The organism is Bradyrhizobium neotropicale (genome assembly GCF_001641695.1).
GTDB classification, from domain to species: domain Bacteria; phylum Pseudomonadota; class Alphaproteobacteria; order Rhizobiales; family Xanthobacteraceae; genus Bradyrhizobium; species Bradyrhizobium neotropicale.
The window spans coordinates 42216-98589 of the sequence record NZ_LSEF01000100.1 but is presented as its reverse complement, the minus strand read 5'-3'; the positions used below and the strand labels follow the sequence as shown (position 1 = coordinate 98589).

Here is a 56374-nt window from a genome sequence, read left to right as displayed (position 1 = left end):
GTGCAACTTGGCCTTCCAGGCGCGGAAGTCCGGTTGCTCCTGCAGCTTGCGTGTGGCGCGGAGCTGGTCGAGCACGCTGGAATCGTCGGGATTGGAATCGAGGAACGTGCGGTCGAGGTCCCACAGCCGCCGATAGGAATCGTTGTAGAAGGCGAGCCGCCGCTGGCCATCGAACACCGCAACCCCTGAGGAGAGCTGATCGAGCGTGCGGCGATGCGCTTCCGCCATCCGGACCAGCGCCGAGCTCAGCGCATCCGCTTCGCTGGCATCGATCGCCACGCCGACACTGCCGCCGCCGACCTTGACGGCGCGCACGTCATAGATGCGGCGCTCGCCGCCGATCACGATCGGCAGCCGCGAGGTGAAGTTGGCGGCGTCCTTCAGGCCGCGCTCCATCGCGGTGCGGTCGGCGCTGTCGAGCAGTTCGAGCTTGCGCTGCTGGGCGTCGGTGATGCCTGTCGCCTCGGTCGCGCGCACATAGGCCGGATTGGCATAGGCCAGCGCGCCGTTCTCGGCCTTGGCCCAGATCGGCCACGGGGCTGCGGCGGCAAAGCCGCGCAGCATCTCGGTCTCGTCGAGCAGCGCCTTGTGGCGCAGGCTGGTCTCGGCCAGTTCGCGACGCAGGCCCGAGAGTTCGCGAATCCTGACAATGGCCTGGCCGCCGATGGCGCGGCCGATGGCCTCCAGCGTGTGGCCGGTGGCGGTGGTCAGCGTGAGCTGGAACCCGTCGCCATGGTCGCGCAGTGCGTCGACCGCATGGTCCATCCTCAGCGCCGGTTCCGGCGGAAGCCATGTTCCGAAAGCGAGCACGCGCTGTGGTGAGGAGTCGCGCGGCAGCACCATGGAGATGTCGCCGGAGATCTGCGCGCGGTTGTCGCCGGCCGGCCAGGAGATCAGGATCTGCGGTTCGGCGAACAGCAACGCACCGAAGCGGTCGGCCTGGAGCTGCAGTTCCCCGATCCGCGCGCGCAGCCGCGCCTCGCTCTTCGCCGTGCGCACGCGCGTGCGCATCAAGAGGATCGCCGCCATGACCGAGAAGCCGAGCAGCGCCAGCGCGGTGGTCAGCACCGCGATTTCCTGCCGGTTGAAGTCCAGCAATGTGGAGAGGGTGTCGACGAGGTCGGCGGCCTGAGCCGGCGCAGCCGGCAGCAACGCCGCCAGCGCACTTCCCATCAGGCCGTTGCGCGCCAGCGATGTGCACGACAGCAGCGTCCGACGCATCGACACGATCACGCCTGACATAATTGCCCCAAGACCGCACGAATTTACGCGCGACGACTTTCCCCCGCCGCACGCGAATCAAACGACAATATCCCCATCGTGACTCGACCGGTAAGAGTCCAGATCGTGAACGTAAAGGCGGCCCCACAAAAATGCCGGCCGGCTTGTTCCAGCCCAGGTAAGTCTGGGGCGTTAGCTTGTTGTGCGGATTGCTTGCCACGATGAAGGCGCTCTCCCTCTCCCGCAAGCGGGAGAGGTAAGGGAACTAGCGGCCGGTCGAGCCGAAGCCGCCGGCGCCGCGATCCGTGGACGACAGCGTGGCCACGGGAACCAGCGCGGCCTGCACCACGGGCGCGATCACCATCTGCGCGATACGCTCGCCGCGCTTGATCACGAAGGGCGCTTCGCCATGGTTGATCAGGATCACCTTGATCTCGCCGCGATAGTCCGCGTCGATGGTTCCCGGCGAGTTCAGCACGGTGACGCCATGCTTGGCGGCGAGTCCGGAGCGCGGCCGTACCTGGGCCTCGTATCCTGCGGGCAGTGCAATCGCGAGACCCGTCGGCACCAGCGTATGCTTGCCGGGCGCGAGCGTCAGAGGCTGAGCTTCCGGAACCGCGGCCATCAGATCGAGGCCGGCGGCTTCAGTGGTCTGATAGGCGGGCAGCGGCAGGCCGTCGGCATGGCCCAAGTGTTGGAGTTCGACGGTGACCTTCGTGCTCAAGATGCTGGCTCCAGGGATTTGTCGGCCACGCTTTTTACGACATGCGCGATCAGTTCGGTGGCGACCTGTTCCTTGGTCATCACTGGCCAGGAATCAACTGCGATCTCGCCGTCGTTCTCTCCGTTCTTGCGGCTGATGAGATGGACGGTGTTGCGATCGCCGCCCATCACGCCGGTTGCCGGCGAGACGTCGTTGGCGACGATCCAGTCGCAGCCCTTGCGGGCAAGCTTGGACTTGGCGTTGTCGATGAGATGCTCGGTCTCGGCGGCGAAGCCGATCACCAGCGGCGGGCGCTTGTCCGTCAGCTTCGAGATCGTGGCGAGGATGTCGGGATTCTCGACGAGCTGCAGCGGCGGCATGCCGGCGGACGTCTTCTTCAGCTTCTGCTCGCCTTCGTTTGCGACGCGCCAGTCGGCGACCGCGGCGGCGAAGATCGCGATGTCGACGGGAAGCGAGGACTGGACGTGCTCCAGCATCTGCCGCGCTGATTCGACATGCTTGACGGTGACGCCGTCGGGATCGTCGAGATCGACCGGGCCGCTCACGAGGATCACTTCGGCGCCGGCGGCCTGCGCTGCCACGGCAATGGCAAAGCCCTGCTTGCCGGAGGAGCGGTTGGCAATGTAGCGGACCGGATCGATCGGCTCGTGCGTCGGGCCTGCGGTGATCAGCACGCGCTTGCCGGCAAGCGGGCGCGGCACCGGGGGGCGCAGCAGGCGCTCGGCGGCCGCCGCGATCTCGACCGCCTCCGACATCCGGCCGACGCCGGCTTCGCCGGCTTCCGCCATCTCGCCGGCATTGGGGCCGATCAGCGCCACGCCGTCGCGCTGGAGCTGCGCGACGTTGCGCCGCGTCGAGGCGTTGTTCCACATCAGCGGATTCATCGCCGGCGCGAGCAGGATCTTGCGGTTGGTGGCGAGCAGGATGGCGCTGGCAAGATCGTCGGCATGGCCGTGAGCCATCTTGGCCATCAGGTCGGCGGTTGCCGGCGCCACCACGATCAGATCGCAGTCGCGCGCCAGGCGGATATGGCCGGCATCGAATTCGCTCTGGGGGTCGAACAGGTCGGTGTAGACGCGCTCATGCGAGAGCGCGCTCACCGCCAGTGGCGTGACGAATTGCTGCGCCGCCTTGGTCAGCACGCAGCGGACCTCGATGCGGCGCTCCTTGAGCCGGCGGATCAGGTCGAGGGATTTGTAGGCCGCGATCCCGCCGCCGATGATCAGGGTAACGCTGGCCTCGGGGAGGGCGCCGGTGCGTTGGGATGCGGAGGCGGGAGCGACATCGGGCGGTGCCGCCAACGGCGTCAGTGGCTCCTCGCGGCCCTCGATCAGCTCGCGCAGGATGACCCGGACCTCTTCCTCGACCGATCGGCGGTTCTTGGCCGAGCGCAGGCGCAGATAGGTTTTGACGTTCTCGTCGAGCTTGCGGATGGTCAGGCTTGCCATGACGCCCTCCAGCACCGGAATGATAGCGATGCTATCATCCGCGTGATTGCAGTGCAATCACAGATTCCGGACGGCGATCAGGATGCCGATGAAGGTCGCGGCGATGATCCAGAGCGCCACGGTGCGCCAGCGGTTCTTGCGGCCCTCGCTGCGGCCCATTGCCGCGATGCTCTCCGGCGACAGCCGAAGGCCCTCCCGCGTCATGGTCTCGAGCTGCTCCAGCACCTTGACCGAGCGTGCCGCGATGTCGGGCAGGTTCATCAGCACGCGGGCGATGTCGCCGGTCCCCGCCAGCGCGCCCTGCACCCGGCCGAGCGGGCCGAGATTGCGCTCGATCCATTCGCGCACCACGGGGTCGGCGATCTTCCAGATGTCGAGCTTGGGATCGAAGTTACGCGCCACGCCCTCGACCACGACCATGGTCTTCTGCAGCAGGATCAGCTCGGGGCGCGTCGTCATGTCGAACAGGCCGGTGACCTCGAGCAGCAGCGTGAGCAGCCGCGCCATCGAGATTTCCTCGGCCGTGCGGTTGTGGATCGGCTCGCCGATGGCGCGGATCGCCTGCGCGAAATTCTCCACCGAGTGATGCGCGGGCACATAGCCCGCCTCGAAATGCACCTCCGCCACGCGGCGATAGTCGCGGGTGATGAAACCGAGCAGGATCTCGGCGAGGAAACGCCGCTCCTTCATCCCCAACCGGCCCATGATGCCGAAATCGACCGCGACGAGGCGTCCCGTATCGTCCAGGAACAAATTGCCCGGATGCATGTCGGCATGGAAGAAGCCGTCGCGCAGCGCGTGCCGCAAGAAGCTCTGGATGACCTTGCGGCCAAGATCGGGCAGGTCGACCTGCGCCTCCCGCAAGCGGACGTGATCGTTCAGCGCGATGCCGTCGATCCACTCCATTGTCAGTACGTTGTGCGTGGTGCGGTCCCAATCGACGGTCGGTACGCGGAAGTCGGGATCGTCCTGTGTGTTCTCCGCCATCTCGGACAGCGCGGCCGCTTCCAGCCGCAGATCCATCTCCATCGCGACCGAGCGCGACATGGTATTGATGACCTCGACGAGGCGCAGGCGCCGCGCCTCGGCCGAGTAGGTCTCGGCCTTGTGCGCGACGAAGAAGAAATCGGAGAGGTCGCGGCGGAAGCGCGAGGCCACGTTCGGCCGCAGCACCTTGATTGCGACCGGCTTGCGGATGCCGTCGCGCAGCACCTCACCGCGGTGCACCTGCGCGATCGAGGCGGCCGCGACCGGGGGGCCGAAGCTCACGAACACGTCCTTGAGCGGACGCTCCAGCGACGTTGAGATCGCGGTTTCAGCTTCTTCCTGCGGAAACGGCGGCAGGCGGTCCTGCAGGCTTTCGAGGTCGCGCGCCATGATGACGCCGACGACATCGGGGCGCGTTGCCAGGAATTGCCCGAGCTTGAGATAGGCCGGGCCCATCCGGGTCAGCGCGCGCGACAGTCGCGGTCCGTGCTTGGGGCCACGGCGCTCGACGATCCGCGCAAGCTTCAGCGCAAGCTGGCCGGGCGGCGGCACCAGGCTGGGGTCGACGGAGCCGAACACGCCCTCGCGCGCGAACACGAATGCAGCGCGCATCAGGCGCGCAATGTGGGGAATCGCAGAGATCACAAACGCCAGCCCGAATGCAGTGCGACGATGCCGCCGGACAGCGTCTGCCAGCTGACGCGGGCGAAGCCGGCATCGCGGATCATGTCGGCGAAGACGTTGGGCTTCGGAAACTTGCGGATCGATTCGACGAGATATTGATAGGACTCGGCGTCGCCCGTCACCATCCGTCCGAGCGGCGGAATGACCTTGAACGAGAACAGGTCATAGATGCGGTCGAGCCCGGGCATCTCGACGGTCGAGAATTCCAGGCACAGGAAGCGGCTGCCGGGCCTCAGCACGCGATAGGCCTCGCGCAGCGCGAGATCGATCCGCGGCACGTTGCGAATGCCGAACGCGATCGTATATGCATCAAAACTGCGATCGCCAAAGGCCAGCGCTTCGGCATTGCCTTCGACGAAGTCGACCTGGGTCTCCAGGTGCCGCTTGGCGGCGCGCTCACGCCCTACTGCCAGCATGTCAGCGTTGATGTCACACACGGTGGCGTGGAAGCCGGGCCCGGCCGCCTTGGCGGCGCGGAAGGAAATGTCGCCGGTGCCGCCGGCGACGTCGAGCAGCGCGAACGGCCGGTCGCTCCTGGGCGGATCGAGCGTGTTGATCATGATGTCTTTCCAGACCCGGTGCAGGCCGCCCGACATCAGGTCGTTCATCAGGTCGTAACGCGAGGCGACGCTGTGAAACACATCGTTCACCAGCGTCTGCTTGTCCCCCAAGGGGACGTCCCTGAAGCCAAAATGCGTGGTATCGCCCGGCCGATCCATTACTCTACTCCGCGAGGCGGACCATAGCGCGGCCGCCGCAATGGCGCTATCACACTGCCCTCATAAGGTGAATGCCTGACCATGCCTGAATTGCCCGAAGTCGAGACCGTCCGCCGCGGCCTCCAGCCCGTCATGGAGGGCGCCAAAATCATCAAGGCCGAGGCCCGCCGGGCCGACTTGCGTTTCCCCTTTCAGCCGGACTTCGTGGCTCGGCTCCGGGGCCAGGTCGTCACGGGGCTCGGCCGCCGCGCAAAATATCTCATGGCCGATCTCGCCTCCGGCGACGTGCTCTTGATGCATCTGGGCATGTCGGGCTCATTTCGTGTCATCAAGCCGGACAACGACGTGCAGCCTGGCGAGTTTCACTATCCACGCGGCAAGGACTCGACGCACGACCACGTGCTGTTTCGGATGTCCTCGGGCGCCGACATCGTGTTCAACGATCCGCGCCGCTTCGGTTACATGAAAGTGATTGCGCGCAACGCGCTCGACGAGGAGCCGCTGCTGCGCGGACTCGGCCCCGAGCCGCTCGGCAATGAATTCGACGCGGCGATGCTGGCAAGGTCCTGCGCCGGCAAGACCACCAGCCTGAAGGCCGCGCTGCTCGACCAGCGTGTGGTGGCGGGGCTTGGCAACATCTATGTGTGCGAGGCGCTGCATCGCTCGCATCTGTCGCCGCGGCGGATCGCGGCCACGCTCGCGACCAAGAGGGGCGAGCCGACCGATCACGCCAAGCGGCTGGTGGGTGCGATCCACACCGTGCTGAATGACGCGATCAAGGCCGGCGGCTCGTCGCTGCGCGACCATCGCCAGACCTCGGGCGAGCTCGGCTATTTCCAGCACTCGTTCAAGGTCTACGACCGCGAAGGCGAGACCTGCAAGACGCCGGGCTGCGGCGGCACCGTGAAACGCTTCACCCAGAACGGCCGGTCGACCTTCTGGTGCCCGAAATGTCAGAAATGAGGATCAAGCTCTCGGCCGAGAGGCCGTGAGTCTCCGCGAGGGCGACGAGCCCACCACGCGCGTCATTGCGAGCGCAGCGAAGCAATCCAGAATCTTTCCGCGGCGATAGTCTGGATTGCTTCGCTGCGCTCGCAACAATGACGGGATGGATGGAGCCTCCGAGAAACGAAGCGAAGCAATCCGGCAGGGCTGGTGGCCGGATTGCTCCTTTGCTTGGGCTCGTCGACCGGATGGGGAAGAGCGCGCTTGGCGCCTGAAGCGGTCGCTCCGCTCAGGACGCCAGTGTGGTCTCGTCAGACGCACGCTCGGCGGCGACGTGCAAGATTCCGTCCGCTGCCGAGATGACCTGATCGATGAGAAGATTGGTCGTGGCCGAGAGGTCGAGCCGCGTCGCGATCCAGCGCCAGAGGCCGCGGATCTCCTCGGCTGACTTGCCGCTCGGCGCGAATTCGCTGACGGCAAGGCCGGCGGCGAGCGAATCCTGGTGGTCGTTGCGCATCACGATCAGCGGGCGCGCGAGCACCTCAGTGAGATCGAGCGCCGCCTCCTCGGCAAGCGCGTCGGCCGCATTGTCGATGCGCTGGCCTCGGATCGGCGTCTGGTTCAGCACGAAGCCGTAGGGCCGTTTCCAGGCGCGCGCGACGCTCAGCGTCGAGAGGGTCGCCTCAATGTCGGCGACGCTCGGGCGCGCCGGGATCAGGCAGAGATCTGAATGGCGGATCGCGGCGGTGGTTGCGGCGCTGAGGCCCGCCGCGGTGTCGACGATCGCAAGCTGGAGGCCGCTCTCGGCCAGCATCTTCAGACGCGGCTCGATATTGGCGGCGTGATAGATCGGCTCGACGACAGGGTCCTTATCGCTGCGGCGGCGCTGCCAGCTGGACAGGGTGCCCTGCGGGTCGGTCTCGATCAGGCGGACGGTGAAGCCGGCCTGCCTGGCTGCCAGCGCGAGGCCGATGGCAAGGGTGCTCTTGCCGCTGCCACCCTTTTGGGTGGCCAGTACGATCGTATGCATGGAAGATGAATCCTTTGGAGTGCTGGGTCTTGGGAAACGCCACGCGAACGTGCATCGCTTCTCGATGCTGAGCTCTTCTTGCTCAGGACCTGCCCGGTCCGATCCAAAGGGGATCGCGGATGTCCGAATCAACGGTAAGGATGATGGCAGAACAGGGAATGCCAGCTAATCCGTACCAATACTGGACCCGTAGTTGCGCGTATGATGTCGTCGCCGTCGCGAACAAGAGGGACGAGCAGCATGAGCAGGAATTGGCGGGACCTGACGGCAACCACCTTTGAATGCCAGAAAATGCCGGCGCTTTCGAGCCGCGGCATGGTTGTCAGCAACCATCCGCTGGCCTCCAGCGCCGGCGCCGAGATGCTCGCCGCCGGCGGCAACGCCGTCGACGCCGCGATCGCAACGCTGTTCACGCTGACCGTGGTCGAGCCGATGATGGTCGGGATCATCGGCGGCGGCATGGCCCATATTCGCCTGGCTGACGGCAGCCATCGCTTCATCGACGGCCAGAGCACGGTTCCCTCGGCGGTGCGGGAGGACACGTACACGTCCAAGCCGGGATCGGCGCATGATGTGTTCGATACCGTCGGCAACGAAAATCTCAACGGCCCGAAGGCGGTTGCGGTGCCGGGCTCGCTGAAGGCCTGGTGCGAGACGTTGCGCCGGTTCGGCACCATGTCGCTCGCCGATGTCATGCAGCCCGCGATCAAGCACGCCGCGCGCGGCTATGCGGCGACCCCGTACCTGCACGAATGCATCAGCGAGAGCGCCGCCGAGATGCGCAAGGACGAGCCGATCGCGGCGATCTACCTGCCGAACGGTGAGCCGCTGAAGGTCGGCGAGCGCGTGGTGCAGGCCGAATATGCCGAGACGCTGCGCACCATCGCCGACCAAGGCGAGAAAGCGCTCTACGAGGGGCCGCTCGGCGAGATCCTCGTCGATTACATGGAGAAGACCGGCGGTTTCATCCGCCGCACCGATCTCACAGGCTACAAGACCGTCGAGCGGCAGCCGATCCGCGCCGACTATCGCGGCTGGACCATTTTGGGTCCGCCGCCGCCGGCGGCCTCCGGCGTGCATATCGCTGAGATGCTGAACATCCTGGAAGGCTACGATATCGCAAGCCTCGGCTTCGGGACGCCCGAGACCATTCATTACCTCGCCGAAGTCCTGAAGATCGCCTTCGCCGATCGCGCGGCGGCCAGCGGCGACCCTGACTATGTCGGCGTGCCCGTTGAGCGGCTGACGTCGAAGGCCTATGCCGAAGAGCGCCGCCGCGCCATCGATCCGGGGCGGGCGCAGGCCTGGGGCGCCGGCGTGTCGCAGCTCGAGGGCGCACACACCACGCATATGACGGCAGCGGACTCCTTCGGCAACGTGGTCGCGACCACCCAGACCATCAACAATCTCTTCGGCGCCAAGATACTGATCCCGGGGCTGGGCGCCATCGCCAACAATTACATGAACCTGTTCGATCCGCGTCCCGGCCACGCGCTGTCGCTGGCGCCCGGCAAGCGGGTCACCACCTCGATGTCGCCGATGATGGCGCTGAATGGCGGCAAGCTCCGCTATGCGCTCGGCCTGCCCGGCGGCAAGCGCATCTTCCCGAGCGCAATGCAGGCGCTGGTCAATCTGATCGACCACGGCATGAGCTTGCAGGAGGCGGTCGAAGCGCCGCGGGTCTGGACCGAGGGCAATGCGCTCGAGGTCGAGCAGGCCGTGCCGGAGCGCGTGCGTACCAAGCTCGCGAGCATGGGCCACAAGATCGACGCCGTCGCAACGGTGGCCGGCGGCATGAACGGCATCGCCTTCGAGGATGACGGCACCATGACCGGCGCCGCATGCTGGCGCGCCGACGGCACGCCGGTCGGCATTTCGGGCGGCCTCGCGCGCGGTGGTGTCAGGTTCAGGTTGGACTGATCACGACTTCCGCACGCAGATCACGCGCACGACGGCGGCTTTCGCATCCGTCGATGTGCCATTCGCTGGAACGCCGTTCGCCTTCAGGAAATCGCGCACCGTCGCCGCGGAGACCATCACCGCCTGTGACGCCGGCAACGACGTCGCAGGTCCCGCGACCATCGCCGGCTTCAACAAGGCGACGCCGGCGAACTTGCCCTCGCCGTCGATGGCCGGACCGCCGGAGAACCCGACGGCGGGCGGTGGCGACAGCGCGGAATCGCTGCTCGTGACCGGCGCCAGCGCGGCCTTGAGACTCGAGACGCCGGCGGCACCACCCTGGTTCTGCGGATCCGCGATGCCGATCAATTCGACACTGGTCTTCGCCGCGCCGCTTGCGAGGCTGAGAGGCTTCAGGTCGCGCGCGCCGTAGATGTGCAGCAGCGCGAGATCGTGCTCCTCGTCCTCGGCGAGACGGTCGGCATTGCCGTGGCCGCCGATCGTAATCGCGAGGCAGCTATCGGTGACCAGACGATCGGTGACGATCGCGCCATCATCGCTGACGACGATGCCGGTGCCGTATTCGACGGTCTTGCGCGGCGGCGGTCCAGCCATCTGACCGGACGGAAACGCGTTGAACGCGCTCGACATCGCGATCACGACCGGCTCGACGGTGTTTTCCATGGCCTGGTCGTAGAGGATCGTCATGATGCGGACCTCATCGCCCTTGAGTGTGCCGCGCACGTAAAATTTCTTCAGCCCCTGAAGTCCGGAGAGAACGATGAAGTCGGGCTTCACCACGGTGTAATCGACCTTGCGCCCGGCCGGCTCCTTCTTCTCCATCTCGGCGAGCTTTGCGGTGGTCGGGCTCGCTTCCTTGCGGCGGCTGAGCAGCACCTGCACCGTGCCGGTCGGCGAGGTCCATTTCGAGCCGTTGGCATCGGTCACCTGCTGCGGCACCAGCTTGCCGGGAATGCCGAGCCGCGCACCGCTGGTCGGCTCCATCACGATCTTCCAGCCGACGCTCTCCTGCTTGCGGCGTGCGGTCTCCGCGAGCGCAGCGCGCTCCTGCGGATTGAGCACGCCGGATGGCTTGCCGCCCTTGGCCTTCTGGTACTCCTTGATCGCATTGACCATGCGCTCGCTGACGTCGCCGGTGATGGCGCCGTTATACTCGCCGACCCAGGCGAGGTCGGACTGAAGCGACAGCCGTTCCGCTGGCCCCATGGCGTCCGCCGTCTCGGACGGCGTCTGCAATGCGGGTGGGCGGATCGGCACGGTCTGGACCGTCTTCGGCTTGGTGCCGGGGACCTGCGGCGTCGTCATCTGGGCGTTCGCACCTGCGGCAGCCGCGAACATCAGTGTTGCCGCAAGCATCGATCTCATGACAAATCCAGCCAGCCCATTGAACGTGCTGCCATTGAAGCACATCTCGTTGGTCGCGAACAATCTTTGTGTGGTTCAGGAGTAGAGAAGGTGCTGAGCCCGGACGAACTCGAACGCTATGCCCGCCATATCGTGCTGCGCGATGTCGGCGGACCGGGCCAAGCTGCGCTGAAGCGCGCGTCGGTGCTGGTGATCGGCGCCGGCGGGCTTGGCGCGCCGGCCCTGATGTATCTTGCCGCCGCCGGCGTCGGCACGCTCGGCGTGGTCGACGACGACGTGGTGTCGCTGTCCAATCTGCAGCGCCAGGTCATCCATACGACGCCCGATATCGGCCGCCACAAGGTCGAAAGCGCCGCCGAGCGCATTTCGGCGCTCAATCCGCATGTGCGCTTCGTCGGCCATGCGACTTGGCTTAACGCCGACAACGCGCTCAGCCTGATCGGCGACTATGACCTCGTGCTTGACGGCTCCGACAATTTCTCGACCCGCTATCTGGCCTCGGACGCCTGCTTCTTCGCGCAGAAGCCGTTGATCACCGCGGCGCTCGGCACGTTCGACGGCTCGCTGACCACAATTCGAGCGCATGAGAAGAACGAGCAGGGCGAATTCAATCCGACCTATCGCTGCCTGTTTCCGGAGGCGCCGCCGCCCGGTACGGTGCCGGCCTGCGCCGAGGCCGGTGTGATGGGCGCGCTTGCCGGCGTGCTGGGCTCGATGATGGCGCTGGAGGCCATCCGCGAGATCGTCGGCTTCGGCGACGGCCTGGTCGGCCGCCTCCTGATGATCGATGCGCGCGCGATGCGGTTCGAGACGCTGCGCTATTCGCGCGATCCGGCCAATCCGCTCAATGGCGATGGGCCGGTCATGAGCGACCTGAGCGCCCATCGCACTTGATTGCCGCGGTTACGTTGTGGCGGGCTTCTCGCTGTCCAGATGCGCCATCTGCTCGGCCGCGTAGCGCGTGCCTGATGCAACATCAGGCGGGAAGGCTTTTGCCAACGCCGCAAGATGCGCTGGAGTCAATCTCATCTTAGTCGCTCCGAGCGCTTCGGTGAGACGGTTGCGGGTGCGGGCGCCGACCAGCGGCACGATCTCCTGGCCGCGCTCTTGGCCCTGCGCCGCCACCCAGGCGATCGCAACCTGTGCCGGCGTTGCACCGACATCCGTCGCGATCGTACGCAGGGAGTCCACCAGCGCGAGATTGGCGTCGAGATTCGCGCCCTGGAAGCGCGGCGTCATCAGCCGGTAATCCTTGCCGACCTTGCCGCTGTCCTTCGTCCAATGGCCGCTGATCAGGCCGCGCGACAGCACGCCATAGGCGGTGATGCCGATGCCGAGCTCGCGGCAGGTCTTCAGAATATCGCGCTCGATGCCGCGCGCTACAAGCGAATATTCGATCTGGAGATCGACGATCGGATGCACGGCATGCGCGCGGCGGATCGTGTCGGAGCCGACCTCGGACAGGCCGATATGCCTGACGTAGCCGGTCTTCACCATCTCGGCGATGCCGCCGATCGTCTCCTCGATGGGAACGTTGGGATCAAGACGCGCGGGGCGATAGATGTCGATGTAGTCGGTGCCGAGCCGCTGCAGCGAATAGGCGAGGAAGTTCCTGATCGCGGCCGGGCGGCAATCCATTCCGGCGAATTCGCCGGCGGGGCCGCGCAGCGCGCCGAACTTGACGCTGATCTGCAGCCGGTCACGCGAGCGATCCTTCAGCGCCTCGCGGACCAGCATTTCGTTGTGGCCCATGGCGTAGAAGTCGCCGGTGTCGAGCAGCGTGATCCCGGCATCGAGCGCTGCGTGGATCGTGGCGATGCCCTCGCCGCGATCGGCCGGCCCATAGACCTCCGACATGCCCATGCAGCCGAGACCGATCGCAGAGACGATGGGGCCGGTTGAACCGAGTTTGCGCTGTTCCATGATGGCTCTCCTCGAAAGGCGGCAGGCTGATTGCGCCGCCTGACGGGCCAGATATGCGCCGCGTCGATTGTTCCGATAAGCTGGACAATCCTGAATGGCTTGTTCATCATATCGAACAATGGCTGAAGCCGATCTGCGCGATCTCGATGCCTTCGTGGCGGTCGCCCGCACCCGCAATTTCCGGCGCGCGGCGCGGGAAATTCGCGTGTCAGCGTCGAGCCTCAGCCAGCGGCTACGGGACCTGGAGGAGCGCCTCGGCGTCCGCCTGATGAACCGCACCACAAGGAGCGTCGCGCTGACCGAGGCGGGTGAACTCCTGCTGTCGCGTGTCGGTCCGGCGCTGCGCGATGTCGGCAATGCCCTCGATCAGGTCCGCGGCTTGCGCGAGGTGGCGTCGGGTCGCCTGCGCATCAACGCGCCGCCACCGGCGGTCGACCTCGTGCTGGCGCCGATGGTTGGGCCATTCCTGGAGGCGCATCCGCAGGTCGATCTCGACATCGTCTCCGAAAGCGGTTTTGTCGATATCGTCAGCGCCGGCTTCGATGCCGGCGTGCGTTATGGCGAGCATCTCGCGCAGGACATGGTTGCGATTCCACTCAGCGGCCCGCAGAGCTACGTCGTCGTCGCTTCGCCTGCTTATCTCGCGCGCCGCGGCCGGCCCAGGCATCCGAAGGATCTCCTCGAGCATGATTGCATCCGCGCGCGCTACAGCAGCGGCGTCATGCATGATTGGGAGTTCGAGAAGCGCGGCCAGATCATGAAGGTCGATCCGCCGGCAAAGCTGATCTCGACCAACATGAATCTTGCGATGCGCGCTGCGCTCGACGGCGCTGGGATCTGGGCAACCCTCGATGGCTATGTCGGTGAAGCCCTGAAGTCCGGTGCGCTGATCAGTTTGCTGGAGGACTGGTGCGAGCCGTTCCCTGGCCCGTTCCTGTACTATCCGAGCCGGCGTCAGGTGCCGCCGGCGCTGCGCGCTTTCATCGATTTCGTCGCAGACTGGCGCAAGCGCGAGACGCGGAACAAATAGATTTCAGAGCATGCTCGGCAGCACGCGATCCGGCGGCTTGTGCGCGTCGAGGAAGGTGCGGATGTTGATGATCACCTTCTCGCCCATCTCGACGCGGCCTTCGATCGTGGCCGAGCCCATATGCGGCAACAACGTCACCTTGCCGGCCTTGGCGAGTCGCACCAGCTTCGGATTGACCGCGGGCTCGTGCTCGTAGACGTCGAGGCCGGCGCCGCCGATCTCGCCGGCTTCGATCAGCTTGATCAGCGTGTCCTCGTCCGTCACCTCGCCGCGCGCGGTGTTGACGATGTAGGCGTCTTTCCGGATCAGCTTCAGCCGCCGCGCCGAGAGCAGATGATACGTCGCCGGCGTGTGCGGGCAGTTCACCGAGATGATGTCCATTCGCGCCAGCATCTGGTCGAGGCTTTCCCAATAGGTCGCACCTAGCTCTTCGGCGATCTTCGGGGCAACGGGCCGGCGGTTGTGATAGTGGATCTGCAAGCCGAAGGCGCGGGCACGGCGCGCCACGGCCTGGCCGATGCGGCCCATGCCGACGATGCCTAGACGTTTTCCTCCGATGCGGTGTCCGAGCATCCAGGTCGGCGACCAGCCCGCCCAGGGTTTGCCTTCCGTCAGAATCGAGGCGCCTTCGATCAGCCGGCGCGGCACCGCCAGGATCAGCGCCATGGTCATGTCGGCGGTGTCCTCGGTCAGAACTTTTGGCGTGTTAGTGACGGTGATGCCGCGCGCATGCGCGGCCTCGACGTCGATATTGTCGACGCCGTTGCCGAAATTGGCGATCAGGCGCAGCTTGCAATCGGGCTGATTGACGACATCGGCGGTGATCTGATCGGTGACCGTCGGGACCAGCACGTCGGCCGTGCGCGCCGCTTCCGCGATCTGCTCCGGCGACATCGGCGTGTCGTCCAGATTGATCCGCGCATCGAACAGCTCGCGCATCCGCGTCTCGATCGAGTCCGGCAGCTTGCGGGTGACGACGACGAGGGGCTTTTTCTTCACCGACATGTCCTGCTCTCATGAGACATTGCGGCCCGCCTCCATCATGAAAGGCTGGCCGTTCAGGCCTCATTAACCCGGTTGTTCGACACTGCCCTTGCCGCGTCGTCCCCGGCGTTTCCTTCAAGCTCTCCCGACATTTCCGGCCGGAAAATCGGGACAAACTGGTTATTCAAGTGCCCGTCCTCTCTAGCAGAAGGCCGGGCCAAGACAAGAACCACGGGTCTCGCTTGCGGATCCGGCTTCGGGAACACCCGCGTGGGGCGGGAGAGAGGGCGTACGGCAGAGTTTTGGACTTTGGGGTGAGGGCTCGGCTCGGCGGGGTCTTCAACAGGAGACGGGTTGATGGCGTTGGGGCGTTTTTGTTCGGTGTTGGCGCTCGTTTGCACCTGGTTGAGCGCCTCGGTCAGCCCCGGGCATTCGGCGAAGGACAATACCGTCCAGACCGCCAGCGGCCTGCCGGTGCCCCGCTATGTCAGCCTCAAATCGGATCACGTGAACGTCCGTGCCGGCCCGACCAAGGACAATGACGTCGCCTGGGTCTACACCCGCGCAGGCCTGCCGGTCGAAATCACCGCCGAATTCGAGAATTGGCGCCGGGTGCGCGATTCCGAAGGCGCCGAAGGCTGGGTCTATCACTCGCTGCTGTCGGGCCGCCGCACTGCGGTCGTCACCATGAAGCATAAGGACGACCTCGCGCCGATCTACGACCGGGCCGATGCCGACAGCGCGGTTGCAGCAAAGCTCCAGGTCGGCGTCGTCGCGCAGGTGAAGAAGTGCACCGCAAACTGGTGTCACATCATCGGCAATGGCTTTGACGGCTGGATTCAGCAGGAACGCCTCTGGGGCGTCTATTCCGACGAGCAAGTGAACTGACGCGCACCGCCCCGGAAATGACGGCGCAAAACGAAAATGGCCGGGACAAGCCCGGCCATGACGGTCTCAGATCGATTTCAGAGAAATCTCAGCGCTTCTTGCGCAGGCGCACGACCATGTCGATGCGCGAGATCTCGTAGCCCTCGGGCACCTCCGGCATCTTGGACAGCGCCAGATGCGGGTCCTCGATGTCGACCAGCTCATGGCTGTTCTCGAGGTAATAATGGTGGTGCGTCGTCACGTTGGTGTCGAAATAGGTCTTGGTGCCGTCGACGCTGACTTGGCGGAGCAGGCCGGCATCGGTGAGCTGATTCAGTGTGTTGTAGACGGTTGCGAGCGACACCGGGACCTTGGCCAGGGTCGCTTCCTCGTAGAGCATTTCAGCCGTCAGGTGGCGCGCACCCTTGCCGAACAGCAGCCAGCCGAGCGCCATCCGCTGGCGGGTCGGGCGCAGGCCGGCAGCCTGGAGCATTTCGTTGACGTCGTGCCACGGGCAGCCGGTCAGGGCCGGCTGGCGTCCGGCCGGGAGCGCCGCGGAATGGGCGTCGTCGTCGTGATGGGGCGCGTTATTCTCGCTCATTTCCAATTTCGGGCACGCGTGGACACTTATCTGCCTGCAATATATGGACGGATAGATGCAGATGCAAGTTTCTCGCAACTAGAGTGGTTCTAATCAAGCGGGGAACCGGGCGAGCATCCCGTCATTTTACCTTCATGAGAGCGCTTGGCTACCCGAAAAGGCCTGTGTTAGAGAGCGCGCGGTTCCGCTTAACCGGTTTTGGTGCAGCCAGGGCATTGAGGCCCGGCCTGCAGTCCATTCGGGCTCTTGGTGTTCGCGCCAGACGAACGGCTATGGGCGTTGCTTTCCGAGCAAGACGGGGCCCATTTTCGCCAAAAAACGCCGCTCAATCGGCATTTTGAACAGAGGCTTCCGCATGCTGAACAGGCGCAACGGTTACGAATATGAGGATTTGCTGGCATGTGCCCGCGGCGAGATGTTCGGCCCGGGCAATGCCCAGCTGCCACTGCCTCCGATGCTGATGTTCGACCGCATCACGGAAATCAGCGACACCGGCGGCGAATTCGGCAAGGGGCTGGTGCGCGCCGAGCTCGACGTGAAGCCTGATCTCTGGTTTTTCGGCTGCCACTTCAAGAATGACCCGGTCATGCCGGGTTGCCTCGGGCTGGACGCACTGTGGCAGATGGTCGGATTCTATCTAGGCTGGGTCGGCGGCGAAGGCCGCGGCCGGGCGCTGGGCCTGAGCGAGCTGAAGTTCGGCGGCCAGGTGCTGCCCGAGGCGCGCAAGGTTGTGTACAACGTCGACATCAAGCGCGTGATGCGGTCAAAGCTGGTGCTGGGTATCGCCGACGGGTGGCTTTCGGTTGATGACCAGATTATCTATCGCGCCAAGGATCTGAAGGTCGGCCTGTTCAAGCAAGGCACGACGCTGGGCTAAGGCATATCACGAAGAAGACAACGATTTAGGCGAGGCTGTCATGAGGCGGGTTGTGGTCACCGGGATGGGCATCGTCTCGTCCATCGGAAACAACACCCAGGAAGTGCTTGCGAGCCTTCACGAGGCGAAGTCGGGCATCTCGCGGGCTGAGAAGTATGCCGAACTCGGCTTCCGTTCGCAGGTGCAGGGTGCGCCGACGATTGATCCTGCGACGGTCGTCGACCGCCGTGCGATGCGCTTCCTCGGCCAGGGTGCCGCGTGGAATCACATCGCGATGGAACAGGCGATCCAAGATTCCGGACTTGGGCCTGACGAAGTCTCCAACATCCGCACCGGCATCATCATGGGTTCCGGCGGTCCGTCTGCCCGCACGATCGTCGAATCCGCTGACATCACCCGCACCAAGGGACCGAAGCGCGTCGGGCCCTTTGCAGTGCCGAAGGCGATGTCGTCGACGGCCTCTGCGACACTCGCGACCTGGTTCAAGATCAAGGGCGTGAACTATTCGATCTCTTCGGCCTGCGCGACCTCGAACCACTGCGTCGGCAATGCCTATGAGACGATCCAGATCGGCAAGCAGGACGTGATCTTCGCCGGCGGCTGCGAGGAACTCGACTGGTCGCTCTCGGTGCTGTTCGACGCCATGGGCGCGATGTCGTCCAAGTACAACGACACGCCCGCCACCGCCTCACGCCCCTACGACCTCAACCGCGACGGCTTCGTCATCGCCGGCGGCGCCGGCGTGCTGGTGCTGGAAGAGCTCGAGCACGCCAAGGCGCGCGGCGCGCGCATTTACGGCGAGATCGTCGGCTATGGCGCGACGTCCGACGGCTATGACATGGTCGCGCCCTCCGGCGAAGGCGCCGAGCGCTGCATGCGCATGGCGATGTCGACGGTGAAGACCAAGGTCGACTACATCAATCCGCACGCCACGTCGACGCCGGCCGGCGATCCGCCGGAGATCGAGGCGCTGCGAAGGGTGTTCGGAAGTGGCGAGAAGTGCCCGCCGATCTCGGCGACCAAGGCGCTGACCGGCCATTCGCTGGGTGCGACCGGCGTGCAGGAGGCGATCTATTCGCTGCTGATGATGAACAACGGCTTCATCTGCGAGAGCGCGCACATCCAGGAGCTCGATCCGGTGTTCGCCGACATGCCGATCGTGCGCAAGCGCATCGACAACGCCAAGATCGGCACCGTGCTGTCGAACTCCTTCGGCTTCGGCGGCACCAATGCCACGCTGGTGTTCAGCCGGCTGGATGTGTGATCTCGGATTTTGTCATGCCCCGCGAAGGCGGGGCATCCAGTCCGCCGCGGCCTCTCGATCAAGCACGACCGTCTCTGGGATACTGGATCGCCCGCCTGCGCGGGCGATGACCTCCGAATAGTGGGAGCCATGATGCAGGAATTGATGAAGGGCAAGCGCGGTCTGATCATGGGCATTGCCAATGATCATTCGATCGCCTGGGGCATGGCAAGGACGCTGCATGCCCATGGCGCCGAGCTTGCCTTCACCTTCCAGGGCGAGGCCCTCGGCAAGCGCGTCAAGCCGCTGGCGGAATCGCTTGGCGTTGATCTGGTCCTGCCCTGTGACGTCGAGGACATCGCCAGCGTCGATGCGACGTTCGATGCGCTGCGCGCGAAATGGGGCCGGCTCGATTTCGTGATCCACGCGATCGGTTTCGCCGACAAGAACGAGCTGAAGGGCCGCTACGCCGACACCAGCCGCGAGAATTTTTCGCGCACCATGGTGATCTCCTGCTTCTCGTTCACGGAAGTGGCCAAGCGTGCCGCCGAACTGATGACGGAGGGCGGCAGCATGATCACGCTGACCTTCGGCGCCTCGGAGCGCGCGATGCCGAATTACAACGTGATGGGCGTGGCCAAGGCGGCGCTGGAAGCCTCCGTGCGCTATCTCGCCGCCGATTTCGGACCGCGCGGCATCCGCGTCAACGCGATCTCCGCCGGCCCCATCCGCACGCTCGCCGGCTCCGGCATCGGCGAGGCGCGCGCGATGTTTGCGTTCATGCAAAAGCATTCGCCGCTTCGCCGCGGCGTCACGCTCGACGAGCTCGGCGGCTCGGCGCTCTATCTCTTGTCGGACCTCTCCGGCGGCGTGACCGGCGAGATCCACTACGTCGATTCCGGCTACAACATCGTCCTGATGCCGAAGCCGGAGGATCTCAAGGCCTCGGAATAGGCACCTTCCGTTGTAGGGAGGGCAAAGCGAAGCGTGCCCATCACTTGTAGCGCGATCGCGGGGGCATGGTGGGCACGGCGCGAGCGCCTTTGCCCACCCTACAAACCTTGGTTCGCAGGTCACCCCGCCGCGATCTTTTCCGCGCGCTGGAACGCCGGTCGCGCCATGCAGCGCGCGATGTAGGCGTCGAAGGCCGGGCGCGACGGCACCATCTTGAACAGGCGTACGGCGAAGTTCAGGCCCGAGCCGATCGTGATGTCGGCGGCGGAAAAATCCTCGCCGAGAATCCACGGCCCCTTTTCGAGCGCGGCTTCCAGCACGTCGAAGACCTGCGTCGCGCTGCCCCAGGCGGCGGTCGAGGTCGGCACCTCGATCTTGGTGAAGATCTGGATGATGGCCGGCTCGATGCAGCTTGGCGAGAAGAACAGCCATTGCAGATATCGCGCGCGGCGCGGATCAGTCACGGGTGGGGCCAGCTTCGTCTGGGGATAGCGGTCGGCAATGTAGGCGCAGATCGCGGCAGCTTCGCCGAGCGCGGCATCGCCGTCGGCGAGCGCTGGGACCTTTCCCATCGGATTGACCTTGAGGAAATCCGGCGCCTTCTGCGCTCCGGTCGTGATGTCGGTCAGCACGCGCTCATAGAGCAGGCCGCTTTCTTCCATCAGCCAGATCGCGGAGAAGGAGCGGGAGCGAGGCGACCAATAGAGCTTGATCATGAAGCGTTTCCTTTGTTCTTCCACCGATAATACTTCATCATGAAGCCGTTCGACGGCTCGATCTCTTCCTTCTCGAACACAAAGCCCTCGCGCTCGTACCAGCGCCAGGCTTTTTCGTTCTCGCGCACGCAGCGCAGATACATTTCATCCGGCATTTGCGTGCGCGTGAAGGCGAGCAACTTGCGGCCGAGCGATTGACCCTGATAGGCGGGCGCAACGAAAAGCATGTCGAGATATTGCTTTGGCACGTGCAGCGCCAGCATCGCGGCGATCGTGCCGCCATCATCGGCGACAAACAGGCTCCAGCCGTTCTCGATCTCGCGCCGGACACGCGCGCGCAAATTCGCGAGCAGGAAGGCGCTGGCCTCTGCGAGTCCCGTCGAGACCCAGCTCTCCATCCAGACGCGTCCGACCTCGTCATATTCATCCGCGCGCGCGGGACGGATGATCGGATCCAGCATCGTCTGCTCTCCGCTTTCGATCATGCCCGATGCGGGCGCAGCATCGGACCTTACACGCACGATTCCGGCGGTTGGGGCAAAATTCCCGCGAGCGGAAGCCGCTCAGGCCCGCGCACTGTGCGGGGTTTGCCGCGCGCGTGTCTTGCCGGCCGACAGGCAGACCACCTCGGATATTTGCAGCAATTGGCGCGCCAGCGGGCTGGTCTTGCGCCAGACCATGCCGATGGTGCGCGACGGTTGCGGGTCACGGAACGGTGCGACCGAGACGGAGGCCGATCGGGTCTCCACCGGCACGGCCATCTCCGGAATCAAGGTGACGCCGATGCCGGCGCTCACCATCTGGACCAGCGTCGACAGCGAATTCGCATCCAGCATTTCCCGCGGCGGTGCCGATTGCATGTTGCAGAACGACAGTGCCTGATCGCGGAAGCAATGTCCCTCCTCGAGCAGCAACAGCCGCATCTCCCGCATCATCTCCCGCGACGGGACCGGTGTTCCCTCGTCCGCGCCCGGCCGGACCAGCAGGAATTTCTCCTCGAACAGAGCAACTTCGGTCAGTGACGGTTCGGACACCGGCAGCGCGACGATGGCGGTGTCGAGCCGGCCTTCCACCAGCTCCTGGATCAGCCGCGGCGTCATGGTCTCGCGCACGCGGATGTCGAGTTCGGGATGCATGCGCGTGAGATTCTTGGTGATCTTGGGCAGGAGGTAGGGCGCAATCGTCGGAATCATGCCGATGCGCAGGCGGCCCGCGAAACGGTCCTGCGATGCCCGCGCGAAGTCGCCGAGCTCATCGACCGAGCGCAAAATGTCGCGGACGCGCTGCGCGAGCTCTTCGCCAAACCGGGTCAGCGCAACCTGGCGGGCGCTGCGCTCGAGCAGCAGGCCGCCGAGGGCCTCCTCGAGTTCCTTGATCTGCATCGACAAAGCGGGCTGCGAGATGGAACAGGCCTCTGCCGCACGCCCGAAATGGCCGTGACGCGCCAGCGCGTCGAAATACCGGAGCTGGCGCAGCGTCACGTTTATCATCAGGAAATCCTATCGCAGCGATCATTAAAGTCAACTTTACCTGATAGGAGGCGCAGCTTAGAGTGCTTCTACCTGGTAAAGGGCGAAGTCTGACCGCCACCAGAGGAGGTATTCATGGATGACACTTCGAAGTGCCCGTTTTCGGGCGGAAAACGCACGCCGGCGAACAGCGACTGGTGGCCGACCCAGCTCAGCATCGAGATGCTGCACAAGAATTCCGACCTGTCCGATCCGATGGGCAAGGAGTTCGACTACGCCAAGGAGTTCAAGTCGCTCGACCTGAACGCGGTCATCAAGGACCTGACCGCCCTGATGACGGATTCGCAGGAATGGTGGCCCGCAGATTTCGGCCATTACGGCGGCCTCATGATCCGCATGGCCTGGCATAGCGCGGGCACCTATCGCATCACCGACGGCCGGGGTGGCGCCGGTGCCGGACAGCAGCGCTTCGCGCCGCTCAACAGCTGGCCCGACAACGCCAACCTCGACAAGGCGCGCCGGCTGCTGTGGCCGATCAAGCAGAAGTACGGCCGCAAGATTTCCTGGGCCGACCTGATGGTGCTCGCGGGCAACGTCGCGCTGGAATCGATGGGCTTCAAGACCTTCGGCTTCGCCGGCGGACGCGCCGACGTCTGGGAGCCGGAAGAGCTCTACTGGGGTCCCGAAGGCACGTGGCTGGGCGATGAGCGCTACAGCGGCGAGCGCCAGCTCGCCGAGCCGCTCGGCGCGGTGCAGATGGGCCTGATCTACGTCAATCCGGAAGGGCCGAACGGCAAGCCGGATCCGATCGCCGCGGCGAAGGACATCCGCGAGACCTTCTTCCGCATGGCGATGAACGACGAAGAGACCGTCGCGCTGATCGCCGGCGGCCATACCTTCGGCAAGACCCACGGTGCGGGCGATCCGTCGCTGGTCGGGCCGGAGCCGGAAGCGGGGGCGCTCGAAGAGCAGGGCCTCGGCTGGAAGAGCAAGCACGGCACCGGCGTTGGCGCCGACGCGATCACCGGCGGCCCGGAGGTCACCTGGACGCAGACCCCGACCAAGTGGAGCAACCACTTCTTCGAGAACCTGTTCAAGTATGAGTGGGAGCTGACGAAGAGCCCGGCGGGCGCGCAGCAGTGGAAGGCCAAGGGCGCCGACGCGTCCATTCCGGACGCGTTCGACAAGTCCAAGAAGCATGTGCCGACCATGCTGACGACCGACCTCTCGCTGCGGTTCGATCCGGCCTATGAGAAGATCTCGCGTCGCTTCTACGAGCATCCGGATCAGTTCGCGGACGCCTTCGCCCGCGCCTGGTTCAAGCTGACCCATCGTGACATGGGCCCGATCCAGCGCTATCTCGGCCCTCTGGTGCCGAAGGAGACGCTGATCTGGCAGGATCCGGTTCCGGCCGTGAATCACGAGCTGGTCAGCGATCAGGACATCGCCTCGCTGAAGACGAAGATCCTGGCCTCGGGTCTGTCGGTGTCGGAGCTGGTCTCGACCGCCTGGGCGTCGGCTTCGACGTTCCGCGGCTCGGACAAGCGCGGCGGCGCCAACGGCGCGCGCATCCGGCTTAGCCCGCAGAAGGACTGGGAGGTGAACCAGCCGGCCCAGCTCTCGAAGGTCCTCGGCAAGCTCGAAGCGATCCAGAAGGAGTTCAACGGTTCGGCAGGTGCGAAGAAGGTCTCGCTCGCCGACCTGATCGTCCTCGGCGGCACTGCCGCGGTCGAGAAGGCCGCGAAGGACGCCGGCGTCGACGTGAAGGTCTCCTTCACGCCCGGCCGCATGGATGCTTCGCAGGAGCAGACCGATGCAGCTTCGTTCGCGCCGCTGGAGCCGCGGGCCGATGGTTTCCGCAACTACATAGGCAAGAAGCATCAGTTCCTGATGCCCGAGGAAGCGCTCGTCGATCGCGCGCAGCTGCTCAGGCTCACCGGCCCCGAACTGACGGTGCTCGTCGGCGGCTTGCGCGTGCTTGGTACCAATGCGGACGGTTCGAAGAACGGCGTTTTCACGGCGAAGCCGGGGACGCTGACCAACGACTTCTTCGTCAACCTGCTCGACATGAGCACGCAGTGGGCACAGGCCGGCGCTGACGGCACCTATGAAGGCCGCGACCGCAAGACCAATGCGGTCAAGTGGACCGGCACGCGCGCCGATCTGATCTTCGGCTCGCACTCGCAGCTCCGCGCCTTCGCCGAGGTCTATGCCTCGTCGGACGCGAAGCAGCAGTTCGTCAAGGACTTCGCCAAGGCCTGGACCAAGGTGATGAACCTCGACCGGTTCGACATCGCGGCGTGAGGTCCTGCTTCACCTCTCCCGCTTGCGGGAGAGGTCGACGCGCTCGGCAGCGCACTTGCGTGCCAGAGCGCGGCGGGTGAGGGCTCTCTCCTCGTTGGGAGTCTCTCTGTGGAAGCACTCTCTCCCCGACCCTCTCGCGCAAGCGGGAGAGGGGGCGCAGATCGCTTGGAGCAAGCGACAAACAAAAAGGGCGGCCGAAAGGCCGCCCTTCGTGTTTCTGATGTAGGTGGCGAGACTTACTCGCCGGCCGCTTCGCGCGGGGGCTGCTGGCCGTCGGCCGGCTTGTCCTTGGCCTCGAGATCCTCGCCGGTGGTCTGGTCGACGACCTTCATCGACAGCCGGGTCTTGCCGCGATCGTCGAAGCCGAGCAGCTTGACCTTGACCTTGTCGCCTTCCTTGACGACGTCGCTGGTCTTCTGCACGCGGTTGGCCGCAAGCTGGCTGATGTGGACGAGGCCGTCCTTGGAGCCGAAGAAGTTCACGAAGGCGCCGAACTCCATCACCTTGACGACGGTGCCGTCATAGATCTGGCCGACTTCGGGCTCGGACGCGATCGACTTGATCCACTTGATCGCGGCCTTCATCGCCTCGCCGTCGCTGGAAGCGACCTTCACGGTGCCGTCGTCCTCGATGTTGACCTTGGCGCCGGTCTTCTCGACGATCTCGCGGATCACCTTGCCGCCGGTGCCGATCACTTCGCGGATCTTGTCGGTCGGGATCTTGAAGGTCTCGATGCGCGGCGCGTATTCGCCGAGCTCGGCGCGCGCAGCGGTCAGAGCCTTCGCCATCTCGCCGAGGATGTGGATGCGGCCGTCCTTGGCCTGGCCAAGCGCGACCCGCATGATCTCCTCGGTGATGCCCTCGATCTTGATGTCCATCTGGAGCGAGGTGATGCCCTGGTCGGTGCCAGCGACCTTGAAGTCCATGTCGCCGAGATGATCCTCGTCACCGAGGATGTCCGACAGAACCGCAAAGCGCTTGTCCTCGAGGATCAGTCCCATCGCGATGCCCGCGGTCGGCCGCTTCAACGGCACGCCGGCGTCCATCAGCGCGAGCGAGGCGCCGCAGACCGAAGCCATGGAGGACGAGCCGTTGGACTCGGTGATCTCCGAGACCACGCGGATCGTGTAGGGGAACTCGTGGTGCGGCGGCAGCACCGGGTGGATCGCGCGCCAGGCGAGCTTGCCGTGGCCGATCTCGCGGCGCTTGGTGCCGCCGAGGCGACCGGTTTCACCGACCGAGTAGGGCGGGAAGTTGTAGTGCAGCAGGAACGTTTCCTTGTACGTCCCCGACAGCGCGTCGATGTACTGCTCGTCCTCGCCGGTGCCGAGCGTGGTCACGACCATCGCCTGGGTCTCACCGCGGGTGAACAGCGCCGAGCCGTGGGCGCGAGGCAGCACGCCGACCTCGGCGAGGATGTTGCGGACGGTCTTGGAGTCGCGGCCGTCGATGCGCTTGCCGGTGTCGAGAATGTTCCAGCGGACGATCTTGGCTTCCAGCTCCTTGAACACGCCGGCGACACGGAGCTTGTCGTATTTCGGCTCCTGGCCCTCCGGGAAGTAGTGGGCCATCACCTTTTCCTTGGCGACGCCGACCGCAGCATAGCGCTCCTGCTTGACCGGGATCGCATAGGCAGCGCGCAGCTCCTGCTCGATCAGGCCGAGCATTTCCTTTTCGATCGCCGAATTGTCGATCACGGTGACCTCGCGCGGCTCCTTGGCGGCCTTCTCGGCGAGTTCGATGATCGCGTTGATGACCGGCTGGAAGTGGCGGTGACCGAACATCACGGCGCCGAGCATCACGTCTTCGTTGAGCTCCTTGGCTTCCGATTCCACCATCAGCACGGCGTCGGCAGTGCCGGCAACGACGAGGTCGAGCTGGGTATCGACCATCTCGTCGAGCGTCGGGTTGAGGACGAATTCGTCATTGGCAAAGCCGACACGGGCCGCACCGATCGGGCCCTTGAAGGGCGCCCCCGACAGGGTCAGGGCGGCGGAAGCCGCGACCATCGCCACGATATCGGGATCGTTTTCCATGTCGTGCGAGAGCACGGTGACGATCACCTGGGTCTCGTTGCGCCAGCCGTCGACGAACAGCGGGCGGATCGGACGGTCGATCAGGCGGGAGACCAGCGTCTCCTTCTCGGTCGGACGGCCCTCGCGCTTGAAATAGCCGCCGGGAATGCGGCCGGCTGCATAGGTCTTCTCCTGATAGTCGACGGTCAGCGGCAGGAAGTCGACGCCTTCGCGCGGCGCCTTCGCCGCGACGACGGTGGCGAGCACCACGGTCTCGCCATAGGTCGCGAGCACGGCGCCGTCGGCCTGGCGTGCGATCTTGCCGGTTTCAAGCTTGAGAGGGCGTCCGCCCCAGTCGATCTCGACTGAATGCTTATTGAACATAGAGGTCTTCTTTCATGGGTTCTCGAAAGAGGAACGGCCCGAAAAACAAAAACCATGCGCAAGATTGCGGGACGCTGATCGAAGCGGGCGATCAGCGTCCTGCGATCCTGCCATGGTTTTTAGATTTCGGATGGCGTCCATCCTTTCGGGTCATACGGGCACCTTGCCCGTTGCGCCCAGCCGCCGGATTGCTGCTGGACTGGTCAGTCGGCATGAACGTGAAGTCTTCGAACACCGTACCGCGGCCTTCGAACATCATGCCCCGGATGCGAATCATCTTTGGCTCGCACCCGACATACGCGTGAGCCTCGATCAAAAACCTTGAAATAAAGTGCTTTCGCTCGAAACCACGCGCAAAAACGCGCGCCAGTGGCGCGCGCAGGAACACTTAGCGACGAATGTTGTGCTTCTCGAGCAGCGCCTTGTACCGCGCCTCGTCCTTCTTCTTCAGATAGTCGAGGAGCGAACGGCGGGTCGACACGAGCTTCAAGAGGCCGCGGCGCGAATGGTTGTCCTTCACGTGGGTCTTGAAATGGTTCGTGAGGTTGTTGATGCGTTCCGAAAGGATCGCGACCTGAACCTCGGGCGAGCCGGTGTCGCCGGCTTTGGTGGCATTCGTCTTGATGACTTCCGCTTTGCGATCTGCGGCAATCGACATCGTCAATTTCTCTCGTTGCGACCGGGGCTGGCAGTCAGGCCGGTCAGGTTGAACACACGCTTGGGGATGATTTCGCCATTGCCAACTTCGGCAAGCGCGAGAAGCCGGCCTGCCACCGTGACATAGACTGTGCCGCTACAATTGGGCGCATCCCGTCCGCGCAACAAAACGGCTTGGCCCCGATGGAGCCTTGCCGCATCAGCCCGAGTGACGGCCAGTGCCGGGATGTCGTCCAGCGCGGTCTCAACGGGCAAAAGCGCGTCGGCGAGGCTGCCCTCGCCGGACGCGGCTCTATCGCACAAAGCCTCCAACTGATCCAGCGGAATCATGTCGTTCTCGCCAAATGGGCCAACCAGGGTCCGCCGCAGCGCGCAGATATGGCCGTAAGTGCCGAGAATTCGGCCCATATCGCGGGCAAGGGCGCGGACATAGGTGCCCTTGCCGCATTCGGCCTCGAATACCGCCCGATCATTATCTGGTTGATCTACAAGGGATAAATGGTGAATCTCGACCGGGCGGGGGGCCAGCTCCACGACCTCGCCGTCGCGGGCGAGGTCATAGGCGCGCTCGCCCCGCACCTTGATGGCGGAATAGCGCGGCGGGACCTGCTCGATCACCCCGGTGAAGCGGGGCAGCAGCGCCTCGATGGCCTCCCGGGTTGGGCGCTGGTCGGAGGTCGCGGTCACCCGGCCCTCGATGTCGTCGGTGTCGCGCTCCTCGCCCCAGCACACGGTGAAGCGGTAGCGCTTGCGGCCGTCCATCACGAAGGGAACCGTCTTGGTGGCCTCGCCGAGCGCGATCGGCAGACCGCCGGAGGCGAGCGGATCGAGCGTGCCGGCGTGGCCGGCGCGCTTGGCCTGGAACAGGCGCTTGAGCACGGCGACGGCCTGGGTCGAGGTCATGCCGATCGGCTTGTCGAGCACGACCCAGCCGTGGACGTCGCGCCGGTCGCGGCGCGGCTGGTTGCCCTTCTGCTGCTTGGCGCGCGGATCGTTGTTGACGCGGCGCGGCTCCTGGTGCGGCTGCGTGTCGCCGCCGACTCCTGCAAAATTATTCTTCTGCACGTCGCGTGTATCGGGCTCTTCGCTGCCGATCGTGCCGTGAGCCGGGTCCATCATCATTGTTCTTCTTCCCGATCCGTATCCGGATCCTGTTCCAAATCTCTTTGCACCGCAGGTGTTCGCAATAGCTTCTCGATCCGTTCCGCTTCGTCGAATCGCTCGTCGACGCGGAAGCGAATGTCAGGTGCAAATTTCAGGTTAACGCGCCGCGCGACCTCGCCGCGCAGGAATTTCTTGTTGCGCTCGAGCGCAGCGATCACGACCTCGGTGTCGCGGCCACCGAGCGGCATCACGTAGATTGTCGCAAGCTTCAGGTCAGGCGACATCCGTACCTCCGGCACGGTGATGATGTGACCTTCGAGGTCCGCATCATGCGCGCTGCCTTGCGCCAGAATATCGGCCATCGCATGGCGAACCTGCTCGCCGACACGCAACTGCCGCTGCGAGCCGCCGGGTGCGGAACTCTTTTTCTGATGATGCCGGGGCATTCTCGAAAATCACCTCGCCATGCCCGTGTTTGGGACACGGGCATTGTCATTTGTCCTGCTGCAACGAATGAGGCGCGGATGGCCGGAAAAATCCGGCCATCCGCACTCCCGCAATTTCAATTCAAAAAGATCCGAGCGCTTCGGTAAGATTTGGACTTACAGGGAGCGCTGGATCGTCTCCACTCGATAACACTCGATCACGTCGCCCACGCGCATGTCGTGGTAGCTCTCGAAGGCCATGCCGCATTCCTGGCCGGCCTGGACTTCCTTCACTTCGTCCTTGAAGCGCTTCAGCGTCGACAGCTTGCCCTCGTGCACGACGACGTTGTCGCGGATCAGGCGCACATTGGCGCCGCGTTCCACGGTACCGTCGGTGACGCGGCAGCCGGCGACCTTGCCGACCTTGGAGATGTTGAAGATCTCCAGGATCTCGGCATTGCCCAGCATGGTTTCGCGCAGGGTCGGCGCGAGCAGGCCGCTCATCGCCTTCTTCACGTCGTCCACGAGGTCGTAGATGATGTTGTAGTAGCGGATCTCGATGCCGTTGCGCTTGGCGGCCGCGGCCGCCTCCTTGTTGGCGCGAACCGAGAAGCCGATGATCGCGGCGTTGAAGCCTTCCGCGAGCGTCACGTCGGATTCCGAGATACCGCCGACACCGGCATGCAGGATGCGGGCTGCGACTTCGTCGGTGCCGAGCTTCTCCAGCGAGCCGAGGATCGCTTCCAGCGAGCCCTGCACGTCGGCCTTGACGATCAGCGGGAATTCCTTGCGGCCCGCCGTCTTCAACTGCGACATCATCTGCTCGAGCGAGCCGCGCATGCCGGAGATAGAGGCCGCGGCGTTCTCGCGCTTCTGGTGCGCACGGTAGCTGGTGATCTGGCGGGCGCGGGCTTCGTTCTCGACCACCGCGAGGCGATCGCCGGCCTCGGGCGGGCCGTTGAAGCCGAGCACCTCGACCGGCACCGAGGGACCGGCCTCCTGAACCGTCTCGCCCTGGTCCGAGATCAGCGCGCGGACGCGGCCCATCTCGGCGCCGGCGACGATGATGTCGCCGACACGAAGCGTGCCGCGCTGAACCAGCACGGTCGCGACCGGGCCGCGGCCGCGGTCGAGCTTGGCCTCGATCACGGTGCCTTCGGCCGGGCGGTGCGAATTGGTCTTCAGGTCGAGGATTTCGGCCTGCAGCGCGATCATCTCGAGCAGCTTGTCGAGATTGGTCTTGTTCTTGGCGGACACCTCGACGTCGACGACTTCGCCGCCGAACGATTCGACCTGCACCTCGTGCTGGAGCAGCTCGGTGCGCACGCGCTCCGGCTTGGCGTCCGGCTTGTCGATCTTGTTGATGGCAACGATGATCGGCACGCGCGCCGCCTTGGCGTGGTTGATGGCTTCGACCGTCTGCGGCATCACGCCGTCATCGGCCGCAACCACCAGCACGACGATGTCGGTCACCTTGGCGCCGCGGGCGCGCATCGCGGTGAACGCGGCGTGGCCGGGCGTGTCGATGAAGGTGATCTTCTTGCCGGTTTCGGGCGATGACACCTGATAGGCGCCGATATGCTGAGTGATGCCGCCGGCTTCGCCCGAGACCACATTGGCGTGACGGAGCGCGTCGAGCAGCGAGGTCTTGCCGTGGTCGACGTGGCCCATCACGGTCACGACCGGCGAACGCGGCTCGGTATCGGTGGAATCATCGACGGTGTCGAACAGGCCCTCTTCGACGTCGGAGGCAGCGACGCGCTTCACGGTGTGGCCGAGTTCTTCGGCGATGAGCTGCGCGGTGTCGGCGTCGATCACGTCGGTGATCTTATGCATCGCGCCCTGCTTCATCAGCATGCGGATGACGTCGACCGCGCGCTCGGACATGCGGTTGGCGAGTTCCTGGATGGTGATCGCTTCCGGGATCGTCACCTCGCGGATGAGCTTTTCCTTCGGCTCGTTCGAGGCATGGCCCTTCAGGCGCTGGGTGCGGCGGCGGAACGAGGCGATCGAGCGCTCGCGCACGTCGTCGGCGTTGAGCGCGGTGACGACGGTCAGGCGGCCGCGCTCCTTCTGCGGGCCGGGCTTGTGGGTGGTCTTGGGGGCTGCCGCAGGACGCGCGGCGCCGCCGGGACCGCGACGGATCTGGCGCGGACCCTCATCCTCGTCCGGTCCGGCCGCGACCGCGGGGGCGCGACCTGCGGGGCCAGCCGGCCGCTGTGTGGTCGTCGCGGGCCGGGCCGCGGAGGCCGTCGGCCGCGCGGTGGTCGTTGCGGGGCGTGGCGCCGGAGCGGCCGGTGCAGCCGTCCCGGTACGTGCGGCCGATTGCGGCTGCTCGCCTTCGCCGAAACGCTTCTTGGCCTCGGTCTCAGCCTTGCGCTTGGCTTCGTCCTCGTGACGGTGGCGCTCTTCCTCGGCCTTGCGGCGGGCTTCGGCGGCTTCGCGCTCGGCGCGTTCGGCGGCCTCGCGGACGGCGCGGCGCTGGGCTTCTTCCTCGGCCTGGCGGCGTTCCTCGACTTCGCGCAGCTTGGCATCGGCCAGCGCGCTGGCGCGGGCGGAGCGCTCATCCTCGGTCAGGGTACGCAGCACCACGCCGGAACCGGCGTTGCGCGGCTGGGCGGGCGGCGGAGCCGGGCGCGACGGAGCGGGCGCGGCCGGCGCCGGCTTCGCAACGACCTCGGCAGCCTGCGGTTCGGGGCCAGTGTCGCCGATGCGGCGCTTGCCGCGCTTTTCGACCACGACCTGCTTGCTCCGGCCATGGCTGAAGCTCTGGCGCACGGTGCCCGTCTCGACGCGCGGCTTGAGCGATAGCGTCTTGCTCGGAACGCTCAGCTTCTTGTCGCCAGGGGTCTTGGTATCAACCATTCAGTAGTCCCAATCTTGATCTTGTTAACGTTGTGCGTTGCCGCACCATCGTCCGGTTTGTCGTTGTCTTCAGAAATCCTGGCCGTGATTTTCGGCAGTCTTGTCATCGTCCGCCAGCCGGTATCGGACCAGCATCTGGCTACGTGACAGGAATGTCCTGCTCGCCGGGCCCGCGAGCAGCGCAGCATGTATCACATTTGACCGGGTAAGTGCCAAATCCAATTCTGCCGATTTCAATGCGGTAACGATGGGAATCGGCGGCTTGGTGCCGCGATTCCCGTCATTTTGCCGTGCCAGCGTGTCTAATTTGCGGATTCCGTCCGGGGCCCCGTCGCTGGCATGGATCAGGACCTCGACCGTGCCCCCCCGCAAGGCGCTTTCGACCTTGCCAAAACCGGCCACCACCTGGCCCGCTTTGGCGGAAATCGCGAGCGCTTCGGCCACGCTCCGAACCAGGAGCGTCTCGGTGTCGAGCGGGAGCGTCGGAGGAATGCGCAGGTCGCGCTTGAAGGCTTTGCTAAATTGGTGACGGCGAACGGCTTCCGCAACCGCCTTGCGCGATGCGGTGATCCACATGCCCCGTCCGGGCAGCTTGCGCTTGAGATCGGGAACTATGTCGCCCTGGGGTGATACGACGAAGCGGATCAGCTCGTCGATCGGCCGGACCTCGCGGCTGACCACGCACATCCGCATGGTCGCGGACCTTTCGGTCCGCGGTCCATGGTCGAGTTCGGGGTCAGAATGAGCGAGCATCCGGGCGACATCTCCTGTTGCCCTTAAGCCGGCTGATCTTCGGTCGCCTCAGCCTCTTCGGCGGGCTTCGCAAGGTCGGCCTCGGTGATCCAGCCGGCCTTGACGCGGGCCTGCATGATCATGGCTTCGGCATCGTCGCGGGAGATGTCGATGCCGTCGAGTGCGCCCGGATATTTGGTGGACTCGCCACCTTCCTTGCGCTCGGTCCAGCCGACCAGGTCGTCGGTGGCGCAGCCGGCGAGATCCTCGACGGTCTTGATGTCGTTCTCGCCGAACTTCACCAGCATCTTCGAGGTCACGCCCGGCACGTCCTTGAGCGCGTCCTCGACACCGAGTTCCTTGCGACGGGCTTCGAGCTCGGCTTCCTGCTGCTCGAGATATTCGCGCGCCCGGTTCTGGAGCTCCTGCGCGGTCTCCTCGTCGAAACCTTCGATGCCGGCGAGTTCCTTGACTTCCACCATGGCGAGCTCCTCGACCGAGGTGAAGCCTTCGGACGCCAGCAGCTGGCCGACCACCTCGTCGACATTGAGCGATTCCATGAAGACGCGGGTGGAGTTCTCGAAATCGGCCTGGCGGCGCTCCGATTCCTCCTGCTCGGTCAGGATGTCGATGTCCCAGCCGGTGAGCTGCGAGGCGAGACGGACGTTCTGGCCGCGGCGGCCGATCGCCAGCGACAGCTGGTTGTTGGTATCGGGAACCACGACCTCGATGCGCTCGCGGTCCTCGTCGATGACGACCTTGGACACTTCGGCCGGCGCCAGCGCGTTGACCACGAAGGTCGCGATATCGGGCGACCAGGGAATGATGTCGATCTTCTCGCCCTGCAGCTCGTTCACCACAGCCTGCACGCGCGAGCCACGCATACCGACGCAGGCGCCGACCGGATCGACCGACGAATCGCGGGAAATCACGCCGATTTTCGCGCGCGAGCCGGGGTCGCGGGCCACCGCCTTGATCTCGACGATGCCGTCATAGATTTCCGGCACTTCCTGCGCGAACAGCTTCGCCATGAACTGCGGGTGGGTGCGGGAGAGGAAGATCTGCGGGCCGCGGGTCTCGCGACGCACGTCGAAAATATAGGCGCGGACGCGGTCACCGTTCCGGAAGACCTCGCGCGGCAGCATCTCGTCGCGGCGGATGATGGCTTCGCCACGGCCGAGATCGACGATCACGCTGCCATATTCGACGCGCTTGACGACGCCGTTGACGATGTCGCCGATGCGATCCTTGAATTCCTGATATTGCCGGTCGCGCTCGGCCTCGCGCACCTTCTGCACGATCACCTGCTTGGCCGACTGAGCGGCGATGCGGCCGTACTCGAGCGGCGGCAGGGTGTCGGCAATGGTATCGCCGACCTGGGCGCCGGGATTGGCGCGCTGCGCGTCCGTCAGCGAAATCTGGTTGGAATGGTTTTCGACCTTCTCGACCACCAGCATGTGGCGCGACAGACGGAGCTCGCCCTTCTTCGGGTCGATTTCGGCGTGAACGTCAGTCTCGCTGCCGTAACGGGCGCGCGCCGCCTTCGCGATGGCGTCCTCCATCGCGGCGATGACGATGCTGCGGTCGATCGATTTCTCGCGCGCAACGGCGTCGGCGATCTGGAGCAGTTCGAGTCGATTGGCGCTGACTGCCATGGCTAGTCTCCTTCGTCAGGCTCGATTTCGCCGCGCCGCGCGCGTTCTGCGGCAAGGCGATGTTGCTTGGTGTTCTTCGGTGCCGGCTTTTTCTTCGGCTTCGTGTTCTTTGTCGTCTTCTCGCTGATCTTAGCATGCGGGGCCTGCGGCGGCTCCAGCCCGAGATTGCGGCGCATCTCGCGCGCCTCGGCCTTACCGCGGCGCATGGACTCCGCGATCAGCTCGTCGGTCAGCACCAGCCGTGCGTCGCCGATATCCTCCATGACCAGGAGAACCTCGGCCTCGTCGCCGGCCTTGACGTCGTCGCGCTTGATCCGCACGCGATCGCCTTCGACGCCGGCCAGCGTGCCGCGGAAGCGCTTTCGTCCCTCATGGGCGACCGCCATTTCGATCCTGACGAGATGCCCCGTATACCGCTCGAAATCGGTGCGCCGCACCAGCGGCCGGTCGATTCCCGGCGAGGAGATTTCCAGCCGATAGGCGCGATCGATGGGGTCGGCGACGTCGAGCACGGGCGACAGCGCCCGCGAGATCGCCTCGCAATCCTCGAGTTGCATCGAACCGTCGGGACGTTCGGCCATGATCTGCACGGTGCAGCCGGCCTCGCCGGAAATCCGGATCCGCACCAAGCGGTAGCCCATGCCCTCGAGCACCGGGCCTGCGATCGCCGACACCCGTGCCGCCACGCCCGGCTCGACCACAAGCCGCGGCTCGGCCAGCAACTCGGCATCCGTGGAACCAGGGTTCGGTTCGGTCATATTCAGGGTCAAGGCGCTCGATGGTTAAGGCTTGGTTACAACGCTTCAGAGGCTGCTTCGCTACGTCCTCGGCTCCGACAAGCCGTCGGGCCGCTCTTCTTCCGCCAAGCCGCGCTCAGGTAATAAAAAAGAGCGGGTCCTTTCGGGCCCACCCTCACTACGCGGATCGTATGAGAAGATTAAGTTGGTGTTGATATAGCGCTTTCCACCCCCCCGGACAAGGCCCATCGCAGCCGGCGGTTGGCTTTTTGCGCCCGGTTTGCCTGCTCCCAGCGCAACGCTTCCTTCATCAAGGGGGCCTAAATTTGCCGATCGTGGGGCGGCTTGAGCCTATGGCGCACCCGCGGCGTGCCAGATTCGAGTTGCGTTCCATGACCGTTGCCACGTCGCTCATCCCCGGACTGGACGATATCGTCAAACGCGGCGATCCGCGGCGTCGCGGCGAGGTGGCGCGCGCCATCGCCGAATTGTTCTTCCAGGATTCCGCAAAGCTCCGCCCCGACCTCGTTGCGCTGTTCGACGATCTCCTGATCGACCTCGTCCCGCATGCCGAGCTTGCCTCGCGCGTCGATCTCGCCGAGCGCTTCTCGAGGCTCAACAACGCGCCGTGCCATCTGGTGAGGCAGCTCGCCCGCGAGAACGAGATCATGGTGGCCGGTCCGGTGCTGCGCCGCTCGCCCGTGCTCGACGAAGCCGCACTGATCGAAATCGCGCGGCTGAAGGGGCAGGGCCACCTGCTGGCGATGACGGAGCGGCCGACCTTGTCGACGAAGGTCACCGACGTGCTGGTCGAGCGCGGCGATCGCGAGGTGGTTCGTCGCGCCGCCGGCAATGCCGGTGCGGTGTTCTCGCCGGGCAGCTACTCCGAGCTGGTCAAGCGTGCCTCGCAGGACGGCGTGCTGACGCTCAAGCTCGGTCAACGCGAGGATCTCTCGGGCGACCATCTGAAGGAGCTTCTCGACGGCACGCTCGACGTCATTCGCCGCCGCCTGTCCAGCGTGGTCAATCCGGTTCGCCAGGTCGAGATCAAGCGCGCCATGACTGCGATCGAGGAAGCGGCGCTGCCGCCCGGACCGCGGCGCGATTTTTCGGCGGCGCAGCGCACCGTGCTCACCCTGCAGCGCGAGGGGCATCTCGGCGAGAGCGCGCTGCTCGGCTTCGCCAAGGCGCACAAATACGAGGAATCGATCGCGGCGCTCTCCGCGATGTCAGGCCTCAGGCTCGCGACCCTCGATCGCCTGATCGGAGGCGACCGCTATGATCCGATTCTGATCGTTGGCCGTGTCTTGAATCTCGGTTGGCCGACCGTGCGCGCGCTCATCCTGCTGTGGTACGGCCCATCTCGCGCGCCGGCCGACGCCGACATCGAAGCGGCCCGCACCAACTTCACGCGCCTGATGCCCTCGACCGCCGAGCGCGTCGTGACTTTCTGGCGCAACCGGCAGACGGTCTAGAGCCTCCGAAACCGCAGATACGCCGCCTTGCGTCCCTCGCGCGCGGCCTTCCTGCCGTAGCGGGTCATGGTGTAGCCGACCCAGGGTAGGCGGAAATCATCGGCGCGCTCCGCGAGCCATTGGAAGTCCGGCGAGCGTGCGAGATGCGACAGCGTCCAGGCGCAGTAATCGTCGATGTCGCAGACGAAGCGGAATTCACCGCCCGCCTTCAGCACGCGCGCCATCGCCGCGATGCTCTTGTCCTGGACGAAGCGTCGCTTCCAGTGTCGCCGTTTCGGCCAGGGGTCGGGATGGATCAGGTCGATCCGCGACAGCGATGCCTGCGGCAGCCAGGCGAGCAGCTCGGCGGCATCGCCCGCGAACAGGCGGATGTTGCCGATGTTGCCGGCCTCGATCTGCGCGAGGATTTTCGCCATGCCGTTGACATAGGGCTCGCAGCCGATGAAGCCGGTCGCGGGAAAGAGCTGGGCTTCCGCCGCGAGATGCTCGCCGCCGCCAAAGCCGATCTCGAGCCTGAGATCGCCCGCGGCCGGATCGAAGATCTCGACGACATTTGCGGGCGCTTCGCTCTCGATGTCGAGCGCCAGATGCGGCAGCAAATTGTCGACGAGGTCGGCCTGGTGCTGCCTGAGCTTGTGGCCCTTGCGGCGTCCGAAGAAGGCGCGCTCGTTGTCTTCAGTGCGGCGCGGGTGCAGCTTGTCGTCGTTCATTGCAGCGTCTGATAAAGCCGATAGAGCAGCCGCGCGCGCGGCTCGAGCGACGAGATGTAGAGCTGCTCATAATGAGTGTGGGCGCCCTTGCCGTCGACGCCGAGGCCGTCGAGCGTGCCGGTGTGCGCGGCGGTGAAATTGCCGTCGGAGCCGCCGCCGGTGTGGACGTCGATCAGCTCGAGGCCGAGCTCGGCGGCGAGCGTCTTCGCGTGCTCGAACAGCGCGGCGCCCGAATTGCTCTTCTCGTACGGCGGACGATTGAGATCGCCGGTGACCTCAACGGTGACGCCGTCGGTCTTCGACTTCAGTCCGAGAATCTTGCCGACGAATTCCTCCGCATCGGCGAAGCTGGGGACGCGCAGATCGACTTCGGCATAGGCCTCTTCCGGCGTCACGTTGGGTCGCGTGCCGCCGCGCACCACGCCGACATTGACGGTGACGCCGCGCTTGAGATCGTTCATTCCTTCGAGCGCCTGGATGACGTTGGCGAGCTCGCGGATGGCGCTGCGGCCGTCTTCGGGCCGTGTGCCGGCATGTGCGGGCACGCCCCTGATGAACACCTCGAACCGCCCGACGCCCTTGCGTCCGGTGACGATCTTGCCGCCGTCGCGCGCCGGCTCCGTCACCAGCACGTATTTGGCCTTGCGCCCTTCCTGCTCGATCAACGCGCGCGAGGTGGGGCTGCCGATCTCCTCGTCGGAGGTGAACATGTGGGTGATGCCGAGCGGCGAACGATCCGCGGTGGCGCACAGCGCGCGAAAGGCGTGATGGGCGATGTAGGCGCCGCCCTTCATGTCGTAGATGCCGGGACCGAAGGCGCTGTCGCCTTCGATCCTGAAAGGCAGCCGCTCAATGAATCCCATGGGATGAACGGTGTCGAGATGACTGAGCACCAGGATACCCGGCTGGTCCTGGCCCCACGTCGAGCGGACCACGAGGTGGTCGCCACAGCCGTCGACGCCGGCAACCCGTTCGATCGTCGCCGGCAGATCGCGATAGTGATCCGCGACCAGCGAGACCAGCTTGTTGACCTGTTCAGGCGTGTCCGTCGGCGTCTCGATCTCCACCCAGCGGCGGATGCCATCGAGAATAGTTTGGGAATCGAACCAATTGGAGCTCGCCATGGAAACATCTGAGCCTTTGAGCCGCATCATCGCAAGAGGACACGCCTAAAGCGCGGCCGCAAATGACGACATAGGCCAGATTTGGCGCAGCCTCAAATCGGAATGAGGTCGCGCGTCAGCGCTTGTCGGGCCCTTCGCGGGCAGCGATCTGTTCGACCAGATCAACGATCGAGCGGCGCAGCTTCGAATCGGTGATTCGGGTGAATGCCTTGGTCAGGGCTAAGCCCTCCGATGTCGCGAGGAAGTCGGAGACATAGGACGGCGATGCGCCTTCGCTGAAGCCGTCGGGACCGGGCGTGCCGCTCGGTCCGCCCTCGAACAGGAACGACACCGGCACCTGGAGAATCTCGGCGATCTGCTGGATGCGGCTCGCGCCGACTCTGTTGGTGCCCTTCTCGTATTTCTGAATCTGCTGGAACGTCAGGCCCAAAGCTTCACCGAGCTTTTCCTGACTCATGCCCAACATGATGCGGCGCATACGCACGCGACTGCCGACATATTTGTCAACAGGGTTGGGCGCTTTCGACATTTCCTCAGCCCTCCAAACACCACCGTTGGCGCAATGGAAGTATTGCCTCAGGTGACAGCGACATCAAAACTTCACTCTGATTGGGGAAACATTGCGGAGAAATTTAGCAATGCACCGCTGTCTTGCTGCAGCACGACCAGAATGCGGAGGCTGCCAGCGGTCTGTCAACCGTGGGACTACGGTTGTCAAAGGTTTCCAGGAACCGCGCCGAATACCGCGCGATCAGGGGTGCCGTTTGGCAACACGTCGCCGCACTGCGAGAATCACGGCCAGCGCGACGAGCATGGCCGCGGGGATGTCGCCAACCCGCGCATAGATGGTCGGTGGGATCGCGGCAGGCAGACTTGCATCCAAAATGCCTTCGATCCCGAGGCCGAGGCTGGCGATGGTGCGCCCCACCGGATCGATCACCGCCGACACGCCGGTATTTGCGGAGCGAACCAGCGGCAGTCCGAGCTCGATGGCGCGCATCCGCGCCTGCTCCAGATGCTGGTAGGGGCCGGTCGAGATGCCGAACCAGCCGTCATTGGTGAGGTTCACGATCCAGCCTGGACGTTCGTCGCGTGCCGCGACGTCACCGGGAAAGATCGCCTCATAGCAGATCAGTGGTAGCGCACGCGGCGCGCCCGGGATCGGCAGCGCGTGCCGCACGGTACCCGGAATAAAACCGCCGCGCACGCGCGTCAGTTGCTCGAAACCGAGCTTCTCCATCAGGCCCTGGAAGGGAAGAAATTCTCCGAACGGCACCAGATGGAGTTTGTCGTAGACCGCGAGCACGCTGCCGTCGTGGTCGATCACATAGATCGAATTGTAGGCGCGCGTGATCGGCTTGCCCGGCGGCAGGTCAGGAGCACGAACCGATCCGGTGATCAGCACCGTCCCCTTGGGCAGGAGTTCGGCGATCTCGGCCATCGCGTCGGCTTCGCGGGTCAGGAAGAACGGAAAGGCGGATTCCGGCCAGATCAGGATGGTGGCATCGCGCACGCCGGTCGACTGCGGTCCGGAGGAGCGGTCCGACAGCGAGAGGTATTTCTTCATCACCTCCGCCTTGGCGGCGTAGTTGAATTTTGCGTCCTGCTGGAGGTTCGGCTGCATCAGGCGCAGCTTGGCGCCGGCGACCATCGTGGTCGGATGCAGCGACAGGCGGATGGTGCCGAAAATGCCCATGACGATCAGCAGCGCGACCGCCGCCGCCGGCGCACGCCACGCCACGCGTTTGTCCGGCGTGCGGTCGATCAGCGCCGCGGGGCTCGCAAAGATCGCAACGGTGAGGAACGTCATGCCCCACAGGCCGATCAGAGATGCCGTCTGCGCCAGCGGCAGCGGTTCCGACAGCGCATAGCCGAAGGCGTTCCAGGGAAAGCCGGTCAGCACGTGCCCGCGCAGCCATTCGCTGACCGTGAGGCTTGCGGCGAGCGCGAGCACGCGCGTGGCATCCTTGGTCCAGAGCAGGCGCGCCAGCGCGAATCCGATCGCCGTGAAGATCGCAAGATAGGCCGGCAGGCCCAGCACGGCGAAGGGGGTCAGCCAGGCAAAGACGTCAGCTTCGACGAAAAAGGCGTAACCGATCCAGTAGAGACCGGGAACGAAATAGCCGAGCCCGAACCAGTAGCCGGTCAGCGCCGCCGCGGGGACGCCACCGAATCGCCCGCCGCCGGAACCGTCGATCAGCCAGACCAGCACCGGGAAGGTGACGAACAGCACCGGCCAGGCGTTGAACGGCGCCAGCGCCAGCACCGACAGGGCGCCGGCCGCCATCGCAATGAGGGCGCGCTTCCAACCCCAGGTCAGGATGATGGCGAGCGCGATCGTCCGCAGTCGTTGAGTGAGGTTCACGGGGTGCCGGCCCCGTCGCTCGGCGGCGTGGGTGCGTCGCCGGCCGGCGGTTGGCCAGCGTCCGGCGGCACCTCGCGGCGGCGGCTCTCGCGCTGGGTGCGCGGCGCAGGACGCTCCTTCCGCGTCGAGATGCGCAGCCGCTTGACGCGGCGCGGATCGGCATCGAGCACCTCGACCTCGTAATTGCCGGGGCCCGAGATCACCTCCCCGCGGACCGGCAGGCGGCCGACGAAGCTGACGAGATAGCCGCCGAGTGTCTCCACCTCTTCGCCCGCTTCGCCGGTGACGAAATCCGTACCGATCACCGAGCGGACGTCGTCGAGACTGGCGCGCGCATCGGCGATGAAGGTGTTGTCGGGCAGACGGACGATCGACGGCGGCTCGTCGCTGTCGTGCTCGTCGTCGATCTCGCCGACGATCTGCTCGACGATGTCCTCGAGCGAGACGAGGCCATCACTACCGCCATATTCGTCGACCACCAGCGCGAGATGGATGCGTGTCGCCTGCATCTGCGCGAGCAGATCGATCGCCCGCATCGACGGCGGCACGTAGAGCAGCTTGCGGATGATATGCGCGTCCTGCAGCGGCAGCGCGAGGTCGACGGCGCGCAGGTCGAGACCGGCCGGCAGCGGCTTCTTGCGCTTGGCCTTGGTCGCCTCCGACACGCGTGCCCGCGCAGTCATGAAGGTGAGCAGGTCGCGGATGTGGACGATGCCGACGGGATCGTCGAGCGTCTCGTTGTAGACCACGAGGCGCGAATGACCGGCGCTCTCGAAACGGTCCATCAGCTCGCCGAGCGGGATGTCGTTCTTCACCGCGACGATGTCGGCGCGATGCACCATGACATCGGCGATGCGGCGCTCGTGCAAACTGAGGATGTTGCGCAGCATGGTGCGCTCGACAGCGGAGAAACCGGTGTCGTCGGGCGTGGTGGCGTCGAGCACCACCTGGAGATCGTCGCGCACCGATCCCGCCTTCCAGCCGAACAGCGTCCGGATCGCGCGCAGCAGCCAGCCTTCCGCGGTCGGTCGCAGGACCTCGCCGGGCGTTACCACCGCCGGCAGGTTGCGGGTGTTGCGTGGATTGTCGTGGGTCGGTTCGGAATCCGCCATCTCAATCAATCCGTCAGCGCTCTGCATAGGGGTCGGGGATGCCGAGATGCGCCAGGATCTGCTGCTCGAGCGCTTCCATTTCCTCCGCGTCGTCGTCGTTTTCGTGGTCGTAGCCAATCAGGTGCAAAAACCCGTGCACGGCGAGGTGACTCAAATGGTGCTCGAAAGGTTTCTGGTCCTCGTCAGCCTCGCGCCGCATGGTCTCGTAGGCGATGGCGATGTCGCCGAGCATGCGCGGTGCATCGCCCGGTTTCCATTCGCCTTCGGGCTGCAGTGCCGGAAACGACAGCACGTTGGTCGGCTTGTCGATGCCGCGCCAGTTGCTGTTGAGCGTGCGGATACCGGCATCATCGGTCAGCATGACCGCCACTTCCGCCTCCGCGACATCCTCATCGACCGACTCGGCCGCGGCGGCGATCGCGCGCTGGATCACGGCGTCGGCTTCGGGCTCGCCCTGCCAGCAATCGGCGACGACGAGGACCTCGGTGGTGGGCAGGTTGGAGTGCGACATGGTGTTATTCGGAGCGGACTGCTTTTCTTCGCGGCCCGGATCCGGCTGTGTCCCGTTATGACTTGCCCGCGGCCGGCCGCTGGGCCGAGCCTTCATAGGCGGCGACGATCCGCGCCACGAGCTCGTGGCGGATCACGTCTTCGGCGGTGAAACGAACTTGCGCGATGCCCTCGACACCGTCGAGCAGGCGGGTCGCTTCCTGCAGGCCCGAGGTCTGGCCGTTCGGCAGGTCGATCTGCGAGGGATCGCCGGTCACGATCATACGGCTGTTCTCGCCGAGACGGGTCAGGAACATCTTCATCTGCATCGACGTTGTGTTCTGCGCCTCGTCCAGGATGATGATGGCATTGGTCAGCGTGCGGCCCCGCATGAAGGCGAGCGGCGCGATCTCGATCTCGCCGGTCTGCAGCGCGCGTTCGACGATGCGGGCGTCCATGAGGTCGTAGAGCGCGTCGTAGATCGGACGCAGATAGGGATCGACCTTCTCGCGGAGATCGCCCGGCAAAAAGCCGAGCCGCTCGCCGGCTTCCACCGCCGGGCGCGACAGGATGATCTTGTCGACCTCCTTGCGCTCGAACAGTTGCGCAGCATGCGCCACCGCGAGCCAGGTCTTGCCGGTGCCGGCGGGGCCGATCCCGAACACCAGCTCGTGCCGCTTCAGCGCGCGGATGTAGGAATCTTGCGCGGCGGTGCGTGCGCGTACCGGGCGCTTGCGCAAATTGATGCTCTCGAAGGTCGCCTTGGCCGACTTGGCGTCGAACTCGAACAGCGAGCCCTGCGCGATCACGGCGCGGATCGCGCCTTCGACCTCGCCCTGGTCGAGATCCTGTCCCTTCACGGCCTGGGCATAGAGCGTCTCGAGCACGCGGCGCGCGGCATCGCAGCCGTCGCGCGTGCCGCCGATGGTGATGTGGTTGCCCTTGGAGTCGACGACGACGCCGAGCCGCCGCTCGATCTGTGCGAGGTTCTGGCCGTAGGGGCCGACCAGCGCGGATGCGGCGCGATTGTCGTCGAAGTCGATGACGACCTGGGTCTCGGGCGGAACTTGCATGTCGCGGTCAAATTTGCGGCTGGGAGCGAAAGAAGGCGAATCCGATGCGCTTTTTGGCAAGGGTTCAGGCTCCAGTGGCGATTGGCGATAAAGCGGGCGCGTGCGCAGGATGCTGCGTCACGAGTTCACCCAAAAGGCTGTAGCGCTCGAGGCTGCCGATCCGGACCGGCAGGATCTGTCCGACGATGTCGGCCGATGCGATCACATGAGCGGGCTGCAAATAGGCGGTACGGCCGACGATCTGGCCAGCATTGCGCGCGGCGCGCTCGAACAACACGTCGACGGTTGTGCCGATCGCGGCCTTGTTGAAGGCCGATTGCTGGCTGTCGATCAGTTCCTGGAGCCGCTCCAATCGCTGGTCCATTTCGGCCGGGGACACCGTCTCCTGCATGTCCGCGGCCGGCGTTCCCGGCCGGGCGGAATACTTGAACGAATAAGCTGCAGCGTAGCCGATTTGTGCGACAAGCGCGAGAGTGGCGCGAAAATCTTGCTCCGTTTCACCGGGAAAACCGACGATAAAATCCGATGAAAAAGCAATGCCTTGGCGCGCGGTACGGAATCGGTCGATGACACGCCGATAATCATCGGCGGTATGTTTGCGGTTCATGGCCGCCAGAATGCGGTCCGAGCCAGATTGCACCGGCAGGTGGACGAACGGCATCAGCGAATCGAGATCGCGATGGGCTGCAATCAAACTGTCATCGACGTCGCGGGGGTGGCTGGTCGAATAGCGCAGCCGCGCAATCCCCGGAACCTGGGCGAGGCGCTCGAGCAGTTTGCCGAGCGGCCAGCTTTTTCCGTCGGGTCCCTCGCCGTGATAGGCGTTGACGTTCTGCCCGATCAGCGTGAGCTCGCGCACGCCGTTGTCGGCGAGCCGCTTCACGTCGTCGAGAATCTTCGCCACGGGGCGCGAGACTTCGGCGCCGCGCGTGTACGGCACGACGCAGAAGGTGCAGAACTTGTCGCAGCCTTCCTGCACCGTGACGAAGGCGGAAATGCCGCGCGCGCGGATCGCATCGGGTTTCGGCTGGGCGAGGAAGCCGAACTTGTCCTCGGCCGGAAATTCGGTCTCGATCGCGCGGCCTTCGTCGCCTGCGCGCTTCAACAGCTCCGGCAGATGATGATAGCTCTGCGGGCCGACCACGACGTCGACCACCGGCGCACGGCGCACGATTTCCTCGCCTTCGGCCTGCGCCACGCAGCCCGCGACCGCGATTTGCATCGTGCGGCCCTCGCGAGCGGCCTCGTCCTTGGCGACGCGCAGGCGGCCGAGCTCGGAATAGACCTTTTCGGAAGCCTTCTCGCGGATATGGCAGGTGTTGAGGATGACGAGGTCGGCGTCCTCGGCGCTCGCCGTCTCCACGAATCCTTCCGGAGCCAGCGTGTCCACCATGCGCTGGGCATCGTAGACGTTCATCTGGCAGCCATATGATTTGATGTGCAGCTTGCGCGGCGGCTTCATGGAACCCGGATTGAGGTGGAGGACGGCCCCCAGATATAGGCTGGTGGGGTGAAAATCCAGCGATTGGGCGTCCAAAACACGTCATTCCGGGGCGCACGTCAGCGAGAACCCGGAATCCAGAGGTTTTGGAGCGAGATTCCGGGTTCGATGCTCGGGGTCGCGTTCTGCGCGGTCCTGGCGCATTGCCCCGGAATGATGGTCAGGGGCCGATTTAGCCCGCCAGCGCTTCCGCCTCGACCCGGCGGATCAGTTCCGGCAATTGCCGCATATCGTCAAAGGTTATCGCGGCGCCGGCGGCGCGCAGAATGGCGGCATGACCCGGCGGGCAATGGCTGCCGCCGTGGAAGCCGAACACGGTCATGCCGGCGGCCCGGGCACCGGCTATCCCGGCGAGGCTATCCTCGATCACGACGCAGCGGTGCGGTGGTACTCCCATTTCGGCAGCCGCAAACAGGAACAGGTCCGGCGCCGGCTTGCCGTTCTTCACTTGCGAGGCGGAGAAGATGTTGGGCGCGAGACGCTCATAAAGTCCGGTGCTTCCGAGGCTCACCTGCATGCGTTGATGCGAGCCGCTCGAGGCAACGCAGACGGCTTGCGTGACGACATCAAGCGTGTCGTGGATGCCGCGGATTGCAGCGAGGTCGGCCTCGAATGAGCGGAACAGCTCGTCCTGCAGTTCGCCATGATAGGCCTCGGGCAGCTTGCGGCCGAGCTCGGTTTCGATCTCGAGATTGGCCTGCCGCGTGGAGCGGCCGAGGAAGCGCTCGAACACCTGCTCCGACGTGATCGGATAGCCGTGCCGTGTCAGCACGTCGGCGTGCGCGCGACAGGAGATCACCTCACTGTCGACCAGCACACCGTCGCAATCGAAGATGATGAGGTCTATCGGCACTACAGCATGATCCGGAAAAGTGTCGTGCGGTTTTCCCTCGCGACAAACGCGGAACGCGTTTGCGCGGAGATCATGCTCAAGAAGTGGGCTTGTCGTCGTCGAGCGGGACGCAATAGAGCTCGAGGCGGTGATCGACGAGCTTGTAGCCGAGCTTGCGCGCGATTTCCGCCTGCAGCTTCTCGATTTCTTCGGAGGTGAACTCGATCACCTTGCCGTCGCGCAGATTGATGAGGTGGTCGTGATGGCTGTCGCGCATCTGCTCGTAGCGTGCGCGGCCCTCGCGGAAATCGTGGCGCTCGATGATGCCGGCATCTTCGAACAGTTTTACGGTTCGATAAACGGTCGAGATCGAGATCTTGTCGTCCACGGCGACGCAGCGCCGGTAGAGTTCCTCGACGTCGGGATGATCCATCGCCTCGGCGAGCACGCGGGCGATGACGCGGCGCTGCTCGGTCATGCGCATGCCGGTTGCGGCACATCGCGCTTCGATGCCGGTCGTCTTGGTCGCGGAAGATTTCAGTACGGTCATAGGGTGTCTGCCTGGCAGGCGCTTCTTGCCACCAATGTTACGACAAGTCACGCCGCATCAGAAGTGCGTTCAAATGTTCCCCGTTCGGCTGCTTATAGTAGCGTTCGCGGCGTCCCACCACCACGAATCCGGCGCGATCGTAGAGCCGGCGCGCCGGCTGGTTATTCTCCTCGACTTCCAGAAATATAGTACGGACGCCGCGCCCCGCGAGATGGCCGAGATGGGTCATCAGCAGCGTGCGTGAGAGGCCGTGGCCACGCTGGCCCTTGTCGACCGCGATGGAGAGGATTTCCGCCTCATCCGCGCCGATCCGCGACACCGCAAAGCCGATGATCTTGCGGCCCAGGCGCAGGCGATGGACCAGCGTGTTGCGCTCGCTGATCATGGTCTCGAACTCGCCTTCGCCCCAACCGTGCGCGAAGGATGCGCCGTGAAGCTGCGCCAGCCGCGCCGCATCGCGCGCGAAAGCGGGCTCGACGGCGGCAGTGCCGCCGCGCCACCATTCCGACAACCATCGCATCATGAGGTTGGCATCATGAGGTTGCGGCTTGGACTGCGAGCTGTGGCATCGCCGCCGGCTTGGCATCGGGCGCGCGCAGGTAGAACGGCCGCGCCGGCGTGGCGTCGGGATCGGCCGCGGCGCCGAGCCATGCGACCCAGCCGATGTCGGGCGCGCCTTGCGCGTCGACGGCAACGGGTTGCGGCATAACCGTCGGCCAGCGGTCCGCGAGGATCTTTGCAGCATTGCCAACCAGATGCGGCGCGCCGAATTGCGAGGCCGCGATCGCTTCGTCGATAGGGGCCACTTTCGGCGGCACCAGCTGGCTGCCGTCGCCGGCGACGATCTGGAAATAGACGTGATCATGCCGCGCATCGATCGCAGAGATCACGGGCGCCGATCCATTCCGGTCGACGATGGCCGCAGCATAAGCCGACAACGTTGTCAGCCCGACGGCAGGCCGCTTGGCCGCCAGCGCGATTCCGCGCGCAGCCGAAATGCCGACGCGCAAGCCGGTGAAACTTCCGGGACCGACAGTGACGGCAACGCGGTCGAGCGCGGTGAAGGAGAGATTGGCCGATTGCATGACGCGCGCGATCATCGGCATCAAGGCTTCGGCGTGGCCGCGCTTCATGGGAACCTGCTCCTGTGCAAGGAGCTCGCCTGCATCGGTATCAAGGGCGGCGGCTGCGCAGGCTTCGAGCGCGGTATCGATGGCGAGGATCAACATGAAGCAATCATAGCATTGGCAATCGGATGATGCCCAAGGTTCTGGCCGTCGTGGCCGGGCTCGACCCGGCCATCCACGACTTTGCGGCCCAAAAACGTCGATGCCCGGGACAAGCCCGGGCATGATGGAATTCAGTGCCTCGATCGCCCAACTCACATCGGCCGGACTTCGACCACGTCGGGCACGAAGTGCTTGAGCAGGTTCTGGATGCCGTGCTGGAGCGTCGCGGTCGATGACGGGCAGCCGGAGCAGGCGCCCTTCATGTTGAGATAGACGATGCCGTCCTTGAAGCCGCGGAAGGTGATGTCGCCGCCGTCATTGGCGACCGCCGGCCGCACGCGGGTCTCGATCAGGTCCTTGATCATGTCGACCGTCTCGGCATCGGCCTCGTCGAAGAACTCGTCCGCGCCGTCGAGATCAGCATCGCTCGGCGCCGCACCGTCGGCGAGCAGCGGCACGCCCGACATGTAGTGCTCCATGATGGCGCCGAGAATCGCGGGCTTGAGCTGCTGCCATTCACCGCCGGCTTTGGTCACGGTGATGAAGTCTGATCCGTAGAACACGCCGGTGACGCCTGGCACGTCGAACAGCTTTTCGGCGAGCGGCGAGCGCGCGGCGGCCTCGCGGGTCGAAAATTCCATCGGGCCGCCGTCGAGCACGACGCGGCCGGGAATGAACTTTAGCGTAGCGGGATTGGGGGTGGCTTCGGTCTGAATGAACATGGTTTTCTCCGGACGTCGCCGGTTCAAGGCCGGCGCGTGAGCTATCAACTAGCAGATGGCGACGGGGAACGCACGATCAAGGGGCATCACGGCAGTTCGGTAGAAATTTCATAGGCTTATGCAGCCGCTTCACCCGCCCCTCCAGGGGCCTCCAGGGCAGGGTAAGCTACGACAGCGAATCCACGCTTTGGTCGCTCAGCGCGCCCGAGATGATCGTCACCGGGATCGGGAACGTGCCCACCTCATGCGCGAGCAGGGCAACCAGCGGACCCGGGCCTTCCGCGCCGGGACTTGCGGCCAGCACCAGCATGGCGATGTCCGGATCCTCGTCGATCACCTCGAGGAGCTGTTCCATCGCGCTGCCTTCCCGGATCACCCGCTCCGGCGTGATCGCGGCGATGCCGTTGGCGCGACCGGCGGCGCGGTCGAGCGCTGCGTTCGCCGCCTCATGCGCCTCGGCACGCATGATCTCGGCAACGCCGAGCCATTCCTGGTTCTGCTGCTCGGGCTCGATGATGCGCAGCATCACCACGCCGCCATCGGCGCGGATCGCCCAGCGGCTGGCGAAATAGACCGCGCGATCCCATTCGGCGGTGTCGTCAACAATGACGAGGCATTTTGGCTTGTGACCCGGCTCGAAGCATCGTCGCGTGCTGGTCATGCATGTCCCGGCGTGTCCCTGCTCGACATGCTGCCACACTCCCTCACTCTTTGGGAGAGGGGAAACGGCCGGCGCCGTGGCGCAGGCCGCATTTTGCGAGCGTGGCAATCAACGTCGGCGGATGAAGCCGACGATGTCCTTCGAGAGCTTCATGGTCTCGTCGGCGATCACGCGCGCCCGGTCGGAGCCGTCGTTCAGGATCGCATCGATATGGCCGGGGTCGGCGACGAGGCGCTTCATCTCGCCGGCGATAGGCGCCAGCTTCGTGACGCAGAGATCCACCAGCGCGTTCTTGAAGCTGGAGAACTGGCCGCCACCGAAATCGCGCAGCACCTCCGCCTTTGTGCGGCCTGAGAGCGCTGCGAAGATGCCGACGAGATTGTCAGCCTCGGGGCGCGCTTCCAGACCCTTCTCCTCGGTCGGCAGCGGTTCCGGATCGGTCTTCGCCTTGCGCACCTTCTGCGCGATGGTGTCGGCGTCGTCGGTCAGGTTGATGCGCGAATAGTCCGACGCATCGGACTTCGACATTTTCTTGGTGCCATCGCGCAGGCTCATCACGCGCGTCGCCGGTCCCGTGATGAAGGGTTCTGGCAGCGGGAAGAACAGGCCGTCATTGCCGCCGTGGCTGCGGATGGAGTCGCCGAAATCGTTGTTGAACTTCTGCGCGATGTCGCGCGAGAGCTCGAGATGCTGCTTCTGGTCCTCGCCGACCGGCACGTGGGTGGCGCGGTACAGCAGGATGTCGGCCGCCATCAGCACGGGATAGTCGTAGAGCCCGACCGAGACGTTCTCGCGATCCTTGCCGGCCTTCTCCTTGAACTGCGTCATGCGGTTGAGCCAGCCCAGGCGCGCGACGCAGTTGAAGATCCAGGCCAGCTCGGCATGGCCCGAGACCTGGCTCTGGTTGAACACGATGTGCTTCTTCGGATCGATGCCGCTCGCGATGAACGCTGCGGTCACCTCGCGGGTGTTGCGCGCGAGCTCGGCCGGCCCGCCCCAGACGTCGACGCCCTGCGTGATCGCGTGCATGTCGACGACGCAATAGATGCAGTTGTGGGTCTCCTGCATCTTCACGAAGTTGACGATCGCGCCGAGATAATTGCCGAGATGCAGATTGCCCGTCGGCTGGACGCCCGAAAAGACCCGTTCAACGAATGGCATGGTTAGTTTTCCTGGCAAGCCTTCCCTGAGGTAGTGGGCCGTCGTTTCCAACAGCGGCGCAGCCCCGTCAAGGGCAATTACACCTCTCCCATAGGGAGAGCACAGGCCGCCATACGGCGGCCGTTCTTAAAAACGACGCCGAAGCAAAGCTTCGGCTATGGCCGAAGGCGCGGGTGAGGGGCTAGGCTCTATCGAGGGACCGGACCCCTCACCCGATTTGCTGCGCAAATCGACCTCTCCCCATGGGAGAGGTGAAGAGCCCCCCGATGTGCCACCCTAAGTGACCGGCCGCTTCAGGGCGTGAACCGTTTCGCGCCAGGAGGCGACGCCGAGGATTTGCAGGAGCAGGCCGTAGACGACGATCCCTGCCGCGATCTGCAAGCCCAGCGCGATGAACTTGACGAGGCCGTGGCTGCCGGGGTGCACAAGACCGGAAGTCAACCAGAGCAGGCCGCCCATGACGAGCGCGGCGAGCACGATCCGCGGCAGCCGCCTTTGGGCGGCTTCGTCGGCGTTAAAGCCGAATTCGGTGGTGCCCTTGCGGAGCAGCGAGAACGCGCTGCTCCAGGCGCCGGCCGCGATGCTCGCGGCAATTCCGGTCGCGCCGAAGAAATGGCCGAGAACGACTGCCAGCGCGACCGCGACCACAAACCCCTTGGTCGTTGCCAGGAGCGGCGTCATCGTGTCGCTGCGGGCGTAGAAGGCGGGGGACAGCGCCTTGATCAGCACATGCGCCGGCAGGCCCAGCGCCAGCCCCATCAGCGCATGCGCTGTCGCCGTGCTGTCGTCGGCGCCGAAGGCGCCGTGCTCGAACAGCAGCCGCACGATCGGCTCGGCCAGCACGATCAGGCCGAGCGTCGCCGGCAATGCCAATCCGGCGGCGAGCTCGAGCGCGCGCGATTCCGCATGCGCCACCGCGCGGCGGTCGCTGCTAGCGACCGCGCGCGTCAGCTCCGGCACCAGCACGGTGCCCATGGCGACGCCGACGATGCCGAGCGGCAGCTCGACCAGGCGGTTGGCGAAATAGAGCCAGGAAACGGCGGACGGTGTTGCCGAGGCGATGATGGCGCCGGCCACCATCAGCCATTGCGGCCCCGAGCTTGCGAGCATGCCGGGGATTGCTTTCGCAAAGAAGCCGCGCATCTCCTTGTCGAAGCTCACGCGCAACGGTGTCGCGAGACTCGCGCTTCGCTGCGACAGCAGCATCAGCAATTGCAGCAGGCCGGCGATGCCGACGGTGGCCGCCAGCGCCCAGCCGGCGAGGCCGGCGTCGGCCTGCCAAAGAAGGAGCGCCGCGATCGCGGCGATCAAGGCGATGTTGAACAGCAGCGGCGAAAACGCCGTCAGTGCAAAACGGCCTTGCGCGTTGAGCAGTCCCATCAGCACCGTGACGGGACCTGCAAAGGCGAGATAAGGCAGCATCAGCCGCGCATTCTCGACGGCGAGGTCGCGCGTCTCGCTGCCGAGAAAGCCGGGCGCGATGACCGTGACGATCAGCGGCATCACGAGCGCGATGAGAAGCGAGGCTGCGATCAGGGCCACGCTGACCGTGCCGAGCACGCGCCCCGCGAAGGCGGCCGCGGCCGCCTCGCCGTCGCGGGCTCGCACGCCGAGCCAGGCCGGAATCAGGGCGGCGTTGAGCGCGCCCTCGCTGAGCAGGCGCCGGACCACGTTGACGAGCTGGAAGGCTGCCAGGAACGCGTCCGCCACGGCGCCGGTGCCGAGCAGTGCCGCGATCAGGGAATCGCGCGCAAAGCCCAGCAGCCGCGAGGCCAGTGTTCCCGTCGAGACGGTCAGGAAGGAGCGGATCATTGCTCGTTATAATACCGTTGCTTGCTCGCGCCGGGCCGAACGTGATAGGCCGCGAGCCGGATTTCGAGCCGAACAGGAAGCGGATTTCCCGCAAGATCGCAATCGGGCAACAGGATCAAAGTGAATGGCTGACGCGAAATATGACGTCTTGGGCATCGGCAACGCGCTGTTCGACGTGCTGGTCAGAACCGATGAGGCTTTTCTCGCCAGGCACGGCATGACCAAGGGCAGCATGTCCCTGATCGATGAGGCGCGCGCTGCGGCCATCTACAAGGACATGGGGCCGGCGACCGAGGTCTCGGGCGGTTCGGCCGCCAACACCATCGTCGGCATCGGCAGCTTGGGCGCGCGCGCGGCCTATGTCGGCAAGGTCAAGGACGACCAGATCGGCAATCTCTATATGCACGACATCCGTGCCGCCGGCGTTGCCTTCAACACGCCCGCCGCGAAGGACGGTCCCGCCACCGGCTGCTCCTACATCCTGGTGACGGGCGACGGCGAGCGCACCATGAACACCTATCTCGGCGCCGCACAGGACCTGTCGCCCGCCGACATCGATCCTGCCGAGATCGCCAGCGCCGGCATCGTCTATCTCGAGGGTTATCTCTGGGATCCCAAGAACGCCAAGGACGCCTTCGTCAAGGCGGCCAAGATCGCGCATGATGCCAAGCGCAAGGTAGCGCTGACGCTGTCGGATTCGTTCTGCGTCGACCGCTACCGCGACGAGTTTCTGGCCTTGATGCGCAACGGCACCGTCGACATCGTCTTCGCCAACGAGTCCGAGCTGCACTCGCTCTACATGAGCTCGGATTTCGACACTGCGCTCAAGCAGCTCCGCAACGACGTCAAGCTCGGCGTCGTCACCCGCAGCGAGAAGGGCTGCGTCGTGGTGTCGCCGGACGACGCCGTCGCCGCGCCCGCGTCTCCGGTCGCGCAAGTCGTCGACACCACCGGCGCCGGCGATCTCTTCGCCGCCGGCTTCCTGTTCGGCCTCGCGCGCGAGCTGCCCTACAAGCAGTGCGGTGAGCTCGGGGCGCTTGCGGCAGCCGAAGTGATCCAGCACATCGGCGCGCGGCCTCAGGTGTCGCTGAAAGAGCTCGCCCAGCAGCGCGGGCTGACAGTGTAGTCTCGTCTCTTTCCCGGTCATTGCGAGCGCAGCGAAGCAATCCAGACTGTCACCGCTGAAAGACTCTGGATTGCTTCGCTGCGCTCGCAATGACGATGTAGTGGCAGATGCGCGCTTAGGCCAAACACTCGGTCGTCATGCCCGGGCTTGACCCGGGCATCCACGTCTCTGTTGCACGTGGATGGCCAGGACGAGCCCGGCCATGACCCGTGGCGAGCGTCCCCGTGACGATGCCTATGCCGCGCGCTTTCCGCTCCCCGCATCGAGCCCGGCATAGACGCCACGCTCGAAGCCCGCGAACGCCTCCAGGCACTTGCCGTCGGCGAACGGCAACAGCTGCATCAGGATCACGCCGGCGACGTCGCGTGACGGATCGATCCAGAAATAGGTGTTGGCGAGGCCGGCCCAGGCGAGACTGTTCGGGCTGCGGCCTTCCGCCGTCTTGGCGGTGTTGATCATGAAGCTCAGGCCCCATTTCTTCGCCTGGTCCGGATAGAGATCGACGCTGTTGGTGTAGATCGGCGCCGCGGTGGTCATCTTGGTCATGTTGAGATCGCCCATCTGGTTCTGTCCCATCATGGCGACCGTCTCCGCCTTCAGCACCTGGTTGCCGTTGCCACGGCCCTTGTTCAGGATCATCTGGGTGAACTTGATGTAGTCGCCCGCGGTCGAATAGAGGCCGCCGCCGCCCATGTGGAATTCAGGCTCCTGCTCGAGCTCGAACGGGATCGCGGCGAGCTGGCCGTCCTCGCCGCGCGCATGCATGCCGACCAGGCGCTTGCGCATGTTGTCGGTGATCTTGAAGCCGGTGTCGCTCATGCCGAGCGGCGCAAAGAGATTGTCGCGGAGGTAGGCGTCGAGGCGTTTGCCGCTGGCGGCCTCCACCGCCTTGCCGACGAAATCGATGTTGGTGCCGTACTCCCAGCGCGTGCCGGGATCGGTCATGATCGGCGTCTTCAGCGCCGCGTTCTGGCAGGTGATGATCCCGGGCGTTCCGGTTTTCTCCATGTAGGCGCCGAACTCGGCATTCCACATGTCGTAGCAGAAGCCGGCGGTGTGGGTCATGAGCTGGCGCAGCGTGATCGCGCCCTTCGCCGGCCGCAGCTTCGGCTCGCCCTTCTCATCAAAACCTTCGAGCACCTGCGGCTGGGCGAGATCGGGCAGCAGAGATCCGATCGGCGCGTCCAGCGAGAGCTTGCCCTGCTCGACCAGTTGCATCGCGCCGGCGCTCGTCACCGCCTTCGTCATCGAGGCGATCCAGAACACGCTATCCAATGTCATCGCATCCGGCTTGGACAAATCGCGCTTGCCGAATGCGCCTTGGTAGATCACGTCGTTGCCGCTCGCGGCGATGGCGACGACGCCGGGAATTTCCTTGGCGTCGCTCTTCTGGCGCAGAACCTGGTCGATCTCCGCTTGACTTTGCATACGCGTTTCCTCCGGTTTGATTATTGTTGGAAGCGATGGATTGTCCTCCTACAGATCGCGCGCGGCAAGCGCGTCAACCTTAACGTACGGTCGCGATGTCGTGACTTGACGACAGACGCCCTGCGCAGGACGACAAGGCGACCGAACTGCAACACGTCGATACAATCTGCGGTGGATGGCCGCACTTGGCCGTGACCCCTCAGGCGGCAAGACGATATGTTTCGAGAATTTTCGAAGCACTTGAAACATTTTGTGCGCTGCGACGTTTGGCTTGCCGCCGGACCGATGCGGCCCGACGTTAAGACTTGAAGCAAATTTTGGCGGCAATACGCCGCGAGGGGACTTGAGATGATTTCGACCTGGAGCGAATGGAAGTGCTATCCCCGTCCCGGACGGGGCGAGAATCTGGAGGCGCCGATCGCGCCCGGCATTTACGAGGTCCGGATCGCCGGCTCCGGTGCACTCTACTCCTTCGGCGCGGTCGACAATGTGGCGCAGGCGCTGGCGCTGCTGCCGGTCGGCTCAAAATCCTGGTTCGGCCGTCGCGACACCTCCGACGTTCCCGATCTCGAATACCGGACCTGCGCGACCTCGTCCAAGGCCGACGCCAAGGCCGCAGCCGAGCGCATGATCGGCCGGCGCGAGACCTATATGAGCGGCGCGGCCTAGAGCATGATCCGGAAAAGTGTGCAGCGGTTTTCCGAAAGGATCATGTTCAAACAATAAGTCACGCCGCTCCCAGCATAATTCCAAGCAGATGTGCGTTGCGGGGCGGTGCATTATGCGTCGCCTGTCCCTATATTCCGGGCCGATCTGATCGCCCCAAGGAGCAACGCCATGACCCCGACCGCCGCCGCACGCGCCTCGCAAGCCACCTCCACCCTGCGCGACCGGTTGAAGGACCCCTCGCTCCTGAAGGAGGCCTGCTTCATCGACGGCGCCTGGGTCGGTTCGCCGGTGTTTCCCGTGAACAATCCCGCGACAGGCGTGGAGCTGGCAAAAGTCCCGCAGCTTTCGGCGGATGATACGACCAAGGCGGTCGAAGCCGCCGAGCGCGCCTTCCCGGCCTGGGCGAAACTCACCGCCAAGCAGCGCTCTAACATCCTTCGCAAATGGTTTGAGCTGATCGTCGCCAACCGCGAGGATCTCGCGCTGATCCTCACCTCCGAGCAGGGCAAGCCGCTCAGCGAAGCCCTCGGCGAGGTCGATATCGGCGGTGCCTATGTCGAGTTCTTCGCGGAAGAGGCGCGTCGCGTCTATGGCGAAACCATCCCGACGCAGCGTCCCGACGCGCGGCTGCTCGCGATCAAGCAGCCGATCGGCGTCTGCGGTGCGATCACGCCATGGAATTTTCCGAACTCGATGATCACGCGCAAGGTGTCGCCGGCGTTGGCCGCCGGCTGCACCGTGGTGCTGAAGCCCGCGAACGAAACGCCGCTGTCGGCGCTGGCGCTTGCCGCGCTCGCCGAGAAGGCCGGCGTGCCCAAGGGCGTGTTCAACATCATCACCGGCGATGCGCCGCCGATCGGCAAGGTGCTGTGCGAGCATCCGGCGGTGCGCTTCGTCGGCTTCACCGGCTCGACCGCCGTCGGGAAGATTCTCTATCAGCAGGCCTCCGTCGGCGTGAAGAGGCTCGGCCTGGAACTCGGCGGCAACGCGCCGTTCGTGGTGTTCGACGACGCCGATATCGATGCGGCGGTCGAAGGCGCGATCGTCTCGAAGTACCGCAACATGGGCCAGACCTGCGTCTGCGCCAACCGCCTTTACGCGCAGGACAAGATCTACGACGAGTTCGTGCAGAAGCTGTCGAAGAAGGTTGCGGCGATGAAGATCGGCGATGGCACCGAGAGCGGCGTCACGCAGGGACCGCTGATCAACATGAAAGCGGTCGACAAGATCGAGCGCCACATCGCCGATGCAGTGAAGCGCGGTGCCAAGGTCGTCACCGGCGGCAAGCGCAGTGCGCTCGGGCGCTCCTTCTTCGAGCCGACCGTGCTGTCCGACGTCAAGCCGGACTCGCTGGTGTCGCAGGAGGAAACCTTTGGCCCGCTCGCGCCGGTGATCCGCTTCAAGGACGAAGCCGACGTCATCGCGATGTGCAACGCATCGCCGTTTGGTCTCGCCTCATATTTCTACTCCCGCGATCTCGGCCGCGTCTGGCGCGTCGCCGAGGCGCTGGAGTCGGGCATGGTCGGCGTCAACACCGGCCTGATCACGACGGAAGTCGCGCCGTTCGGCGGCGTCAAGGAGAGCGGCCTGGGACGCGAGGGCTCGCATCACGGCATGGAAGAATATGTCGAGATCAAATACGTGATGATGGCGGGGGTGTAACCGTAGCGCCGTAGCCGCGGATTACCCAGCCGCGAGTAGCGCGAAGCGTTTGGTGCGCTGATGCCTCGACACCGTCATGGCCGGGCTT

General features: G+C 65.1%; 52 protein-coding genes (1 of these 52 running past the window's edge). 13 read left to right on the top strand and 39 right to left on the bottom strand.

Annotated features, from left to right (window positions below):
• The 5 genes from AXW67_RS33915 to ubiE form a co-directional block, all read right to left on the bottom strand.
• Nucleotides 1–1242, bottom strand: the start of a protein-coding gene (locus AXW67_RS33915; protein ID WP_063681427.1) for a sensor histidine kinase. 1263 nt of this gene lie to the left of the window's left edge; 1242 of the gene's 2505 nt are visible here — the first part of the coding sequence; it begins with the start codon at nucleotides 1240–1242; its stop codon lies off the left edge, out of view.
• Between the two features lie 244 nt (nucleotides 1243–1486).
• Nucleotides 1487–1945 (bottom strand): dUTP diphosphatase, encoded by a 459-nt coding sequence (gene dut / locus AXW67_RS33910; protein ID WP_063681426.1) that lies wholly within the window; start codon nucleotides 1943–1945, stop codon nucleotides 1487–1489.
• Nucleotides 1942–3393 (bottom strand): bifunctional phosphopantothenoylcysteine decarboxylase/phosphopantothenate--cysteine ligase CoaBC, encoded by a 1452-nt coding sequence (coaBC, locus tag AXW67_RS33905; protein ID WP_063681560.1) that lies wholly within the window; start codon nucleotides 3391–3393, stop codon nucleotides 1942–1944. The genes dut and coaBC overlap by 4 nt, the downstream gene beginning before the upstream one ends.
• Before the next feature lie 57 nt (nucleotides 3394–3450).
• Nucleotides 3451–5025, bottom strand: coding sequence for a 2-polyprenylphenol 6-hydroxylase (gene ubiB / locus AXW67_RS33900; RefSeq protein WP_063681425.1), 1575 nt, complete (start codon nucleotides 5023–5025; stop codon nucleotides 3451–3453).
• Nucleotides 5022–5783: a bifunctional demethylmenaquinone methyltransferase/2-methoxy-6-polyprenyl-1,4-benzoquinol methylase UbiE gene (gene ubiE, locus AXW67_RS33895; protein ID WP_027550054.1), complete on the bottom strand. Its 762-nt coding sequence runs from the start codon at nucleotides 5781–5783 to the stop codon at nucleotides 5022–5024. Before ubiE ends, ubiB begins: the two co-directional genes overlap by 4 nt.
• An 81-nt stretch (nucleotides 5784–5864) precedes the next feature.
• Here ubiE and mutM point away from each other — a divergent pair, with 81 nt between their 5' ends.
• Complete coding sequence (gene mutM / locus AXW67_RS33890; protein WP_027550053.1) at nucleotides 5865–6746, top strand: bifunctional DNA-formamidopyrimidine glycosylase/DNA-(apurinic or apyrimidinic site) lyase; 882 nt, start codon at nucleotides 5865–5867, stop codon at nucleotides 6744–6746.
• A 271-nt stretch (nucleotides 6747–7017) separates the two neighbouring features.
• On the opposite strand, the gene AXW67_RS33885 is transcribed toward mutM, so the two are convergent.
• Nucleotides 7018–7758 carry a ParA family protein gene (locus AXW67_RS33885; protein WP_063681424.1) on the bottom strand — a complete coding sequence of 247 codons (741 nt, stop codon included), beginning with the start codon at nucleotides 7756–7758 and terminating at the stop codon, nucleotides 7018–7020.
• Between the two features lie 240 nt (nucleotides 7759–7998).
• On the opposite strand from AXW67_RS33885, the gene ggt reads away from it, so the two are divergent.
• Nucleotides 7999–9678: a gamma-glutamyltransferase gene (ggt, locus tag AXW67_RS33880; RefSeq protein WP_063681423.1), complete on the top strand. Its 1680-nt coding sequence runs from the start codon at nucleotides 7999–8001 to the stop codon at nucleotides 9676–9678.
• On the opposite strand, the gene AXW67_RS33875 is transcribed toward ggt, so the two are convergent.
• The gene (locus AXW67_RS33875; protein WP_063681559.1) at nucleotides 9679–11043 is read right to left on the bottom strand and encodes a serine protease; all 1365 of its coding nucleotides are present in this window, start codon (nucleotides 11041–11043) and stop codon (nucleotides 9679–9681) included. It lies immediately after the preceding gene.
• Between the two features lie 90 nt (nucleotides 11044–11133).
• Here AXW67_RS33875 and AXW67_RS33870 point away from each other — a divergent pair, with 90 nt between their 5' ends.
• Nucleotides 11134–11937: a HesA/MoeB/ThiF family protein gene (locus tag AXW67_RS33870; protein ID WP_063681422.1), complete on the top strand. Its 804-nt coding sequence runs from the start codon at nucleotides 11134–11136 to the stop codon at nucleotides 11935–11937.
• Nucleotides 11938–11946: 9 nt separating this feature from the next.
• Here the strand turns inward: AXW67_RS33870 and AXW67_RS33865 are convergent, their stop codons facing one another.
• Complete coding sequence (locus AXW67_RS33865) at nucleotides 11947–12966, bottom strand: aldo/keto reductase (RefSeq protein ID WP_063681421.1); 1020 nt, start codon at nucleotides 12964–12966, stop codon at nucleotides 11947–11949.
• 118 nt (nucleotides 12967–13084) lie between these two features.
• Between AXW67_RS33865 and AXW67_RS33860 the strand changes: the two genes are divergently transcribed.
• Nucleotides 13085–13996 (top strand): LysR family transcriptional regulator, encoded by a 912-nt coding sequence (locus AXW67_RS33860; protein WP_063681420.1) that lies wholly within the window; start codon nucleotides 13085–13087, stop codon nucleotides 13994–13996.
• 3 nt (nucleotides 13997–13999) lie between these two features.
• Here AXW67_RS33860 and AXW67_RS33855 read toward each other — a convergent pair whose 3' ends face one another.
• Nucleotides 14000–15001 (bottom strand): 2-hydroxyacid dehydrogenase, encoded by a 1002-nt coding sequence (locus AXW67_RS33855; RefSeq protein WP_063681419.1) that lies wholly within the window; start codon nucleotides 14999–15001, stop codon nucleotides 14000–14002.
• Nucleotides 15002–15337: 336 nt separating this feature from the next.
• Here AXW67_RS33855 and AXW67_RS33850 point away from each other — a divergent pair, with 336 nt between their 5' ends.
• Complete coding sequence (locus AXW67_RS33850) at nucleotides 15338–15868, top strand: SH3 domain-containing protein (protein ID WP_063681418.1); 531 nt, start codon at nucleotides 15338–15340, stop codon at nucleotides 15866–15868.
• 88 nt (nucleotides 15869–15956) lie between these two features.
• Here AXW67_RS33850 and irrA read toward each other — a convergent pair whose 3' ends face one another.
• On the bottom strand, nucleotides 15957–16448 hold the full coding sequence (gene irrA, locus AXW67_RS33845; protein WP_063681417.1) for an iron response transcriptional regulator IrrA: 492 nt from the start codon (nucleotides 16446–16448) through the stop codon (nucleotides 15957–15959).
• Between the two features lie 355 nt (nucleotides 16449–16803).
• On the opposite strand from irrA, the gene fabA reads away from it, so the two are divergent.
• The 3 genes from fabA to fabI all read left to right on the top strand — a co-directional run bounded on the left by fabA (nucleotide 16804) and on the right by fabI (nucleotide 19522).
• The gene (gene fabA, locus AXW67_RS33840; protein ID WP_027550045.1) at nucleotides 16804–17325 is read left to right on the top strand and encodes a 3-hydroxyacyl-[acyl-carrier-protein] dehydratase FabA; all 522 of its coding nucleotides are present in this window, start codon (nucleotides 16804–16806) and stop codon (nucleotides 17323–17325) included.
• A 40-nt stretch (nucleotides 17326–17365) separates the two neighbouring features.
• Nucleotides 17366–18589, top strand: a complete 1224-nt coding sequence (gene fabB, locus AXW67_RS33835; protein ID WP_063681416.1) for a beta-ketoacyl-ACP synthase I — start codon at nucleotides 17366–17368, stop codon at nucleotides 18587–18589.
• A 132-nt stretch (nucleotides 18590–18721) separates the two neighbouring features.
• The gene (gene fabI, locus AXW67_RS33830) at nucleotides 18722–19522 is read left to right on the top strand and encodes an enoyl-ACP reductase FabI (protein ID WP_027550043.1); all 801 of its coding nucleotides are present in this window, start codon (nucleotides 18722–18724) and stop codon (nucleotides 19520–19522) included.
• 119 nt (nucleotides 19523–19641) lie between these two features.
• Here fabI and AXW67_RS33825 read toward each other — a convergent pair whose 3' ends face one another.
• From AXW67_RS33825 to AXW67_RS33815, 3 genes are all read right to left on the bottom strand, one after another.
• On the bottom strand, nucleotides 19642–20238 hold the full coding sequence (locus AXW67_RS33825; protein ID WP_063681415.1) for a glutathione S-transferase family protein: 597 nt from the start codon (nucleotides 20236–20238) through the stop codon (nucleotides 19642–19644).
• A complete protein-coding gene (locus tag AXW67_RS33820; RefSeq protein ID WP_063681558.1) occupies nucleotides 20235–20699 on the bottom strand; it encodes a GNAT family N-acetyltransferase in 465 nt (154 codons plus the stop codon). The genes AXW67_RS33825 and AXW67_RS33820 overlap by 4 nt, the downstream gene beginning before the upstream one ends.
• Nucleotides 20700–20801: 102 nt before the next feature.
• Nucleotides 20802–21728: a hydrogen peroxide-inducible genes activator gene (locus AXW67_RS33815; protein WP_063681414.1), complete on the bottom strand. Its 927-nt coding sequence runs from the start codon at nucleotides 21726–21728 to the stop codon at nucleotides 20802–20804.
• Between the two features lie 114 nt (nucleotides 21729–21842).
• Here AXW67_RS33815 and katG point away from each other — a divergent pair, with 114 nt between their 5' ends.
• Nucleotides 21843–24011, top strand: coding sequence for a catalase/peroxidase HPI (gene katG, locus AXW67_RS33810; RefSeq protein ID WP_027550039.1), 2169 nt, complete (start codon nucleotides 21843–21845; stop codon nucleotides 24009–24011).
• 236 nt (nucleotides 24012–24247) lie between these two features.
• Here the strand turns inward: katG and pnp are convergent, their stop codons facing one another.
• The 9 genes from pnp to rimP form a co-directional block, all read right to left on the bottom strand.
• Nucleotides 24248–26410, bottom strand: coding sequence for a polyribonucleotide nucleotidyltransferase (gene pnp / locus AXW67_RS33805; RefSeq protein ID WP_063681413.1), 2163 nt, complete (start codon nucleotides 26408–26410; stop codon nucleotides 24248–24250).
• 91 nt (nucleotides 26411–26501) lie between these two features.
• Nucleotides 26502–26687 carry a hypothetical protein gene (locus AXW67_RS42405; RefSeq protein WP_145928052.1) on the bottom strand — a complete coding sequence of 62 codons (186 nt, stop codon included), beginning with the start codon at nucleotides 26685–26687 and terminating at the stop codon, nucleotides 26502–26504.
• 111 nt (nucleotides 26688–26798) lie between these two features.
• Nucleotides 26799–27068 (bottom strand): 30S ribosomal protein S15, encoded by a 270-nt coding sequence (gene rpsO / locus AXW67_RS33795; protein WP_027550036.1) that lies wholly within the window; start codon nucleotides 27066–27068, stop codon nucleotides 26799–26801.
• Nucleotides 27069–27070: 2 nt separating this feature from the next.
• Nucleotides 27071–28189, bottom strand: a complete 1119-nt coding sequence (gene truB / locus AXW67_RS33790; RefSeq protein ID WP_063681412.1) for a tRNA pseudouridine(55) synthase TruB — start codon at nucleotides 28187–28189, stop codon at nucleotides 27071–27073.
• Nucleotides 28186–28617, bottom strand: a complete 432-nt coding sequence (gene rbfA / locus AXW67_RS33785; protein WP_027550034.1) for a 30S ribosome-binding factor RbfA — start codon at nucleotides 28615–28617, stop codon at nucleotides 28186–28188. The genes truB and rbfA overlap by 4 nt, the downstream gene beginning before the upstream one ends.
• 156 nt (nucleotides 28618–28773) lie before the next feature.
• Nucleotides 28774–31461 carry a translation initiation factor IF-2 gene (gene infB / locus AXW67_RS33780; protein WP_027550033.1) on the bottom strand — a complete coding sequence of 896 codons (2688 nt, stop codon included), beginning with the start codon at nucleotides 31459–31461 and terminating at the stop codon, nucleotides 28774–28776.
• Between the two features lie 69 nt (nucleotides 31462–31530).
• Nucleotides 31531–32214, bottom strand: a complete 684-nt coding sequence (locus tag AXW67_RS33775) for an RNA-binding protein (protein ID WP_063681411.1) — start codon at nucleotides 32212–32214, stop codon at nucleotides 31531–31533.
• Between the two features lie 23 nt (nucleotides 32215–32237).
• A complete protein-coding gene (gene nusA / locus AXW67_RS33770; protein WP_027550031.1) occupies nucleotides 32238–33848 on the bottom strand; it encodes a transcription termination factor NusA in 1611 nt (536 codons plus the stop codon).
• 2 nt (nucleotides 33849–33850) lie between these two features.
• Complete coding sequence (rimP, locus tag AXW67_RS33765; RefSeq protein WP_027550030.1) at nucleotides 33851–34606, bottom strand: ribosome maturation factor RimP; 756 nt, start codon at nucleotides 34604–34606, stop codon at nucleotides 33851–33853.
• 371 nt (nucleotides 34607–34977) lie between these two features.
• On the opposite strand from rimP, the gene AXW67_RS33760 reads away from it, so the two are divergent.
• Entirely contained in the window at nucleotides 34978–36060 is a 1083-nt protein-coding gene (locus AXW67_RS33760; RefSeq protein ID WP_063681410.1) for a DUF2336 domain-containing protein, read from the top strand.
• Here the strand turns inward: AXW67_RS33760 and AXW67_RS33755 are convergent.
• From AXW67_RS33755 to murJ, 16 genes are all read right to left on the bottom strand, one after another.
• Nucleotides 36057–36770, bottom strand: a complete 714-nt coding sequence (locus tag AXW67_RS33755; protein WP_063681409.1) for a tRNA (guanine(46)-N(7))-methyltransferase TrmB — start codon at nucleotides 36768–36770, stop codon at nucleotides 36057–36059. The two genes, AXW67_RS33760 and AXW67_RS33755, sit on opposite strands and share 4 nt — an antisense overlap.
• A complete protein-coding gene (locus AXW67_RS33750) occupies nucleotides 36767–37924 on the bottom strand; it encodes a M20 family metallopeptidase (protein WP_027550027.1) in 1158 nt (385 codons plus the stop codon). Before AXW67_RS33750 ends, AXW67_RS33755 begins: the two co-directional genes overlap by 4 nt.
• A gap of 85 nt (nucleotides 37925–38009) precedes the next feature.
• Nucleotides 38010–38423, bottom strand: a complete 414-nt coding sequence (locus AXW67_RS33745) for a helix-turn-helix domain-containing protein (RefSeq protein ID WP_027550026.1) — start codon at nucleotides 38421–38423, stop codon at nucleotides 38010–38012.
• Nucleotides 38424–38645: 222 nt separating this feature from the next.
• Nucleotides 38646–40259 (bottom strand): apolipoprotein N-acyltransferase, encoded by a 1614-nt coding sequence (lnt, locus tag AXW67_RS33740; RefSeq protein WP_063681408.1) that lies wholly within the window; start codon nucleotides 40257–40259, stop codon nucleotides 38646–38648.
• On the bottom strand, nucleotides 40256–41371 hold the full coding sequence (locus AXW67_RS33735; protein WP_063681557.1) for a hemolysin family protein: 1116 nt from the start codon (nucleotides 41369–41371) through the stop codon (nucleotides 40256–40258). The genes lnt and AXW67_RS33735 overlap by 4 nt, the downstream gene beginning before the upstream one ends.
• 13 nt (nucleotides 41372–41384) lie before the next feature.
• On the bottom strand, nucleotides 41385–41882 hold the full coding sequence (gene ybeY / locus AXW67_RS33730; protein ID WP_063681407.1) for an rRNA maturation RNase YbeY: 498 nt from the start codon (nucleotides 41880–41882) through the stop codon (nucleotides 41385–41387).
• A 55-nt stretch (nucleotides 41883–41937) separates the two neighbouring features.
• The gene (locus AXW67_RS33725) at nucleotides 41938–42933 is read right to left on the bottom strand and encodes a PhoH family protein (RefSeq protein ID WP_063681406.1); all 996 of its coding nucleotides are present in this window, start codon (nucleotides 42931–42933) and stop codon (nucleotides 41938–41940) included.
• 64 nt (nucleotides 42934–42997) lie between these two features.
• Nucleotides 42998–44395 (bottom strand): tRNA (N6-isopentenyl adenosine(37)-C2)-methylthiotransferase MiaB, encoded by a 1398-nt coding sequence (gene miaB / locus AXW67_RS33720; protein ID WP_063681405.1) that lies wholly within the window; start codon nucleotides 44393–44395, stop codon nucleotides 42998–43000.
• Between the two features lie 211 nt (nucleotides 44396–44606).
• Nucleotides 44607–45287: an HAD family hydrolase gene (locus tag AXW67_RS33715; RefSeq protein ID WP_063681404.1), complete on the bottom strand. Its 681-nt coding sequence runs from the start codon at nucleotides 45285–45287 to the stop codon at nucleotides 44607–44609.
• 76 nt (nucleotides 45288–45363) lie between these two features.
• The gene (locus tag AXW67_RS33710) at nucleotides 45364–45816 is read right to left on the bottom strand and encodes a Fur family transcriptional regulator (RefSeq protein ID WP_027550019.1); all 453 of its coding nucleotides are present in this window, start codon (nucleotides 45814–45816) and stop codon (nucleotides 45364–45366) included.
• Nucleotides 45817–45853: 37 nt separating this feature from the next.
• Nucleotides 45854–46339, bottom strand: coding sequence for a ribosomal protein S18-alanine N-acetyltransferase (gene rimI / locus AXW67_RS33705; RefSeq protein ID WP_063681403.1), 486 nt, complete (start codon nucleotides 46337–46339; stop codon nucleotides 45854–45856).
• A 10-nt stretch (nucleotides 46340–46349) separates the two neighbouring features.
• The gene (gene tsaB, locus AXW67_RS33700; RefSeq protein WP_063681402.1) at nucleotides 46350–47045 is read right to left on the bottom strand and encodes a tRNA (adenosine(37)-N6)-threonylcarbamoyltransferase complex dimerization subunit type 1 TsaB; all 696 of its coding nucleotides are present in this window, start codon (nucleotides 47043–47045) and stop codon (nucleotides 46350–46352) included.
• A gap of 152 nt (nucleotides 47046–47197) precedes the next feature.
• Nucleotides 47198–47767, bottom strand: coding sequence for a NifU family protein (locus tag AXW67_RS33695; protein ID WP_063681401.1), 570 nt, complete (start codon nucleotides 47765–47767; stop codon nucleotides 47198–47200).
• A 166-nt stretch (nucleotides 47768–47933) separates the two neighbouring features.
• Nucleotides 47934–48428 carry a universal stress protein gene (locus tag AXW67_RS33690; protein WP_027550015.1) on the bottom strand — a complete coding sequence of 165 codons (495 nt, stop codon included), beginning with the start codon at nucleotides 48426–48428 and terminating at the stop codon, nucleotides 47934–47936.
• A gap of 108 nt (nucleotides 48429–48536) precedes the next feature.
• Nucleotides 48537–49589, bottom strand: coding sequence for a tryptophan--tRNA ligase (gene trpS / locus AXW67_RS33685; protein ID WP_063681400.1), 1053 nt, complete (start codon nucleotides 49587–49589; stop codon nucleotides 48537–48539).
• 276 nt (nucleotides 49590–49865) lie between these two features.
• Complete coding sequence (gene murJ / locus AXW67_RS33680; protein WP_063681399.1) at nucleotides 49866–51401, bottom strand: murein biosynthesis integral membrane protein MurJ; 1536 nt, start codon at nucleotides 51399–51401, stop codon at nucleotides 49866–49868.
• 124 nt (nucleotides 51402–51525) lie between these two features.
• Here murJ and AXW67_RS33675 point away from each other — a divergent pair, with 124 nt between their 5' ends.
• Nucleotides 51526–52527: an adenosine kinase gene (locus AXW67_RS33675; RefSeq protein ID WP_063681398.1), complete on the top strand. Its 1002-nt coding sequence runs from the start codon at nucleotides 51526–51528 to the stop codon at nucleotides 52525–52527.
• A 234-nt stretch (nucleotides 52528–52761) separates the two neighbouring features.
• Here AXW67_RS33675 and AXW67_RS33670 read toward each other — a convergent pair whose 3' ends face one another.
• Entirely contained in the window at nucleotides 52762–53955 is a 1194-nt protein-coding gene (locus AXW67_RS33670; protein WP_063681397.1) for a serine hydrolase domain-containing protein, read from the bottom strand.
• Nucleotides 53956–54303: 348 nt separating this feature from the next.
• On the opposite strand from AXW67_RS33670, the gene AXW67_RS33665 reads away from it, so the two are divergent.
• Nucleotides 54304–54624 carry a hypothetical protein gene (locus AXW67_RS33665; RefSeq protein ID WP_063681396.1) on the top strand — a complete coding sequence of 107 codons (321 nt, stop codon included), beginning with the start codon at nucleotides 54304–54306 and terminating at the stop codon, nucleotides 54622–54624.
• 168 nt (nucleotides 54625–54792) lie between these two features.
• Nucleotides 54793–56286 (top strand): NAD-dependent succinate-semialdehyde dehydrogenase, encoded by a 1494-nt coding sequence (locus tag AXW67_RS33660; RefSeq protein WP_027550009.1) that lies wholly within the window; start codon nucleotides 54793–54795, stop codon nucleotides 56284–56286.
• Nucleotides 56287–56374 lie beyond the last annotated feature (88 nt).

Excerpts from the sequence above, each read along its gene's own strand:
- coaBC (WP_063681560.1), bottom strand. The coding sequence starts at position 3,393 with ATGGCAAGCCTGACCATCCGCAAGCTCGACGAGAACGTCAAAACCTAT.
- ubiE (WP_027550054.1), bottom strand. The coding sequence starts at position 5,783 with ATGGATCGGCCGGGCGATACCACGCATTTTGGCTTCAGGGACGTCCCC.
- mutM (WP_027550053.1), top strand. The coding sequence starts at position 5,865 with ATGCCTGAATTGCCCGAAGTCGAGACCGTCCGCCGCGGCCTCCAGCCC.
- AXW67_RS33885 (WP_063681424.1), bottom strand. The coding sequence starts at position 7,758 with ATGCATACGATCGTACTGGCCACCCAAAAGGGTGGCAGCGGCAAGAGC.
- ggt (WP_063681423.1), top strand. The coding sequence starts at position 7,999 with ATGAGCAGGAATTGGCGGGACCTGACGGCAACCACCTTTGAATGCCAG.
- AXW67_RS33875 (WP_063681559.1), bottom strand. The coding sequence starts at position 11,043 with ATGAGATCGATGCTTGCGGCAACACTGATGTTCGCGGCTGCCGCAGGT.
- AXW67_RS33865 (WP_063681421.1), bottom strand. The coding sequence starts at position 12,966 with ATGGAACAGCGCAAACTCGGTTCAACCGGCCCCATCGTCTCTGCGATC.
- AXW67_RS33860 (WP_063681420.1), top strand. The coding sequence starts at position 13,085 with ATGGCTGAAGCCGATCTGCGCGATCTCGATGCCTTCGTGGCGGTCGCC.
- AXW67_RS33855 (WP_063681419.1), bottom strand. The coding sequence starts at position 15,001 with ATGTCGGTGAAGAAAAAGCCCCTCGTCGTCGTCACCCGCAAGCTGCCG.
- AXW67_RS33850 (WP_063681418.1), top strand. The coding sequence starts at position 15,338 with ATGGCGTTGGGGCGTTTTTGTTCGGTGTTGGCGCTCGTTTGCACCTGG.
- irrA (WP_063681417.1), bottom strand. The coding sequence starts at position 16,448 with ATGAGCGAGAATAACGCGCCCCATCACGACGACGACGCCCATTCCGCG.
- fabA (WP_027550045.1), top strand. The coding sequence starts at position 16,804 with ATGCTGAACAGGCGCAACGGTTACGAATATGAGGATTTGCTGGCATGT.
- fabB (WP_063681416.1), top strand. The coding sequence starts at position 17,366 with ATGAGGCGGGTTGTGGTCACCGGGATGGGCATCGTCTCGTCCATCGGA.
- fabI (WP_027550043.1), top strand. The coding sequence starts at position 18,722 with ATGCAGGAATTGATGAAGGGCAAGCGCGGTCTGATCATGGGCATTGCC.
- AXW67_RS33825 (WP_063681415.1), bottom strand. The coding sequence starts at position 20,238 with ATGATCAAGCTCTATTGGTCGCCTCGCTCCCGCTCCTTCTCCGCGATC.
- AXW67_RS33820 (WP_063681558.1), bottom strand. The coding sequence starts at position 20,699 with ATGCTGGATCCGATCATCCGTCCCGCGCGCGCGGATGAATATGACGAG.
- AXW67_RS33815 (WP_063681414.1), bottom strand. The coding sequence starts at position 21,728 with ATGATAAACGTGACGCTGCGCCAGCTCCGGTATTTCGACGCGCTGGCG.
- katG (WP_027550039.1), top strand. The coding sequence starts at position 21,843 with ATGGATGACACTTCGAAGTGCCCGTTTTCGGGCGGAAAACGCACGCCG.
- pnp (WP_063681413.1), bottom strand. The coding sequence starts at position 26,410 with ATGTTCAATAAGCATTCAGTCGAGATCGACTGGGGCGGACGCCCTCTC.
- AXW67_RS42405 (WP_145928052.1), bottom strand. The coding sequence starts at position 26,687 with ATGATTCGCATCCGGGGCATGATGTTCGAAGGCCGCGGTACGGTGTTC.
- rpsO (WP_027550036.1), bottom strand. The coding sequence starts at position 27,068 with ATGTCGATTGCCGCAGATCGCAAAGCGGAAGTCATCAAGACGAATGCC.
- truB (WP_063681412.1), bottom strand. The coding sequence starts at position 28,189 with ATGATGATGGACCCGGCTCACGGCACGATCGGCAGCGAAGAGCCCGAT.
- rbfA (WP_027550034.1), bottom strand. The coding sequence starts at position 28,617 with ATGCCCCGGCATCATCAGAAAAAGAGTTCCGCACCCGGCGGCTCGCAG.
- infB (WP_027550033.1), bottom strand. The coding sequence starts at position 31,461 with ATGGTTGATACCAAGACCCCTGGCGACAAGAAGCTGAGCGTTCCGAGC.
- AXW67_RS33775 (WP_063681411.1), bottom strand. The coding sequence starts at position 32,214 with ATGCTCGCTCATTCTGACCCCGAACTCGACCATGGACCGCGGACCGAA.
- nusA (WP_027550031.1), bottom strand. The coding sequence starts at position 33,848 with ATGGCAGTCAGCGCCAATCGACTCGAACTGCTCCAGATCGCCGACGCC.
- rimP (WP_027550030.1), bottom strand. The coding sequence starts at position 34,606 with ATGACCGAACCGAACCCTGGTTCCACGGATGCCGAGTTGCTGGCCGAG.
- AXW67_RS33760 (WP_063681410.1), top strand. The coding sequence starts at position 34,978 with ATGACCGTTGCCACGTCGCTCATCCCCGGACTGGACGATATCGTCAAA.
- AXW67_RS33755 (WP_063681409.1), bottom strand. The coding sequence starts at position 36,770 with ATGAACGACGACAAGCTGCACCCGCGCCGCACTGAAGACAACGAGCGC.
- AXW67_RS33750 (WP_027550027.1), bottom strand. The coding sequence starts at position 37,924 with ATGATGCGGCTCAAAGGCTCAGATGTTTCCATGGCGAGCTCCAATTGG.
- AXW67_RS33745 (WP_027550026.1), bottom strand. The coding sequence starts at position 38,423 with ATGTCGAAAGCGCCCAACCCTGTTGACAAATATGTCGGCAGTCGCGTG.
- AXW67_RS33735 (WP_063681557.1), bottom strand. The coding sequence starts at position 41,371 with ATGGCGGATTCCGAACCGACCCACGACAATCCACGCAACACCCGCAAC.
- ybeY (WP_063681407.1), bottom strand. The coding sequence starts at position 41,882 with ATGTCGCACTCCAACCTGCCCACCACCGAGGTCCTCGTCGTCGCCGAT.
- AXW67_RS33725 (WP_063681406.1), bottom strand. The coding sequence starts at position 42,933 with ATGCAAGTTCCGCCCGAGACCCAGGTCGTCATCGACTTCGACGACAAT.
- miaB (WP_063681405.1), bottom strand. The coding sequence starts at position 44,395 with ATGAAGCCGCCGCGCAAGCTGCACATCAAATCATATGGCTGCCAGATG.
- AXW67_RS33710 (WP_027550019.1), bottom strand. The coding sequence starts at position 45,816 with ATGACCGTACTGAAATCTTCCGCGACCAAGACGACCGGCATCGAAGCG.
- rimI (WP_063681403.1), bottom strand. The coding sequence starts at position 46,339 with ATGATGCGATGGTTGTCGGAATGGTGGCGCGGCGGCACTGCCGCCGTC.
- tsaB (WP_063681402.1), bottom strand. The coding sequence starts at position 47,045 with ATGTTGATCCTCGCCATCGATACCGCGCTCGAAGCCTGCGCAGCCGCC.
- AXW67_RS33695 (WP_063681401.1), bottom strand. The coding sequence starts at position 47,767 with ATGTTCATTCAGACCGAAGCCACCCCCAATCCCGCTACGCTAAAGTTC.
- AXW67_RS33690 (WP_027550015.1), bottom strand. The coding sequence starts at position 48,428 with ATGACCAGCACGCGACGATGCTTCGAGCCGGGTCACAAGCCAAAATGC.
- trpS (WP_063681400.1), bottom strand. The coding sequence starts at position 49,589 with ATGCCATTCGTTGAACGGGTCTTTTCGGGCGTCCAGCCGACGGGCAAT.
- murJ (WP_063681399.1), bottom strand. The coding sequence starts at position 51,401 with ATGATCCGCTCCTTCCTGACCGTCTCGACGGGAACACTGGCCTCGCGG.
- AXW67_RS33675 (WP_063681398.1), top strand. The coding sequence starts at position 51,526 with ATGGCTGACGCGAAATATGACGTCTTGGGCATCGGCAACGCGCTGTTC.
- AXW67_RS33670 (WP_063681397.1), bottom strand. The coding sequence starts at position 53,955 with ATGCAAAGTCAAGCGGAGATCGACCAGGTTCTGCGCCAGAAGAGCGAC.
- AXW67_RS33665 (WP_063681396.1), top strand. The coding sequence starts at position 54,304 with ATGATTTCGACCTGGAGCGAATGGAAGTGCTATCCCCGTCCCGGACGG.
- AXW67_RS33660 (WP_027550009.1), top strand. The coding sequence starts at position 54,793 with ATGACCCCGACCGCCGCCGCACGCGCCTCGCAAGCCACCTCCACCCTG.